The 57,671-nt window shown below is 38.2% G+C and carries 57 protein-coding genes, 5 pseudogenes and 1 riboswitch; of the genes and pseudogenes, 49 read left to right on the top strand and 13 right to left on the bottom strand.

The window, feature by feature from the left end; all coding sequences use genetic code 11:
* From WYK_RS15365 to WYK_RS15340, 6 genes and pseudogenes are all read left to right on the top strand, one after another.
* Positions 1-318, top strand: coding sequence for a hypothetical protein (locus WYK_RS15365; protein WP_040375353.1), 318 nt, complete (start codon positions 1-3; stop codon positions 316-318).
* A 147-nt stretch (positions 319-465) separates the two neighbouring features.
* Positions 466-942, top strand: coding sequence for a stage V sporulation protein AC (gene spoVAC / locus WYK_RS15360; protein WP_040375352.1), 477 nt, complete (start codon positions 466-468; stop codon positions 940-942).
* Positions 942-1,961, top strand: coding sequence for a stage V sporulation protein AD (spoVAD, locus tag WYK_RS15355; protein WP_040375351.1), 1,020 nt, complete (start codon positions 942-944; stop codon positions 1,959-1,961). Before spoVAC ends, spoVAD begins: the two co-directional genes overlap by 1 nt.
* Positions 1,958-2,309: pseudogene (gene spoVAE, locus WYK_RS15350) on the top strand (stage V sporulation protein AE). The gene spoVAD and the pseudogene spoVAE overlap by 4 nt, the downstream one beginning before the upstream one ends.
* Before the next feature lie 11 nt (positions 2,310-2,320).
* Positions 2,321-2,527 carry a DUF1657 domain-containing protein gene (locus WYK_RS15345; RefSeq protein ID WP_040375350.1) on the top strand — a complete coding sequence of 69 codons (207 nt, stop codon included), beginning with the start codon at positions 2,321-2,323 and terminating at the stop codon, positions 2,525-2,527.
* A 20-nt stretch (positions 2,528-2,547) separates the two neighbouring features.
* Positions 2,548-3,408, top strand: coding sequence for a DUF421 domain-containing protein (locus tag WYK_RS15340; protein ID WP_040375349.1), 861 nt, complete (start codon positions 2,548-2,550; stop codon positions 3,406-3,408).
* Between the two features lie 7 nt (positions 3,409-3,415).
* Here the strand turns inward: WYK_RS15340 and WYK_RS15335 are convergent, their stop codons facing one another.
* The gene (locus tag WYK_RS15335) at positions 3,416-3,991 is read right to left on the bottom strand and encodes a YitT family protein (protein ID WP_235782527.1); all 576 of its coding nucleotides are present in this window, start codon (positions 3,989-3,991) and stop codon (positions 3,416-3,418) included.
* A gap of 249 nt (positions 3,992-4,240) precedes the next feature.
* Between WYK_RS15335 and WYK_RS15330 the strand changes: the two are divergent.
* From WYK_RS15330 to WYK_RS23370, 6 genes and pseudogenes are all read left to right on the top strand, one after another.
* Positions 4,241-4,970, top strand: a pseudogene (locus WYK_RS15330) (AAA family ATPase).
* Between the two features lie 16 nt (positions 4,971-4,986).
* Positions 4,987-5,592, top strand: a complete 606-nt coding sequence (locus tag WYK_RS15325) for a Type 1 glutamine amidotransferase-like domain-containing protein (protein WP_040375348.1) — start codon at positions 4,987-4,989, stop codon at positions 5,590-5,592.
* Between the two features lie 448 nt (positions 5,593-6,040).
* The gene (locus WYK_RS24570) at positions 6,041-6,226 is read left to right on the top strand and encodes a hypothetical protein (RefSeq protein WP_152526480.1); all 186 of its coding nucleotides are present in this window, start codon (positions 6,041-6,043) and stop codon (positions 6,224-6,226) included.
* Between the two features lie 167 nt (positions 6,227-6,393).
* Entirely contained in the window at positions 6,394-7,575 is a 1,182-nt protein-coding gene (locus WYK_RS15310) for an MFS transporter (RefSeq protein ID WP_040375345.1), read from the top strand.
* Positions 7,576-7,597: 22 nt separating this feature from the next.
* The gene (locus WYK_RS15305; protein ID WP_040375344.1) at positions 7,598-8,140 is read left to right on the top strand and encodes a TetR/AcrR family transcriptional regulator; all 543 of its coding nucleotides are present in this window, start codon (positions 7,598-7,600) and stop codon (positions 8,138-8,140) included.
* Between the two features lie 589 nt (positions 8,141-8,729).
* The gene (locus tag WYK_RS23370; RefSeq protein ID WP_051387552.1) at positions 8,730-11,804 is read left to right on the top strand and encodes a leucine-rich repeat protein; all 3,075 of its coding nucleotides are present in this window, start codon (positions 8,730-8,732) and stop codon (positions 11,802-11,804) included.
* 76 nt (positions 11,805-11,880) lie between these two features.
* Here the strand turns inward: WYK_RS23370 and WYK_RS15295 are convergent, their stop codons facing one another.
* The 3 genes from WYK_RS15295 to WYK_RS15285 are packed head-to-tail and all read right to left on the bottom strand — an operon-like array spanning position 11,881 to position 14,420.
* On the bottom strand, positions 11,881-12,801 hold the full coding sequence (locus tag WYK_RS15295; RefSeq protein ID WP_040375343.1) for a metal ABC transporter substrate-binding protein: 921 nt from the start codon (positions 12,799-12,801) through the stop codon (positions 11,881-11,883).
* Positions 12,802-12,817: 16 nt separating this feature from the next.
* Positions 12,818-13,672 (bottom strand): metal ABC transporter permease, encoded by an 855-nt coding sequence (locus tag WYK_RS15290; RefSeq protein WP_040375342.1) that lies wholly within the window; start codon positions 13,670-13,672, stop codon positions 12,818-12,820.
* A 1-nt stretch (position 13,673) separates the two neighbouring features.
* Positions 13,674-14,420: a metal ABC transporter ATP-binding protein gene (locus WYK_RS15285; protein ID WP_040375341.1), complete on the bottom strand. Its 747-nt coding sequence runs from the start codon at positions 14,418-14,420 to the stop codon at positions 13,674-13,676.
* A 178-nt stretch (positions 14,421-14,598) separates the two neighbouring features.
* Between WYK_RS15285 and WYK_RS15280 the strand changes: the two genes are divergently transcribed.
* Positions 14,599-15,453: an oxidoreductase gene (locus tag WYK_RS15280; RefSeq protein WP_040375340.1), complete on the top strand. Its 855-nt coding sequence runs from the start codon at positions 14,599-14,601 to the stop codon at positions 15,451-15,453.
* A gap of 14 nt (positions 15,454-15,467) precedes the next feature.
* On the opposite strand, the gene WYK_RS15275 is transcribed toward WYK_RS15280, so the two are convergent.
* Together WYK_RS15275 and WYK_RS15270 are read right to left on the bottom strand one after the other, a co-directional pair.
* On the bottom strand, positions 15,468-17,003 hold the full coding sequence (locus WYK_RS15275) for an esterase/lipase family protein (RefSeq protein ID WP_051387566.1): 1,536 nt from the start codon (positions 17,001-17,003) through the stop codon (positions 15,468-15,470).
* Between the two features lie 639 nt (positions 17,004-17,642).
* Positions 17,643-18,104 (bottom strand): hypothetical protein, encoded by a 462-nt coding sequence (locus WYK_RS15270; RefSeq protein ID WP_040375339.1) that lies wholly within the window; start codon positions 18,102-18,104, stop codon positions 17,643-17,645.
* A 193-nt stretch (positions 18,105-18,297) separates the two neighbouring features.
* On the opposite strand from WYK_RS15270, the gene WYK_RS24565 reads away from it, so the two are divergent.
* The 4 genes from WYK_RS24565 (at position 18,298) to WYK_RS15250 (ending at position 21,684) form a co-directional block, all read left to right on the top strand.
* Positions 18,298-18,729 (top strand): LytS/YhcK type 5TM receptor domain-containing protein, encoded by a 432-nt coding sequence (locus WYK_RS24565; protein WP_040375338.1) that lies wholly within the window; start codon positions 18,298-18,300, stop codon positions 18,727-18,729.
* Entirely contained in the window at positions 18,702-19,550 is an 849-nt protein-coding gene (locus WYK_RS23365; RefSeq protein WP_152526478.1) for an ATP-binding protein, read from the top strand. The genes WYK_RS24565 and WYK_RS23365 overlap by 28 nt, the downstream gene beginning before the upstream one ends.
* Positions 19,551-19,626: 76 nt before the next feature.
* A riboswitch (SAM riboswitch) is annotated at positions 19,627-19,728 on the top strand.
* Positions 19,729-19,818: 90 nt separating this feature from the next.
* Positions 19,819-20,556, top strand: coding sequence for a cyclase family protein (locus tag WYK_RS15255; protein WP_040375337.1), 738 nt, complete (start codon positions 19,819-19,821; stop codon positions 20,554-20,556).
* A gap of 21 nt (positions 20,557-20,577) precedes the next feature.
* Complete coding sequence (locus WYK_RS15250; protein WP_040375336.1) at positions 20,578-21,684, top strand: 5-methyltetrahydropteroyltriglutamate--homocysteine S-methyltransferase; 1,107 nt, start codon at positions 20,578-20,580, stop codon at positions 21,682-21,684.
* 81 nt (positions 21,685-21,765) lie between these two features.
* Here WYK_RS15250 and WYK_RS15245 read toward each other — a convergent pair whose 3' ends face one another.
* Entirely contained in the window at positions 21,766-22,455 is a 690-nt protein-coding gene (locus WYK_RS15245) for a CPBP family intramembrane glutamic endopeptidase (RefSeq protein ID WP_235782526.1), read from the bottom strand.
* 89 nt (positions 22,456-22,544) lie between these two features.
* A complete protein-coding gene (locus WYK_RS15240) occupies positions 22,545-23,249 on the bottom strand; it encodes a DUF421 domain-containing protein (RefSeq protein ID WP_040375335.1) in 705 nt (234 codons plus the stop codon).
* A 195-nt stretch (positions 23,250-23,444) separates the two neighbouring features.
* Between WYK_RS15240 and WYK_RS15235 the strand changes: the two genes are divergently transcribed.
* The 3 genes from WYK_RS15235 (at position 23,445) to WYK_RS23360 (ending at position 25,556) form a co-directional block, all read left to right on the top strand.
* Positions 23,445-23,831, top strand: a complete 387-nt coding sequence (locus WYK_RS15235) for a DUF302 domain-containing protein (protein WP_040375334.1) — start codon at positions 23,445-23,447, stop codon at positions 23,829-23,831.
* Between the two features lie 25 nt (positions 23,832-23,856).
* Positions 23,857-24,393: a YdhK family protein gene (locus WYK_RS15230; protein WP_040375333.1), complete on the top strand. Its 537-nt coding sequence runs from the start codon at positions 23,857-23,859 to the stop codon at positions 24,391-24,393.
* A gap of 482 nt (positions 24,394-24,875) precedes the next feature.
* Positions 24,876-25,556, top strand: a complete 681-nt coding sequence (locus tag WYK_RS23360; RefSeq protein ID WP_051387551.1) for a DUF3221 domain-containing protein — start codon at positions 24,876-24,878, stop codon at positions 25,554-25,556.
* A gap of 5 nt (positions 25,557-25,561) precedes the next feature.
* Here the strand turns inward: WYK_RS23360 and WYK_RS15220 are convergent.
* Positions 25,562-27,421 (bottom strand): annotated as a pseudogene (locus tag WYK_RS15220) (heavy metal translocating P-type ATPase).
* A gap of 411 nt (positions 27,422-27,832) precedes the next feature.
* On the opposite strand from WYK_RS15220, the gene WYK_RS15215 reads away from it, so the two are divergent.
* The 12 genes and pseudogenes from WYK_RS15215 (at position 27,833) to WYK_RS15160 (ending at position 35,071) form a co-directional block, all read left to right on the top strand.
* Complete coding sequence (locus WYK_RS15215) at positions 27,833-28,312, top strand: DsrE/DsrF/DrsH-like family protein (RefSeq protein WP_040375332.1); 480 nt, start codon at positions 27,833-27,835, stop codon at positions 28,310-28,312.
* A gap of 18 nt (positions 28,313-28,330) precedes the next feature.
* Positions 28,331-28,696, top strand: coding sequence for a rhodanese-like domain-containing protein (locus tag WYK_RS15210; protein ID WP_040375331.1), 366 nt, complete (start codon positions 28,331-28,333; stop codon positions 28,694-28,696).
* 21 nt (positions 28,697-28,717) lie between these two features.
* Complete coding sequence (locus WYK_RS15205) at positions 28,718-29,014, top strand: rhodanese-like domain-containing protein (RefSeq protein WP_040375330.1); 297 nt, start codon at positions 28,718-28,720, stop codon at positions 29,012-29,014.
* 57 nt (positions 29,015-29,071) lie between these two features.
* Positions 29,072-29,638 (top strand): sulfurtransferase TusA family protein, encoded by a 567-nt coding sequence (locus WYK_RS15200; RefSeq protein ID WP_040375329.1) that lies wholly within the window; start codon positions 29,072-29,074, stop codon positions 29,636-29,638.
* Between the two features lie 24 nt (positions 29,639-29,662).
* Positions 29,663-30,062: pseudogene (locus WYK_RS15195) on the top strand (DsrE/DsrF/DrsH-like family protein).
* A gap of 41 nt (positions 30,063-30,103) precedes the next feature.
* The gene (locus tag WYK_RS15190) at positions 30,104-31,231 is read left to right on the top strand and encodes an MBL fold metallo-hydrolase (RefSeq protein WP_040375328.1); all 1,128 of its coding nucleotides are present in this window, start codon (positions 30,104-30,106) and stop codon (positions 31,229-31,231) included.
* Between the two features lie 40 nt (positions 31,232-31,271).
* A complete protein-coding gene (locus tag WYK_RS15185) occupies positions 31,272-31,499 on the top strand; it encodes a sulfurtransferase TusA family protein (protein WP_040375327.1) in 228 nt (75 codons plus the stop codon).
* Between the two features lie 48 nt (positions 31,500-31,547).
* Positions 31,548-32,324 (top strand): sulfite exporter TauE/SafE family protein, encoded by a 777-nt coding sequence (locus WYK_RS15180; protein ID WP_040375326.1) that lies wholly within the window; start codon positions 31,548-31,550, stop codon positions 32,322-32,324.
* A gap of 117 nt (positions 32,325-32,441) precedes the next feature.
* On the top strand, positions 32,442-32,837 hold the full coding sequence (locus tag WYK_RS15175; protein WP_040375325.1) for a YidH family protein: 396 nt from the start codon (positions 32,442-32,444) through the stop codon (positions 32,835-32,837).
* 423 nt (positions 32,838-33,260) lie between these two features.
* Complete coding sequence (locus WYK_RS15170; protein ID WP_040375324.1) at positions 33,261-33,875, top strand: DUF47 domain-containing protein; 615 nt, start codon at positions 33,261-33,263, stop codon at positions 33,873-33,875.
* 198 nt (positions 33,876-34,073) lie between these two features.
* Positions 34,074-34,481, top strand: a complete 408-nt coding sequence (locus WYK_RS15165; protein WP_040375323.1) for a GNAT family N-acetyltransferase — start codon at positions 34,074-34,076, stop codon at positions 34,479-34,481.
* A 59-nt stretch (positions 34,482-34,540) separates the two neighbouring features.
* A complete protein-coding gene (locus WYK_RS15160) occupies positions 34,541-35,071 on the top strand; it encodes a GNAT family N-acetyltransferase (protein ID WP_040375322.1) in 531 nt (176 codons plus the stop codon).
* A 226-nt stretch (positions 35,072-35,297) separates the two neighbouring features.
* Here WYK_RS15160 and WYK_RS15155 read toward each other — a convergent pair whose 3' ends face one another.
* Positions 35,298-36,071, bottom strand: coding sequence for a class I SAM-dependent methyltransferase (locus tag WYK_RS15155; protein ID WP_040375321.1), 774 nt, complete (start codon positions 36,069-36,071; stop codon positions 35,298-35,300).
* Complete coding sequence (locus WYK_RS15150) at positions 36,068-37,168, bottom strand: citrate synthase/methylcitrate synthase (protein WP_040375320.1); 1,101 nt, start codon at positions 37,166-37,168, stop codon at positions 36,068-36,070. Before WYK_RS15150 ends, WYK_RS15155 begins: the two co-directional genes overlap by 4 nt.
* A 111-nt stretch (positions 37,169-37,279) precedes the next feature.
* On the opposite strand from WYK_RS15150, the gene WYK_RS15145 reads away from it, so the two are divergent.
* The 12 genes from WYK_RS15145 to WYK_RS15090 all read left to right on the top strand — a co-directional run bounded on the left by WYK_RS15145 (position 37,280) and on the right by WYK_RS15090 (position 50,936).
* A complete protein-coding gene (locus WYK_RS15145) occupies positions 37,280-38,158 on the top strand; it encodes a LysR family transcriptional regulator (protein WP_040375319.1) in 879 nt (292 codons plus the stop codon).
* A gap of 36 nt (positions 38,159-38,194) precedes the next feature.
* Entirely contained in the window at positions 38,195-38,740 is a 546-nt protein-coding gene (locus WYK_RS15140; protein ID WP_040375318.1) for a GNAT family N-acetyltransferase, read from the top strand.
* A 238-nt stretch (positions 38,741-38,978) separates the two neighbouring features.
* Positions 38,979-40,187: an amidohydrolase gene (locus WYK_RS15135; protein WP_040375317.1), complete on the top strand. Its 1,209-nt coding sequence runs from the start codon at positions 38,979-38,981 to the stop codon at positions 40,185-40,187.
* A gap of 26 nt (positions 40,188-40,213) precedes the next feature.
* A complete protein-coding gene (locus WYK_RS15130) occupies positions 40,214-41,227 on the top strand; it encodes an ABC transporter ATP-binding protein (RefSeq protein ID WP_040375316.1) in 1,014 nt (337 codons plus the stop codon).
* Positions 41,224-42,237: an ABC transporter ATP-binding protein gene (locus WYK_RS15125; RefSeq protein ID WP_051387550.1), complete on the top strand. Its 1,014-nt coding sequence runs from the start codon at positions 41,224-41,226 to the stop codon at positions 42,235-42,237. The genes WYK_RS15130 and WYK_RS15125 overlap by 4 nt, the downstream gene beginning before the upstream one ends.
* Positions 42,238-42,287: 50 nt before the next feature.
* Positions 42,288-43,238 carry an ABC transporter permease gene (locus tag WYK_RS15120; RefSeq protein WP_040375315.1) on the top strand — a complete coding sequence of 317 codons (951 nt, stop codon included), beginning with the start codon at positions 42,288-42,290 and terminating at the stop codon, positions 43,236-43,238.
* Positions 43,239-43,262: 24 nt separating this feature from the next.
* Complete coding sequence (gene opp4C, locus WYK_RS15115; protein WP_407951465.1) at positions 43,263-44,183, top strand: oligopeptide ABC transporter permease; 921 nt, start codon at positions 43,263-43,265, stop codon at positions 44,181-44,183.
* Between the two features lie 25 nt (positions 44,184-44,208).
* Positions 44,209-45,828 carry an ABC transporter substrate-binding protein gene (locus tag WYK_RS15110; protein ID WP_040375313.1) on the top strand — a complete coding sequence of 540 codons (1,620 nt, stop codon included), beginning with the start codon at positions 44,209-44,211 and terminating at the stop codon, positions 45,826-45,828.
* 143 nt (positions 45,829-45,971) lie between these two features.
* Positions 45,972-46,520, top strand: a complete 549-nt coding sequence (locus WYK_RS15105; protein ID WP_040375312.1) for a glycerol-3-phosphate responsive antiterminator — start codon at positions 45,972-45,974, stop codon at positions 46,518-46,520.
* 221 nt (positions 46,521-46,741) lie between these two features.
* On the top strand, positions 46,742-47,566 hold the full coding sequence (locus WYK_RS15100) for an MIP/aquaporin family protein (protein ID WP_040375311.1): 825 nt from the start codon (positions 46,742-46,744) through the stop codon (positions 47,564-47,566).
* A 32-nt stretch (positions 47,567-47,598) separates the two neighbouring features.
* Positions 47,599-49,089, top strand: coding sequence for a glycerol kinase GlpK (gene glpK, locus WYK_RS15095; protein ID WP_040375310.1), 1,491 nt, complete (start codon positions 47,599-47,601; stop codon positions 49,087-49,089).
* A 173-nt stretch (positions 49,090-49,262) separates the two neighbouring features.
* Positions 49,263-50,936 carry a glycerol-3-phosphate dehydrogenase/oxidase gene (locus WYK_RS15090; protein ID WP_040375309.1) on the top strand — a complete coding sequence of 558 codons (1,674 nt, stop codon included), beginning with the start codon at positions 49,263-49,265 and terminating at the stop codon, positions 50,934-50,936.
* A gap of 58 nt (positions 50,937-50,994) precedes the next feature.
* Here the strand turns inward: WYK_RS15090 and WYK_RS26345 are convergent, their stop codons facing one another.
* Together WYK_RS26345 and WYK_RS15080 are read right to left on the bottom strand one after the other, a co-directional pair.
* Entirely contained in the window at positions 50,995-51,447 is a 453-nt protein-coding gene (locus WYK_RS26345; protein WP_412769704.1) for a polysaccharide deacetylase family protein, read from the bottom strand.
* Positions 51,357-51,692 (bottom strand): hypothetical protein, encoded by a 336-nt coding sequence (locus WYK_RS15080; RefSeq protein WP_040375307.1) that lies wholly within the window; start codon positions 51,690-51,692, stop codon positions 51,357-51,359. Before WYK_RS15080 ends, WYK_RS26345 begins: the two co-directional genes overlap by 91 nt.
* A 389-nt stretch (positions 51,693-52,081) precedes the next feature.
* On the opposite strand from WYK_RS15080, the gene WYK_RS15075 reads away from it, so the two are divergent.
* From WYK_RS15075 to WYK_RS15055, 5 genes and pseudogenes are all read left to right on the top strand, one after another.
* Entirely contained in the window at positions 52,082-54,157 is a 2,076-nt protein-coding gene (locus WYK_RS15075) for a methyl-accepting chemotaxis protein (protein ID WP_040375306.1), read from the top strand.
* Positions 54,158-54,292: 135 nt separating this feature from the next.
* Positions 54,293-55,306 (top strand): serine hydrolase domain-containing protein, encoded by a 1,014-nt coding sequence (locus WYK_RS15070; protein WP_235782524.1) that lies wholly within the window; start codon positions 54,293-54,295, stop codon positions 55,304-55,306.
* Positions 55,307-55,390: 84 nt separating this feature from the next.
* Positions 55,391-55,843: an HIT family protein gene (locus WYK_RS15065; protein ID WP_040375304.1), complete on the top strand. Its 453-nt coding sequence runs from the start codon at positions 55,391-55,393 to the stop codon at positions 55,841-55,843.
* Positions 55,836-56,633: a protein phosphatase 2C domain-containing protein gene (locus WYK_RS15060; RefSeq protein ID WP_040375303.1), complete on the top strand. Its 798-nt coding sequence runs from the start codon at positions 55,836-55,838 to the stop codon at positions 56,631-56,633. The genes WYK_RS15065 and WYK_RS15060 overlap by 8 nt, the downstream gene beginning before the upstream one ends.
* A 274-nt stretch (positions 56,634-56,907) precedes the next feature.
* A pseudogene (locus WYK_RS15055) lies at positions 56,908-57,671 on the top strand (hypothetical protein); the annotation flags it as partial.

The raw sequence follows: 57,671 nt of genomic DNA, 5'->3' as shown, positions 1-57,671 counted from the left end.
ATGAAAAGAATTAAAATTCTATTATCTCTTTTCGTTATGTTGGGCTTGGCAGGATGTACTGACCAAAAAGCGAAAGAACCAGACCAAAAACCTTCAGTTACAAAAGTTCATACAAAAACCCTAGTTTCACAATCTCCTTCTGTAACTGCTAGGGAAGAAATCAAGAAACGTAAAGATGTTTCGAACGTAAAAGCGGTCAATACAGATAAAGAGCTCTTAGTTGCTTTGGAGATTGAACAATTTGATCGATTGCATATTAAGAAAACGGTTAAAGAAGTAAAATCCAAACTAAAAAAACATTTCCAAATCATAAGATAGAGGTAACAGCTGATTCAAAAATATTTTTAGAACTCGACAAACTACAATCTAAAATAGAGAAAAATAAGCTTGATACAAAGAGTTTGAAAAAAGAACATAATGATCTGAAAAAATTAATGAAAGAAAAAGCTTAAAGGAGGTCCATGGATGTCCAGTAAAAATAAAAAATTAACTCCAGCTCAACAGGACTACCAAGAGGTACAAAAGCAAAGAGAAATAAAAAGACCTCTACTTACAAATTGTTTAAAGGCCTTTTTAACCGGTGGTTTGATTTGCTTAATCGGGCAAGTAATCCAGAATTTTTATATTCATAACTTTAACTTTACTGAACAAACAGCAGGAAACCCTACAGTTGGTACGTTAATTTTTATTTCTATGCTCCTAACTGGATTTGGTGTATACGATCGCATTGCACAATTCAGCGGGGCAGGCTCTGCGGTTCCGGTTACTGGGTTCGGTAATGCAGTCATTTCTGCTGCTATTGAGCATCGGACAGAAGGCTTTGTATTAGGCGTGGGCGGAAATATGTTTAAACTAGCGGGATCAGTCATTTTATTCGGTGTTTTTTCTGCATTTGTTGTCTCAATTATAAAAACGATTCTAATCATGTGGGGTGGTCTTTAATGCTAAGAGGACATCGTACATGGGTGTTTGATCAAAAGCCTGTCATTGTTTCAACTGGTACAGTGGGAGGACCATTTGAAGCTAACGGTGCTCTTGCGGAAGACTTTGATCTTCTTCACTCTGATTTGTGGCTGAGAGAGGATTCCTATGAAAAAGCTCATAAAGTCATGATTGAAGAAGCTGCACAAAAGGCAATGGAAAAGGGCGGCATTCAAAAAGAGGAAGTTCAATTCTTCTTAGCGGGAGACTTGATCAATCAAATTACACCGACTAGTTTTGCCTCACGTACAATTGGTGCACCGTATCTGGGTCTATTTGGCGCCTGTTCAACTTCCATGGAGGGGTTAGCGTTAGGTGCAGCAATTATCAATGCAAAAGGCGCCAAATATGTGTTAACAGGAGCAGCGAGTCATAATGCTGCTGTAGAAAAACAGTTTCGTTATCCCACTGAATACGGCGGGCAAAAACCTCCTACATCACAGTGGACAGTAACCGGTGCTGGAATGGCTTTGTTAAGTGATACAGGCGAGGGTCCACAAGTTACCTCGGCTACTATCGGTCGTGTGATTGACATGGGGTTATCCGATCCGTTTAATATGGGCGGCGCGATGGCACCAGCAGCAGTTGATACCATTACGGCACATTTAACAGAACGAAATATCGATCCTTCCTATTATGACCTAATTGTAACGGGAGACCTTGGGCAAATTGGCCATGAAGTATCCTTAGATTTATTTAAAAAACATGGAATTCCAATTGATGATAGTTTTTATAGTGACTGCGGATTATTGATTTATAAATCGGACCAACCAGTTCTTGCAGGAGCAAGCGGGGCAGGATGTTCGGCAACAGTCGTATATGGGCATTTACTAAACCGTATGAAAAAAGGGGAACTTAAACGAATTTTAGTAGTCGCCACTGGAGCTTTGTTATCTCCTCTATCTTTTCAACAAAAGGAAAGCATTCCATGTATCGCACATGCCGTTTCAATCGAATATGGAGGTGAACACTCACGATGATTTACTTTTGGGCTTTTGTTGTAGGCGGGTTAATTTGTGTGATTGGTCAAATAATGTTTGATGTTTTTAAACTTACACCAGCGCACACCTTAAGCACATTTGTAGTGATAGGGGCTATCTTAGATGGGTTTGGATTATACGAACCATTTATTGACTTTGCGGGAGCAGGTGCCACAGTGCCTATTACAAGCTTTGGTAATTCACTTGTTCATGGCGCCATGGAGGAAGCTGAAAAGCATGGTCTGGTCGGTATTTTTATCTGGAATGTTTGAAGTTACAAGTGCCGGTATATCGGCAGCAATAATATTCGGGATGATTGGAGCAATTCTTTTTAAACCTAAAGGTTAGGGGGCAATCAAATGACCATTGCATCAGATGTTAAACAATGTCTCGCGAGCCTTAAAGGGGCAGAAGCAAATTTATCGGCTATAGCCTTACGAACAGTAGAAGAAGAATCGAAAAGGACACTACATGAGGCGATGCTGCTTGTTCATGAAACCGTTGAGGACTTACAGAAGCGGGTTGGAATTTTAGAGCGGGAAGAATCACAATATAAAGGCTTTTAGTATAGGGAGGTAGTACTACGATGCCAGATTGGTTAAATGTAATGCTTCGTTCGTTATTTTTTTTGGTCGTATTATTTTTTATTACTAAATTATTAGGGAAAAAACAAATTTCTCAACTATCTTTCTTTGAATATATAACGGGAATTACAATCGGTAATATAGGAGCAGAATTAGCGACGAAAGTAGAACACAGTCTTTTTAACGGAGTTGTGTCAATAGCCACATTTTCGCTTGCTCCTTTTATTGCAGGTTTTATTTCGATGAAAAGCAGACCCTTTCGTAATTTTGTAGAAGGAAAAGGTACAGTCTTCATTCAGGATGGTAAGCTTCTAGAAGATAATTTGAAAAAAGAAAAATATACGATTGATGAATTATTAGAACTGCTGCGAAAAAAAGATGTATTTAATGTTAGTGATGTCGAGTATGCCGTTTTAGAAGCTACGGGCGATTTAAACGTCTTGTTGAAAAAAGAAAATCAGCCACTAACTGCAAAAGATTTGAACTTGAAATTAGCGCCGATAAAAGGATCGGAAACAGTCATAATGGATGGGGAAATTCTAGATGAATCCTTGTCAACTGTTGGAAGAAACAGATTGTGGTTAAAGACAGAACTGGTAAAGCAAGGAATTACAGTTGAAAATGTTTTCCTCGGACAGATTAATACATACGGTGAACTAACTGTCGATTTATATGATGACAAACTGAAGGTACCGTCACCGCAGGAAAGACCATTATTGTGGGCGACATTAAAAAAATGTCAAGCTGATTTGGAGTTATTTGCCCTAAGTACGGATTCTATAGAAGCAAAGGAGATGTATCAGGTAAATAGTTTGAAAATTCAACGGACGATTGATAAAATTGAACCTATATTAAAAAGTTGAATGTGATTTATATCTTAGCGGGTTTGATGAGATTAGTCATTAAGCCTGCGATAAGGATCATTAAACAAGAATAAAGAAAGCTCTTTATATTTAAAGTGATTGATCCTGCAGTGACAATGATTACATCAAGCAGAAATATAATAAGAGCTGTATTCATGGAATACATCTTTGATAAATAGGTTGCAAGCAAATCGGTACCACCAGTACTTGTACCGAATCGGAGCATAAGTCCGATACCCAAACCCATGCACATGCCTCCCAAAATTGAACTAAGTCCAATCGGAACTAAAAAAAGGGTTTGTAATGGCCGAAGCCAATCAATCATAGCTGAAGATATAAGTAAACCCAGAAAGCTGGAATATGAATAAGCCCGGTCTTCTGTCCAAGCAAAAATACAGAGAGGGATACTAAGAATGAACATACAAATCCCTGCAGATACTTCGAAATAATAATGTAGAATTAGTGCTAGTCCAATCATTCCTCCATCAAGAAGATGATACGGAACTAAAAATCCGTTAATTCCGCTGCCTACAAGAAAGCTTCCAATAATAATCGCGATTAGTTTTTGTACAATAAGGCTCACCCGCTTTAACCTTTATATAAACATGTAAAATTATAAGACTGATACTCCCCAAACACATACCCAAAACCAGACGATTAACAGAATAGCGAAAATATTATTCTCCAAAGTTTCTATGAACATTGTTTTCATATAAATCCCCCTTGTCTTATTAAAGGAATATATGATGTGTTTCTTTAAAACATGAAGGAATAGTAAAAAACTAGTAAACTAATTTTAGTAGTAGTTAAAAAAGATAAGAGGTGAGTGTTCTTGTTCTTAAAAAAGGTAACCCTTTTACGTGATTCGATCTCTAGCTTTCGCGAATACCCACTTTCCATTCCTTCTATTCACAGCATGGACCAAATTGAACTGAAGAAGAGTGTAACATTTTTTGTTGGAGAGAATGGTTCGGGCAAGTCTACTCTATTAGAGGGTATTGCCGAAGTCTAGCGGGTTCAATACAGCAAGCGGCGGCAAGGACCATACCTATGATGTGCATGCTTCTACTTCAGATTTGGCTGAGCATCTTCGTTTGTCCTGGCTCCCAAAGGTATCGAACGGTTTCTTTTTACGTGCTGAGTCTTTTTATCACTTCGCTACTTATCTTGAAGAAGTCGATACAACTGGATTTCGTAAGTATGGAGGGGAATCTCTACATAGACAATCACATGGAGAAGCCTTTTTATCGCTATTTCTTCACAGCTTTAAGGAGCAATCCATTTTTCTGCTTGACGAGCCAGAGGCTGCCCTTTCACCTTCAAGACAGTTAACGCTATTACGAATTCTGCATGACCTGACGAAAGACAGACAAGCTCAATTTATTATCGTCACTCATTCACCCATTTTACTAGGCTTTCCAGATGCTGATATAATCAGCTTCGACGAAGGGCAGATCACTTCTATTGACTATGAAAATACCGATCATTATCAAATTACAAAGTATTTTCTAAACCATCGGGAAAAGTTCCTGAATGATATTTTTAAAGAAGATGATGAGTAAAAAAGGAGAGGTCTCAATGACGCAAATCATGCTGACTTCAAATGGATTGTCCACAGACGATATAGCAGCCAACTTTCTAACGTTATTCGAAAATGACCCAGGACAAATGAAAGCATGCATTATGACCACTGCTTCCTTACAAAAGGAACAAAATTTCTATGCAAGAAAAGCTCAAGAAGATTTAGTGAATTTAGGATTTGCAACCGTTGACTTTGTTGATATCGAATTTGATGATGCGACTCAATTAACAAATTATCATTGTATATATATCAATGGGGGCAATCCTTTTTATTTGCTTCATCATTTAAAACATAGCGGGGCTGACCAAGTGATTCGTGACCTGAATGATAAACAAGTCCTTATCGGCGTTAGTGCAGGTGCGATGATTCTCGGGACCAATATTGAGATTGCTGAGTTTTTTACACCAGAAATGAATGCGCTTAAACTCCAAGACCTTTCTGGATTAAAGCTAGTTAATCTCTGTCTGTTTCCCCATAGTAACCGTGAGGACTTATTTAAGGATCCCGATGGGCGAACGATTGCCCAAAGAATTGACGTATTTGAAAAATGCTATGCTTGCGAAATAACTGGATTAGCAGACGATCAATTTCTCATTATTTAAATCTCCCAGCCAACTGTTTTTTAAAGGTGGCAAAAACATAGATTTTTTATGTATGTTAAACGAAAAAGGGAGAGAGGGTACGAGATGTCGATTATCGTATTAATGGTTTTCTTTGGTTCATTATTTTTTGGAATTAAAATGTGGAAAAAAAGTCGCTGGATCTCTTTTTTATGTTTCGGTCCTATCATTATAATTATCGCCTTTATTAGTTATTTTTCTTATCATTTTATTTATAAAACCACACCAGATTCCTTACAGGTTCATGTGGAAAAGGAGAACAATAATTTTGTCTTGAATGGGGTTTGGTTTAGATAAATTTAGATATCCATTAGACTTTATAGTGTTTTATGTTCCTAATAATGAAGAAGTGTTGAATGTAAAAAGGTATCGGATAAAAGAGAGGAAAACCGAAGAAGGGGAATATTTACTAGAGGAGGTTCAAGCATACTTGGAACTAGAACATCGCTCTGAATGGAAACCACAAATTTTTGCTACGAATACCGCGAAGGAATTCCACTATGCTTTTTCTTTACCCAAAAATGTGAATCCTAATGAAGTGAATGTCTTATATGTACATATACGAGCAGAGCCGATGGACCAATGGGAGTATTGGTATAAAAAAATCAACTTATAATCATGATAATCAGGGGATGAAAAACGATTGTAGGTGATAAATTGTTCTGTTTTTTAGAACTGTACAGTTGTTGGTTGCTAAAAAACCGTCTGGACGGTACACTAAAAAGACTATTTGTTTCCCTGGGGAACATTCAGATACGATAACTAGAATAGGGGAAAGTCAGAATGAAGAATCATAAGGTTTCACTCGTTTTATTATTATGCAATTTATTTATTGCTTTCCTTGGAATTGGTTTGGTTATTCCTGTTATGCCCTCCTTTATCAAGGAATTAGGCTTAAATGGAGAGATCATGGGCTATCTTGTTGCAGCCTTTGCGTTAGCTCAATTAATTGCTTCACCATTTACCGGTGTTTGGGTCGATAAAGTTGGACGTAAGACCATGATTGTTTTTGGCTTATTTCTATTTTCTTTATCTGAGCTGATATTTGCTGTTGGCAGTCATATTAGTCTCTTATTTTTATCACGAATATTAGGAGGAATCAGCGCCGCATTTATTATGCCTGCTGTTACTGCTTTTGTTGCGGATATCACAACGCTGAAGGAACGTCCGAAAGTACTGGGCTACGTGTCTGCAAGTATTAGTGCCGGATTTATCATTGGTCCGGGAATCGGTGGCTTTATAGCAGAAATCGGTGTTCGTGCTCCATTCTATTTTGCCTCCGTTATTGCACTCGCTGCCGCTTTATTTTCAATGATTATTCTTAAAGAACCATTATCTAAAGAAGAATTAGCGGCTGGCAGCCAGTCAAGTGGAAAGGTCAATATTTGGTCCGAATTGAAAAAATCATTCCAGCCCAAGTACTTGGTTCCTTTACTGATTGTTTTTGTCTTAGCATTCGGATTAGCAGCCTATGAAACAATGTTTAGCTTATTTGTTGATAAAAAGTTTGGTTTTACGCCGAAAGATATCTCCGTCATTATAACGGTTGGAGCAGTCTTTGGTGTCATTGCTCAGGTTGTATTCTTCGGAAAACTGGTGGAATGGCTGGGTGAGAAAAAATTAATTCAGGTTTCCTTAATTATGGCATCTGTCTTTATGTTCGTATCGGTATTTGTAAGCAGTTATGCAATGATTATGGCGGTCACTTTTATTGTCTTCTTGGGATGTGATATCCTGCGTCCTGCAATTACTTCTTTACTGTCAAGAATTGCAGGCAATGAACAAGGCTTTGTTGCTGGAATGAATTCAACGTATACAAGCCTTGGCAATATTGTTGGACCAGCATTAGCTGGAATTTTCTTTGATATTAATTTAAATCTTCCTTATATTTTTGCAGGTGCCATTCTGATGGTCGGATTTGTGATGACTGTCATGTGGAAGTCTGGAGAAATAGCAAAAGGGTAACTGTGCAGGGAGCGGTCACGAAATGAATGAACGAACAAAGCCAGAAAAAATCTTAGATGCTGCGGCTGCCATTGTCCGCAGGGACGGTGTTGCGAAATTGACGTTAGAAGCAGCAGCAAAAGAAGCAGGAATAAGTAAAGGGGGGCTGCTGTACCACTTTCCTAATAAAGAATCCTTAATAGATGGAATGGTTACAAGATGTTCCAATACATTTGTTGAGGATGTCGAGGGGCGGGCGACGTTAGATCCTATTCAAACTGGGAAGTACAGTAGAGCCTTTCTGGAAGCCACCTTTAAGGAACTAGAAGAAGGCCTGGAAATTAGCTCAGGGATGCATGCGTCCTTGTTTACCAATCCTGAAATGCTCGAATATTTACAAGAACATTACCGTACATGGAAAGAAAAAATGGAAAATGAAGGTCTTGATCCGGTTACAGCAAACATTATCAGACTGGCAGCGGATGGCCTCTGGTATGCTGATTTATTCGGGATGGCACCATTAGAGAAAGAGCTGAGAGATAAGGTGTTTTCACAGCTTTCAGCTTGGACGAAGGAATTAGAATAGGACAAACTAAGCAAACTCTTTTGAAAAATATATTTAAATATTTAACTTTTATCTTAGGTTTTTATAGAATGCTGTCTTTTTTCAACACTGTTCCAATCCGGTCGAGCTACTGTATTCAGCTATTACACTTTATCACTTTTACAGTAGACACTTTGACATACTTATTATCACTTTACAAATTTTTAAATAAAGAAAAGGTCAAAGAATAATACTATTATTTGACCTTTTCTTTATTTATTAGTTTATAAGTCAGTGAATACAAAAGGAAGTAAGTGGTTATAGAAAAAGTTTTACAAGAATACATAAAGGCCTGTATTGAATATGAGTAGTTACACAAGAAGGTAATTATAAAAAAACGAATAATGCCTATGACAACTTTATTAGTTCATACAATAAGCATATTTCCATTTGAATAGATTTTGCTTTTCCATACTAGAGCAATCAGATGAGTATATCCAAGCTTAGAAGATTACTTGCAGATAGTTTGGAATTTTTGCAATTGGAACTAGTAATGTGTATCCCTATTTTGTATAGTAGTATAGTTCGTTTTAAACGATTTAGTATTGATTTCAAAAAAGGAGAGGATTCAATGAAACTTATATTTAATATAATAGTATTATCTACATTGTTATTGAGTTTTATACCGCTTTCAATGATTCAGGCATCTACGGAAACACTACAAGAAGGTGATTTCAAATATAATGTTTTAAATGGAACAGTTGAAATTGTAGATTACGTTGGAGAAGCTAAGAACGTGGAGATTCCAAGTAAACTGAATGAAAGGCCAGTAACAAGTATTGGAAGTCATGCTTTAAGTAATAATCAATTAACAAGTGTACTTATCCCGGAAAGTGTGACAAATATAGGAGATAGTGCATTTAGTTCTAATCGATTAACAAGTGTAACCATTCCAAATAGTGTGAACAAGATAGGGATTGAAGCATTTCGTGGTAATCAATTAACAAGTGTAACCATCCCAGAAAGTGTGACAAGTCTTGGAAATTATGCTTTAAGTAGTAATCAGTTAACAAGTGTAGTCATCCCGGAAAGTGTGACAAGTATAGGAGATAGTGCATTTAGTGCTAATCGATTAACAAGTGTAATCATCCCAGATAATGTAACAAGTATAGGGGATAGTGCGTTTCTCTGGAATCAATTAACAAGTGTAATCATCCCGGAAAGTGTGACAAGTATAGGAGATAGTGCATTTAGTGCTAATCGATTAACAAGTGTAACCATCCCGGATAATGTAACAAGTATAGGAAATAATGCATTTAGTGATAATCAACTAACAGGTATAACCATCCCGAAAAGTTTAACTAGTTTAGGGTCATCTGTATTTAGCGATAATCAACTAACAAGTGTAATGATTCCTAAAAGTATAACTAGTTTGGGATCATCTGCATTCAGTGATAATCAACTAACAAGTGTAACCATCCCAAATAGTATTACAAGTATAGAGGATGAAGTATTTAGTGGGAATCAATTAACAAGTGTAACCATTCCGAAGAGTGTAACAAGTATAGGAAATCGTGCATTTCGTTCTAATAAATTAGTAAGTGTAACCATTCCAAATAGAGTGAACAAGATAGGGAATGAAGCATTTCGTGGGAATCAATTAACGGGTGTGAATATTCCGGATAGCGTGACGAGTATAGGTGAAGGTGCATTTCGTTCTAATAAATTAGCAAGTGTAACCATTCCAGAAAGTGTAACTAAGATAAGGGATTATGCATTTTTTTCTAATCAATTAACAAGTATAACCATTCCGAAAAATGTAACAAGTATTGAGGAATATGCATTTGCTTTGAACCAATTAACAAATGTTAATCTCCCGAAAAGCGTAACGAGTATCGGGGATCATTCATTTCATTGGAATCAACTAACAAGTATAACCATTCCAAAAAGTGTAACGAAAATCGGAAACCATGCATTTCATAGGAATCAACTAACAAGTGCAACCATTCCGAACAGTGTGACAAGTATAGAGTCTTATGCATTTAGTGATAATGACCTAACAAGTGTAACCATTCCAGACAGTTTGACAAGTATTGAATCTAATACATTTAGTGAAAATCAATTAACGAGAGTAACCATACCAGAAAAAGTAACTAGGATAGGGGCATTTGCATTTGAGGATAATCACCTAACAAGTGTAGTCATTCCAAGCAGTGTGACTAGTATAGGGACTTCTGCATTTAATAATAATCAACTGAAAAGAGTAACCATACCGGAAAAAGTAACTAGGATAGAATCATCTGCATTTAAGAATAATCAACTAACAAGTGTAACGATTCCACATGGTGTTACTAAAATTGAAAATGATACTTTTAGTAAAAATAAATTGAAGAGTGTAACCATCCCAAATAGTGTGATAAGTATAGGTGGATTTGCATTTTTTTCAAATCAATTACCAAATGTAATCATCCCAGAAGGCGTGACAAGTATAGGGTATGGGGCATTTAAGGATAACCAATTAAAATGGGTAACCATCCCGAAAAGTCTAACGAGTTTGGGGGAAGATCCTTTTGGAAGGACCGAGAAAAACCACTTATTTGTCTGGTATTTAGACAAAAATTACACAACAGTTTGGGATCAATCTAAAACAGGTGTAACGATTTATGCTAAATGGTTGTCTCCACCTGTAATTGAAGGGGCAGGACATGTAACTATTAAACTTGGAGATGGCTTTGATGTTACAAAAGGCGTGAGTGCAACAGATTTAGCAGATGGAGATTTGACATCAAGTATAGAAATTTCTGGAAGTGTGGACCCAATGAAGGTGGGCAGCTACAACTTAACATACAAGGTGACGGATAGCGATGGATATACAACAGAGGTAAAAAGAGAAGTGAGCGTAAGAAGTAATGATAAGCCTATGATTAAAGGGACCAAAGCTGCAACAATCAAAGTAGGAGATAGCTTTGATGTTACAAAAGGCGTGAGTGCAACAGATACAGAAGATGGAGAACTGACAGCAAGTATAGAAGTTGCAGGAAGTGTGAACTCGACGAAGGTGGGCAGCTACACCTTAACGTACAAGGTAATGGACTGGGATGGAAATACTGTAAATATTGAAAGACATGTAACGGTAAACCCTGCTCAAGTAAAAAGTTTAAAAGTATCTAGCAGAGGGACAAACTCTTTAAATCTGATATGGTATAAACAAAATGAAGTCACAGGCTATAAAATCTATCAGTATGATAGTAAGGGTAAACTGTTAAAGACAATTACAAGTAACGCGAACAGTTATACAATTAGCAAACTAAGTGCCGGAACAACGTATCAGTATAAAGTTCGTTCATATAAAACCATAGGGAAAACAAATTTTTATGGATCCTACAGCAGTGTTCTCACTTCTACAACAAATCCGGCTACTGTTACATTATCGAGTGTTAAAAAGAGTAGCTCAACAAGTATGAAAGTGAATTGGAAGACGATTTCTACTTCTACAGGGTACCAAATTCAGTATTCTACTAGCAGTAAGTTTACTAGTAGTGCAACAAAGAAGGTGACAATCACAAACAAAAATACCGTATCTAAAACAATAAATTCTTTAAAAAAAGGTAAAAAATATTATGTTCGATTAAAATCGTACAAAACATTGTCAGGTACAAAATATTATGGCTCTTGGAGTTCTGTAAAAAGTATAACTATAAAATAACTATAAAAAAGGATTATAGAAAGATATTGACAGCCTTTTGGAAGCCTGCAGACGTTAACCTGCAGGCTTTTTGTGTTTACTTGATATTTTTTAAAAGGGTATCAATATTCCACTTCATCATTTTAAAATAGGTATCACCCTCTTCACCAGGCTTACCAATTGAATCTGTATAGAGCTTGCCGCCGATGGGGACGCCGGTTTCTTTTGAAACGGCTTCCATGCTACGAGGATCCAAACTTGTTTCAACAAATAGAACAGGCAGCTGTTTTTTATTAATTAAATCGACAACTTGGGTCACCTGTTCAGGAGTTCCTTGGTTTTCCGAATTTATTTCCCAAATGTAACCTGCTTCAAAATCATAGGCCTTGCTAAAGTATTTAAATGCACCTTCACTTGTAATGAGAAAACGTTTTTCTTTAGGAATCTTGTTAAATTCATCAATGGCTTCATTATGAAGATTTTCTAATTTCTGAATATACGTATCTGCATTTTGTTGATATTGTTTCTTGTGTTCGGGATCCACTTTAATTAAACCATCACGAGCATTTTCGGCGTATTTAATGCCATTTCTGATATCAAGCCAAGCATGAGGATCTTCTTCTTTTTCTTTCCCTTTTGTGGTTAGGTGCATCGGGCTGACCCCCTCGCTCATTTTAAATACGGGTCCATCCTTTCCCGACTTGCCAGCGGTTTCAATCAACTTTTCAAACCAAGAATTCCCCGCCTCTAAGTTCAACCCATTATAAAAGACTATATCAGCATCAGTCGTTTTTTGAATGTCCTTTGGCAGAGGGTCATATTCATGCGGATTCGATCCTACTGGTGCTAAGCTGTGGATGTCAACCAAGTCTCCTCCAACTTCTTTGACGATGTCATAGAGAATGGAATAGGTAGTAACCACTTGAAGCTTATCATGTTCAGAATCCTTTTTACTGCAAGCGAATAAGACAAAGGAGAATAGTAGACAGACGGCTAGTAATTTCATAGTTCTTTTCATTAGTTATACCTCCCTTTTAGCGGCTGGTTTCAGCCCTGCTTTTTTTAATAAATTTATGAATTAAGCCTTGTCTTGGCGAGAAGAAGAAAGCCAGCAGGAAGAAGAAAGTCGCGACTAGTACAATCGTAGCGCCAGATGCTAAGTTATAAGTAAAGCTGAAATATAATCCTGCTATCGAAGCAAGCGTACCTATCCCTGCTGATAAAAAAAGCATGGTCGATAATCGGTCGGTTAATAAGTAAGCTGTAGCAGCAGGAGTAATCAGCATCGCAACTACTAAAATGATTCCAACAGTCTGAAGGGAAGCAACGGTAACCAATGTTAACAGGGTCATTAAGAAATAATGGATAAGTCGAACAGGGAGTCCGTAAACCTCAGCCATGGTTGAATCAAAAGAGGTGACCAGAAACTCTTTATATAAAAGAAAGATAGAAAGCAGCACAAATGTACCAATACCTAATGTAATCCACATATCAGACGGCCGAACAGCAAGCACGTTACCAAATAAAATATGATAAAGATCGGTACTGCTTTTCATTAGGGTGATTAAAATGATTCCTAATGCAAAAGCAGCAGTGAACATGATACCAATCGAAATATCGTTTTTAATCCGGCTGTTCTGGCTGACAAAGCCAATGCCAATGGCGGTAATAATTCCGGAAAGTACGGCACCAATCAAAAAATTGATCCCAAGCATATAAGAAATAGCGACACCAGGCAGGACCGCATGGGAAATGGCATCGCCCATAAGCGCCATTCCTCGTAAAATGATGAAACAACCAATAATCCCGCAAATAATTCCCACCATTACAGAGGTCAGCAGCGCCTTTTGTAAAAACCCATACTGAATGACAGCCTCAATAAACGCCATTTCACATCACCTCTGCTTTTTCAAAAATCGAAAGCTGACCTAAATATGCCTGATTTATCACACCATTTCGAACAACCTCTTTGACGTCACCATAGCCGATTTGTTTCTTATTTAGCACAAGAAGTTGTTCAAAATAGGTGTCTACCTTTGATAAATCATGATGGACGACCAGAATGGTTTTACCTGCGGATTTAAGGTCTCTAAGAATATTCATCATGTTTTCTTCACTAAGAATATCAATGCCGACAAAAGGTTCATCTAATAATAGAATTTCGGGTTCTTGGACTAAGGCCCTCGCTAAAAACACACGCTGCTGCTGCCCACCCGATAATTCACCGATTTGCCTGTCATGGTAATCCTCCATGCCTACCTTTTTTAAGCAGGCAAGTGCCCGTGCTTTATCGGCTTGTTTAGGTCTTTTGAAAATGCCTAAGCTTGGATAGGTACCTAAGAGGACTGTTTCTAAAACATTGATGGGAAAGTCCCAATCAATGTTGTTACGCTGTGGAACATAAGCAACAAGTTGCCGTTGTTCAGAGAACGTCTTACCAAATATCCTAACCGAACCGTTATCTTTAGGAATTAAATCAAGCAATGCCTTAATAAAAGTCGATTTTCCTGCACCATTAGGTCCAATGATGCCAACTAATGATCCTGGTAATACTGCGATATTAATCGTACGTAAAGCGGGTTTACCATGATAGGAGACGGACAAATCTTGAATATTGAGGGCATACATGTCTTCCATATCCAGCACCTTCTCTCGTTTAATTTAGTATATTTTGTGTATAAGCAATATTATGCGTGTTATATAAAAAAGTTTCCCTCAACCACAAATTTAATCTTGGGGAAGTTTATAAGATTGGTGAACTATTTTGGAAAATCATCTAAACTGAAGGTATAGATTGAAAGACGAGGAGATTACTATGACGATGAAAACAGCGGTCGTGACCGGATCTTCTAGCGGATTTGGTTTTCTTACGGCATTAGAGCTCGCTAAGGAAGGTTATACCGTACTAGCAACAATGAGGAATCTTACGAAAGGAAACGCATTACTGAAACAGGCAGAAGAAAACGCGTTGGAAGGTTCGATTATCCTACAAGAACTCGATGTCACATCAGAAGGGTCGATTAGCAAACTAAAGGACGTACTGTTGGAGATTGGCAGGGTAGACGTGCTCGTAAACAATGCTGGCTTTGCTGGAGCTGGTTTTATAGAAGAAATACCTATATCTGAATATAAGGCACAATTTGATACCAATGTTTTTGGAATGATCAGCGTCACACAGGCCGTGCTTCCGCTGATGCGGAAACAAAAAAGCGGCACCATCATTAATATGAGCAGCATTAGCGGGAGGATGGGCTTTCCGGGTTTATCCCCCTATGCAGCTTCAAAATATGCGGTTGAAGGTTGGAGTGAGTGTTTACGATTAGAAATGAACCCGTTTGGCGTAAAGGTTGTATTGCTGGAGCCTGGTTCGTTTCAAACGAATATCTGGTCAAGCGGGAAGCAAGTAACCGAAATGTCTCAGCGCCCTGACTCACCATACGCTGATGAAATGAAAAAGTTAGAAGCCTACACAGAAAAAAGTGCAGAAACCTATGGCGATCCACTGGAAATAGCCAAAAGCATTGCCACTATCGTTCGAAAGAAAGACCCTCGTTTTAGGTACCCAATCGGTAAGGGAGTAAAGCTAACGATTTGGTTAAAAGATAGGATTTCTTGGAAATTGTGGGAGACAATTGTGAAGAAGATGTTAAATAAGGCTGTCCCAAAATAAGGACAGCCTGTTCGTTATTTCTCGATATAAACAGAACGAATAATCGTTGGCCCACCTTTTACATCGATGGTTAGGTTATAAATCCCGGAGACCGGGACGTCAGGCAGCGCGCCAAAATAAGTTTCTGTATTTACTTTATTAATAGCAGCGGGATTTTTTACTTCAACACCTTGTTCGTTTGTAAGGTGAACATCTAGTTTTAATGGGGTGTTTGGTCTGCGTTTTACAGGTGATTTGAGAACAAATTGTGCATCTTTCTGTTTGACTTTCCCTGGCATTTCAAGAATAAGCGGCTCTTTGTCATCGATTTTTGCGGTAAGTAAATACGCATCCTGCTTGGCCTTTGTCTTCATTCGAACAACCCATTCACCAGCTTCCATATTCGTTTGTCTTAACGTATGAATATACGCGCCGGCTAGGAAAGAGGTTTCTCCTTTTGAAGCTTGTGAAACTAGAAAACTAGGGTAAGTAACTCCTGATGGAGAAATGATTTCTATTTCCACATCTCGGCTTGATGTATAGATTGTGATATCACCATGAGCAGTGGCTTCATTCAAATAAATAGATTGTTCAATCCATTTATTGGTTGGTAAGGGACCACCGTGAACACGTTGAGTGTGGAGCGTTGAGATATTTTCTTCTTCAACAGGCTGTTCACTTAAACTAGCAACGCCAGTCGTAGCAGCACTGCGCAAATAGGGTTCAATTCTTGAAAAAACGGCGGAGCCTGTACGAATATTGTCATGGTCATAGTTGGCATCAGTAAAGAGATGGGTGCCATATGGTAATTTTGAACTCCAAACATTGACGAGTCCGTCATTATCACCATATGAAGAGAGATATAGTCCGCCGAATGATAGAGCGGAAAAAGCCGGTCCCTGGTTGGTGCCGGTCAGAGTGTAGTATTTATTCTTTCTAGAATTTGCATGATTGTCTATCGCTGAACGAAATTCCGCCATCTGGCCAATTTGCAAGGAATACGTACCTTCATCATTTGCTCCGAGTAGTGATCCAAGCCAGCCAGCGTACCAGCTATAAGCTAAATCAGCTAGATTAGAGCCATGATGCGGAGAGGCAAGCGTGATAACTCGGCCAACATATTGGTGCGCCCCATAAGAAACAAGAGCAGCTTGTGTATCCGGACCGCCTTTACTATGAGCGATAATATTCACTTTTTTTCCGCCAAAGTGGGCGCTGATTTGAGCGAGGCTAGCAGCCAATAGTTTACCATTTTTGTATTGATCGGAAGAGCCGTTTCCGGCAGCATCATAAAGCTGAACAAAAACCGTTTGATAGCCTGCTTCGTATGCTTTTGTATACATATCATTCACACCATGGTATTCCGTTTCACCGTACCAGCTTGTTGAAGACCCGTTTTTCCCCTGGACAAAAACAATCGGCGGTTTACTAGAGTTATAATTAGGCGGTGTACTTCCTAAAAACCAATCTCCAGGTGTAAAACTCTCACTTGGAGGTTTTAGTTTGCCATAAGGCTGAATTACTTCAGCTGACGTTTTTGCTGGTGAATTCATAAGCAAACATAATGACATGAATAAAGTAACTACAATCATTCGAATCCATATTCTTCTCATTAACATTCCTCCTTATACTATGACTCTCAGTGTTAATTCAGACGATAAACAAATAAATCCTTTAAATTTCTCTAAAATGAGAGAATAAGGCTAGCAAAGAATTTGGGAAAACAGGCTAAACTGACCGGAAAAAATATATGATATGGTGTTAGAGATAGAGTGAGTTTCAAGACTGACTGATCACGGCATGTGTTATGTGCCGAACCGAGGGGAAAGTGTGCAAAGAGCCAATTTACTGTGCAAAACGTATTGGTAATTGTTTAAAAAAGTATAACAAGATGACCTAAAGGCAAGATACACGATTTTCACAAGAACCCCCAGCTGATGCTGAGTAGATTTCAGCATCACCGCATGTGTTATGTGCCGAACGGAGGGGAAAGTGTGCAAAGAGCCAATTTACTGTGCAATTGGGGCAGAAAGCTGTGCAGAATGAGGCCAAACCTGTGCACTTCAAGCGATTTACTGCGCAAAACAGTATTTTGTGTAGGCAGGTCCTGGATCTGAGTAGTGGAGGCAGAAATCCTATTGGGGAAACCGGGTGTTCGTCACAAAAAAAGACTGTCGAGAGTTTCTCGACAGCCTGTTGGAGATAATTGGTTAGGGCAATCCATTTGATTGGTAAAGGATATCTGATGTTAAAAATACACCAACAGGAGGCAAGGCATTAGCATTTTGGCTTATTTGCTCATTTGCGGAAAGCTGGCTATAGCTGACATCTGTGGTTGCAAGCCAATTTCCATATTCACCTGCTTGTAATGAGGGTGCTTTCATAAGAAAGGGTCCAGTTAAAATATAGTGCCGGATTCCGATGGAGGGATCCTCGTATAAAGACAGTGCACCAGAAAATGTGGCAAAAGGGGTATTGAAGGTAATCTGATTGGATTTTTCATCCCACGTTCCGTTAAAAGGGAGCTGTGTACTTCGGAAATTAGAAGTCCCGACAATCTGATTGTTAGTAATTGAATTGATGATAAATTCTCCTCGGACAATCGGTCTGCCAGCCATAGAAGCATCAATTCCCCAGATTGATGGGACGGGTAGTCCTTGTTCAATTGCCATAAATGATCCCTCCTGTTAGTAACCGAAATAATACAGTATATGAAAAGGATTCAGGAGGAGCCACTGACTCCAAAACAAAGAGTATTAAACTGCATCACAGCAGGATGTTATGCTATAATGCCTATACATTCCTATATTTGGATTAGTTGTAATTTTCAGACTTGGAATAGTAAGTAGTTCGGGGGATGCTCATTTGTTTAAAGATATTGAACTTATTTATGTCTTAACCCAAATATTAATTGTCCTCTTTCCTATTTTTGTTTATCAACTATTTTTTAATGATAGTAATAAACCGTATAAAAAAGGACCAAATATTAAATTGACTCTCATTCTTTTAGTTATGGTTTTATTAACCATGTCTTTTCCGGTTCGATTTTCTGAGGGGTATATATATGATTTTAGGATTGTACCATTTATTATTGCCTTTTTATATGGAGGATTAATTCCGGGGTTACTGACGTTGATCACGTTACTAGTCTTTCGTTTTTATGTAGGAGGAGAAGGATTTTATCATGTGCTAATTTGTTATTCAGTAGCCACTGTGATTTTACTCTATTATATGAACAGATATGACGCACTTCAAATGAAAAAAAAATTGTGGTGGTTAGTTCTGTTTTCTGGTTAATGACCTTTACACTCGTTATTACTTATTTAAATACAAAGGAACTTAATCAAATCCCATTTTTACTTTTTTATTATTTTCTATCGTGGGTATGTTTATTAATGGGAATCTATACGATTGAGAATGTCAACCAAAAACGAACCATCGATTTAGAACTTCAGCGTGCAGAAAAATTAAACGTAATCAGTCAGCTGGCCGCTTCAGTGGCGCATGAGGTTCGAAATCCAATGACCTCTGTCCGCGGATTTTTACAGCTGTTAAAAGAAGACGAAGTAATTACAGTAACACAGAATAACTATATTACTATTGCGATTGATGAACTGGATCATGCTCAAGCTATCATTAATGATTATTTATCCTTAGCAAAACCACACAATGAAGAGAAGACGTTATTAAATCTTTCTAATGAAGTGAAAAAAGCGATTGAACTCATGACGTCTTTTTCAACTATCTTCGATATAGATATAAAATCAGAACTAGAGGAAAACCTCTGCATTCAAGGAAATAGAGGGGAAGTTAAACAGGTCTTAATTAATATTATCAAAAATGGAATTGAATCAATGGACATGGGTGGTCTACTGTACGTGAAGTTGTATAAAGCCGCTGATTTCGTGTTTATTGAGATTAAAGATACAGGAAAAGGAATGACGGAAAGTCAGCTAAAGAAAATAGGAACACCTTTTTACACAACAAAAGAAAAAGGGACAGGGATTGGTATGACGATTACGTACCAGCTCATCCAATCGATGAGAGGCTCCATTCGTGTAGAGAGTAAGCTTGGAAAGGGGACCACTTTTACGATTACGTTTCCTATTAAAAACTAATTCAGTTTTCAGAATAATCTTGACAATAGAGATGGGCAGTTGTAAAGTATACCTATTCACTAACTTAATAGTCACTTTCTTATCAAGAGAGGTGGAGGGACTAGCCCTTTGATGCCTCAGCAGCAGACTTATTGTAAGTACTGTGCTAATTCTAGTAGCGTAAGCTTGAAGATAAGAAGAGACAGCCTTTTGGCTGAGAACCTCTTCTTTTTTCAGATAGGGGTTTTTTCTTTGTCCCTTTTTAAAAAATAGACTTGGGAGGGGTAAAATGACGAATGATTTGAGTAAAGCATTTGACTTGATTAAACAAAAACAGTGGATTGACCTCACACATACGTTTGGACCGGATTCACCACATTTTGCCTCGTTTGATGAAGCAAAAATAAGTACTCTTTTCAATCATGATGATGGATTTTTTGCCCAAAATTTTTCATTTGCCGGGCAGTATGGCACACACATAGATGCCCCCATTCATTTTGTTCGGGACACACGCTTCCTAGAAGAATTAACACTTAAAGAATTAGTCCTCCCGCTTGTTGTTATTGATAAGTCAAAGGAATCCGCTGATAATCATGATTTTTCTTTACGTGCTGTTGATATTTTGGCATTCGAAGAAGAGCATGGAAAGATTGACGCAGGTACATTTGTTGCTTTAAGGACGGATTGGAGTAAACGTTGGCCAAATCAAGAGGCATTCGAAAACAAAGATGAACAGGGAAATAACCATTCACCTGGATGGTCAGTAGAAGCATTAGAATTCTTATTCCAAGAGAGACAAATTAAAGCGGTTGGTCATGAAACATTCGATACCGACGCCAGTATTGACTATCAAAAAAATGGCTCTCTATTAGCTGAATATTATGTACTTGAACAAGATACCTATCAAATTGAATTACTGACAAACTTAGATAAAGTGCCGGCAAAAGGTGCAGTTATTTTTAATATCGTACCGAAACCAGAAAAAGCTTCCGGCTTCCCAGTTCGATCATTTGCTATCCTACCCTAGAAGAGAAAGAAGGAACTCAACATGTCTATTACACTAACAAAAGCACCCTTTAAAGCAGATCACGTAGGGAGTCTATTACGTCCGGAGTCATTAAAGACAGCAAGAAAAGAATATAAAGAAGGCAAAATAATACTTGAACAATTGCGTGAAATCGAAACAAATGAAATAAAACGAGTGGTTGATAAACAGATTGAGGTTGGATTAGAAGTTGTAACCGATGGAGAATTTAGACGCACATGGTGGCATTTTGACTTTTTAGAGCATTTAACTGGAATTGAGGGCTTTGTACCAGAAACAGGACTTCAATTCAACGGTGTAGAAACAGAGAAATATTATGTTCGTAATATCGGAAAAGTTTCATTTGACCCTTCTCATCCATTTATAAACGATTTTACCGTTTTTAACGAAATTGTCGGTGGCCGTGCAGCCGCAAAACAAACGATCCCAAGCCCAAATCAATTATTTACGAACGGAATCCGTAATGAGGAAATTTATCCAGACATTGAAGACTATGCGAAGGATATTATTAAAACCTATCAAGACGCGATAAAAGCATTTTATGATCATGGTGTGAGGTATTTACAGTTAGATGATGTATATATTGCGGGGCTTTCTTCACAAGAGGTGACCTATCAGGACGGGAAATATTCCAGAGAATATTTAACCGATTTAGCACTAAGAGTGATTAATGGAGTGCTAGAAGGTAAACCTGAGGATTTAGTGGTAACTACTCATTTATGTCGTGGAAATTATCAATCTACCTANCGTTTTGGAGGCAGCTACGAGCTTATTGCACCGACCCTCCTAGCCAAAGAAAAAGTAGATGGATTCTTCTTGGAATATGATGATCATCGTTCAGGAGATTTTGAACCATTAAAACATATTCCAAATGGTGGAGCTCAAGTAGTTTTAGGAGTCGTTACTTCGAAACATGGCGAACTAGAAGATAAAGACGTCATCAAATCGCGGATAAAAGAGGCGGCACAATATGTACCGCATGAACAATTGTGTTTAAGCCCGCAATGCGGATTTGCTTCTACCCATCATGGAAATAAACTGACAGAAGAACAGCAATGGGAAAAGCTGAAATTCATCGTGAATGTATCAAGGGAATTATGGAACGAATAGGAGTTGAAGAGCACCGCACAAGCGGTGCTTTTTCTTCTGTATTAACCAACAAAAAGTTGATCCATCCGGTTATCGACATGTTTAGTCATTTGATTCCACAAATAGAATGAATAGCATACGAGGATCCCTATAATGAGATAGGCAAAAAAAGTTATGACTTTCAGTTTTTCCCATAAAATTAAAGAAATTATTAAATCCATGAAATGCGATGGTACTAAGGATGGAATGATTCGTAACGATAAGTAAGGATAGAACAAGTCCGACTATAAAGGCGTAGATAATTTGTAAAATGGTGTCCTCTATGGATTGGCCTCCAAACAACTGGATGGAATGGGTAATGCCAAAGAGAAAGCTTGTAAGTAAAACGGCCATAGCCTTTCCTTTTGTAAGAAATAATTTGAGCATGAAACCTCGGAAAAATGTTTCTTCGATAAATGCTACAATGAACATCTGCATGAGAAACATAAAGAATAAATTAGTGAAAGAAGAGATATCTAGCCCTTTATTTCCTACGACAATGATTAGTAAAACCAGTACTAACGGTATGTACTGTTTGGTTAAGGGAAAGAAACGCTTAAAGAAATAAACCTCCCATTTTTTCTTGAAAAGTAAATAGAGAAAAATACCGATGGCTAAGGGAATGAGTCCGATAAATTGTAAGACTGGATGTGTTGGATTCGTAATCGAGACAAAGGCTCCATTAACCATATAAAAAAACATCAAAAGAATTTCCAACCCAATTATTTTTAACCAAATATGTTTAGCGGTCAAATGAATATCAACTCCCATTAAAATCTATACTATACATGTATATATTCGGCGGAGTTATAATTAAACCTTTCACGGTAGAAAATAAACAGCTATGTATACAAATAGACATTTATCTTTTCGTCTATATCAATAGTGGCCAATAAGATTTCACTAACTGATGCTTGGTAGGTTAATTCGAGGTTCTTTTTTAGCCATACTTCATCCTTGCCTCTTTTATGTAATTCTGTGTAGTTAATTTTCCCTTCTTTTATAATCATATTGGGTAAACTAAATGGTTTTGTTTTTATCTGAATATCTGATGGAGTAAGTGGTTGATGCTGCGAATGTAAAAATGTTGATAGCTTTCCATCCGGTTCCCAAATGGCCAGTGCAACCTTTTGAATATCGTCAATTTTATCTTTTCTCAGTTCTGACAATAAAACATCCATCGGAATCCTAGCTTTGGCTAAGTTTTTATAAATAATTTGTCCGTTTTTTATGATAGGAAAGGGCAACGGATCAAGCCAGGTTCTAAATTTATCCCATTTTAGACTCAGATACACACAAATTAGGTATAAAGTAACCAATATAGATACTGTTGTCATTGAACCCTTCAATCCTAATTTTTCGTCTGAGAGAGGATGTGCGATAATGTTACCTATGATTAAAGCTATTATAAAATCAAGCAATCTTAACTGTGAAAGTGATCGCTGCCCCATTATTTTTGTGGCACATAGTAAAAAGAAAAATCCTATAATTGCCCTTAGACTCCATTGAATGACAGTAAGAGAGTCTTTACTGCTGAAAAAATCCACTCGAAAACACATCCTGCCTTTCAATAGTTACGCTATTTATTATCACCAGTAGAGCAGAAAATAAACCCAAGCTAATTGAGCAGTCGAATGCAGTATCATCATATGCTACAATAAATTCCTAGATTTCTTTCTGGTGTTTAATGCTATTGGTTTTGAGGTATACCTTTACAAAAAGAAAAATAAGGGAGCGATTTGATGTTTCATTATACAGTTCAAACAGATAAATCTATTGATGAGGCAATTTCATCCTTAGAAACGAACTTAAAGGAAGAGAAATTTGGAGTACTTTGGGCATTAGACTTAACTGATAAGTTACAGGAAAAAGGGATAGAGAATTTTAAGCAGCCTTATCGTATTTTAGAGGTGTGTAATCCAGAAGCAGCAGCAAGGGTATTAGGGGTAAATGAACTTGTAGGGTATTTTCTTCCTTGTAAAATTACGGTGTATGAGAAGGAAGGGCTGACGAATATTGGTATGCCGAAGCCAACGGTAATGATGGATATGATAGAAGATTCTAAGCTGAAAGAAATTGCTGTTGAGATTGAAGAAACGTTAACTAAGGTTTTGGATAAAAGTATTTAAGTCAACAAGTGGAGGACTATTCAATATGATAAAAACAAAGATGATAGCTGGAGTTATGTTGGCAGCGGCAATGACCTTAACTGCCTGTTCCAACGAAAAAGAAGATTCTAGTTCTGAACACAGCAACGAGCACATTCACGGCGAATCTGAAGTACCAAGTAACTTAGTAGCTGCTGAAAACCCAACGTATGACATAGGCAGTAAAGCCATCATAAATACTGATCATATGGAGGGGATGAAAGGCGCAGAAGCAACTGTTACCGGAGCTTATGAGACAACCGCTTACACCGTTTCATACATACCTGCATCAGGGAAGAGCAAAGAACCGATCAATCACCATAAATGGGTCATTCAAGAAGAAATTAAAGATGCAGGAGACAAAATTTTAGAAGCTGGTACGGAAGTAACCATTGAAGCAGATCATATGAAAGGAATGAAAGGTGCTTCAGCAAGGATTGAATCAGCCAAAAAAACGACAGTTTATATGATTGATTACACGCCGACAACGGGTGGTAAAAAAGTAACCAATCATAAGTGGCTTGTTGAAAGTGAATTGAAGTAAAACAACCTATTCTGATAGGTTGTTTCAGTTTGTAGACAAAAGAGGTTTGGAATGGATTCATTCTGAACCTCTTTTGCATTTTTCGGACCAAATAGGCCTGCGGGAACAAGATGGTCTAGTGTTACCATTTCAAGATGGTTTTCGAAAATACTCCTTATCACCTCAAAATTCTATATCTATTTATAAAATGGCCTTTTACTTTTAAGTTTAGAAAGTCAGTTGATGGGAGTGTTGGCGTGAAGACTCCTGCGGGAACAGCGGGACAGGTGAGACCCCGCAGGAGCGTAAGCATTGATGCGGCTCATCGCCCGCCCGCGGAAAGCGAAACGCCTAGAACGGAAATCAACATCTCGATTTTAAAGATCTTACCCGAGTTTGTCTACAGTCTGAAACAACCTATTCTGATAGGTTGTTTTTTTATGTCGTGTAACTTTCGATTGGAATTTTCGTCTATTCAGACTAAGAAGGAGGGATTAAAACAAATGAAAAGACAGCTGATTTGGTTGGTATTAATCTGTTTTCTTACAGTAAGTTGTTCTCAAAAAGAAGTCTTTAAAGGGGAATATGATAGAAAGGGTATTATTACTGATATAGACACGAAAGAAAATCGTGTGTTAATAGATGACAAAAAGCATGGATTAATTTGGATCAAACTCAATGAAATTGACCACTATGAAAATTTTAACCTAGGACAGGAAGTTGTCGTATGGGTGGATGGGATCATCAGTCAAACAGTTCCTGCACAAGCAAAAGCCTTACATATTGAGTCAGCAACACCATTACCAGAATTGGTCTTTGAAAATGATGGCGTCCCATCCACCTTTTCTGGTTTCGTTACAATCAATCAAACACGGTATAAAATGCAAAGAGGCGGCTTTGAGTGGCGAAAGGGGAATCAAGTTCAACAAACAGATGCCGCAAGTCCCCTTCAAATCGCTGAAAAGTTTAAAGCAATCGATGCAGTGCAGAACAGTAGAATGTCCATAGAGGTGGAACAAGAACCAACTCTGTATGTTTATCGTTGGGATGCAGAAACAGAGAGTAGGGAACGGGAAGGGTATCCTATTGTTGTTCCTGCTGAAAAAGGACGGTATATCTATGAAGCAATCACTTTATGGGCTAACGGTGAAGTCTCCTTTACATTTGTTATAGAGGTGAATTAGATTGCTTATTTTAAAAGTCTTAGTCCGTTCAAAATAACAAGTATTGTACTTCTTTCGTGTCCGATTACTCCGTACGGTAAATTTAGTAATTGAAGAAAATTGGAGCAAACCAGTAAAATGATTACGGAAATTGAAAAGAATACATTTTGCTTTACAATTTTATTCATTTTTTTAGACAGAAGAACAGCGTCTGCAATTAGTGAAAGATTATTTTTCATTAAGACAACATCAGCAGTTTCTAAGGCTACGTCAGATCCCTCACCCATAGCAATGCCAATGGATGCAGTCGCCAATGCTGGAGCGTCATTAATACCGTCTCCGACCATCGCAACGGTGACATATTGGTCTTGTAATTTTTTTATTTCATCCACTTTTGTCTCAGGCAGGCATTCTGCTGCAATGGCTTTCGCAGTGGCCTGACTGTCCCCTGTTAACATATAGATCTGCACGCCTATCGATTTTAGTTTATCAATAGCATCAATGGTTTCTTGACGGATGACATCTTTAAGTGTTATCAATCCAACTAGTCCTTGCTGATCAGAGGCAAAGACCATGGTTTTCCCTTCGCTTGCCAATGTTTCCGCAATCCCGTTTTGAAAAGCTCTTGCTTCCTCAGCCCCAACAAAATCTGCTTTCCCGACTTTCCAGTCCACGCCGGCAATGCGTGCTTTTGCACCAAACCCTGAGATATCTTCAGACGTTTCTGGTTTAATAAGATCTAGAATGCTATGTTTAGAAGCATAATCAACGATGGATTGGGCGAGCGGATGATTTGAGTATTTCTCCACTGATGCTACATGCAGGAGAAATGTTTCCATTGTATAATCCTCTCGATATAAAACATCAACCACCTCAGGTTTTCCTTTCGTTAACGTTCCAGTCTTGTCTAAAGCAATAGCTTTTAAGTGTCCTAAATTTTCTAAATGAACACCGCCTTTGAATAATATGCCATGGCGGGCACCATTAGAAATCGCTGATATAACAGATGCGGCGAGTGCGCATGGAGAAGCCACGACAAGTAATACCATGGCACGATAGATGGTTTCCTTCCAATCCCAATGAAGTAAATAGTGCGGGACAAAACATCATTAGCAAAACCCCGATAAGAACAACATTTACATATCTACCTTCAAATTTCTCAATAAATTGCTGGGAGGGTGATTTCACACTCTGTGCAGACTGAACTAGCAGGATAATTTTATTAAAAAGGGTTTCTTCTTGAGTTTTAGTCAATTCCACGATAAGGGTGCCTCTTAAATTAACGGTGCCAGCAAATACTTCATCGTTAATTGTTTTACTTACTGGAATCGATTCTCCTGTAATGGCAGCTTCATCTAGGTTCGAATGTCCCTTTATGATTTTTCCATCCGATGGAACACGTTCTCCAGTTTTAATTAAAATTTGGTCTCCGATTTTTAATTCGGATACACCTACTCTTCTTTCCTGACCATTAGCTTCGATAAGAGTGGCTTCTTCCGGTTGTAGATCCATTAAAGCGGAGATTTCCTTGTGACTTTTGTTCATCGTATATGTTTCTAGAGCCCCGCTTAAAGAAAAGATAAAGATAAGGATGGCTCCCTCGGTCCAATATCCAATAAGGGCAGAACCTAGGGCGGCTAAAATCATTAAAATTTCAACGTTTAATTTTTTTGTTTCAATAGTGTCAAGTATACCTTCTCTGGCTTTTGCCATCCCCCGATAATAAAGGCTAACACGTAAACATAAGTCGAATAGGATTCAGCACCATTTTTAGATAGAATCCACCCAATGATTATGAGTACGCCGCAAAGACATGCTGCAATTAGCTCTAAATGTGGCTTAAGTTTACTCCAAAGTGTCACATCTTGTTTATCTTTTGCATTCATAGTAGATCCTTTCATATAGAGGATTGGTTAGTAGTGTATGTTCTTTATTAAAGGGCATGTTCATTAGTTTTTACCATCAAAGTCAGAAATAGGTGCGAATAAGAATGAAAAGCTTTTTTAGGATATTTATAATTGCCTTGACAATATACCCATGGGGGTATATTGTAAGGGTAGAAGTTAAGAAACACAAAGAGGGCAAGCTTCTTTTTATGAAATATGTTAAAAGGGTAATCTAAGTTCGGTAACACTCAAAAAAGAGGGTTGACGAGCGATACTTTTTAGCCTATCATATACCCACTGGGGTATATGAGTAGTCGGAAATTTACAGATACCTTTTAAGTGGAAGGCAAGACAAAAAAAATTTACAGAAAAATATACCCATAGGGGTATAAAATAATGGAGGATGCGTAAATGAGTGAAAAGAAAAAAACAACCATTGTATTATTTAGCGGGGATTATGATAAGGCAATGGCAGCTTATATTATTGCAAACGGAGCAGCGGCTTATGATCATGAGGTGGTCATCTTCCACACGTTCTGGGGACTAAATGCACTACGTAAAGATGAGCCGTTAACGTTGAAAAAAGGGTTCTTGGAAAAGATGTTTGCCAAAATGATGCCTAGAGGCGCAGATAAAATGGGATTATCCAACATGAACTTTGCTGGAATGGGACCAAAAATGATTAAGCATGTTATGAAAAAACACAATGCAATGACTCTTCCTCAATTAATTGAAATGGCACAAGAACAAGAAGTGAAGCTGATTGCATGTACGATGACAATGGACTTATTGGGCTTGCAACAACCAGAATTATTAGATGGAATTGAATATGCAGGTGTGGCCGCTTATCTAGCAGATGCAGAAGACGGTAATGTAAACCTATTTATTTAAGATATAGGAGTAAGTCAGATGATAAATACCATCATAAATACGATATTGATTGTGGCTATTGCTTGGTTTTTATATCAACGGTTAGTCCCTGCAAAGGGAATTAAGACCATTAGTACATCAGAGCTAAAGCTTGAGTTGACTAAAAAGGGCAAGCAGTTTATTGATGTTCGAACGCCTCAGGAGTTTCGAGGTAACCACATCAGAAACTTTAAAAACATTCCCTTATTCGATCTACAGAAAAGAGCACAAGAACTTTCAAAGGAACAAGAAGTGATTGTGATTTGTCAAAGTGGAATGAGGAGCAGTAAAGCAAGTAAAACCTTAAAAAAGCTTGGGTTTACACACATAACAAATGTTAAAGGCGGCATGAGTGCTTGGCGCTAATTTAATGGAGGGGAATTGTTTATGAAAGTGATCACAGCTTCAGAAGTAGAGGCTTTAGTAAAGAGTAATACTCCTATTCATATGATTGATGTGCGTGAAGAAGAGGAAGCGGCGGAAGGGATGATCCCCAACGCAAAGAACATCCCTTTAGGAATAATCGAAGATAAACTAGATAATTTAGATAAATCCAAAGAATATATCATAATCTGTCGTTCAGGTAATCGAAGTTCAATGGCGGCTTCTATTCTTGAGAATAATGGATACAACGTTAGGAATATGACTGGTGGAATGCTTAATTACAAGGGGAAAACTGTATAATTTTTTTAAAAAATATTATACCCCCACCCGTATTTTATTTTAGAGGAGGAAACGGTAATGATTAAAACAAATTCTATTTTAGATGCAAAAGGGTTAGCATGTCCGATGCCGATTGTAAAAACCAAAAAAGCAATGAATGCAATGGAAGCTGGACATGTGCTGGAAATTCAAGCAACAGATAAAGGATCAACTGCAGACATGAAAGCTTGGTCAGAAAGTACTGGACATCAATATTTAGGTACGGTTGAAGAAGGAACCGTTCTAAAACACTATTTGAGAAAATCAAGTGGTGACGAACAAATAGAAAAGAAACATGCAAATGTGATTTCAAATGATGACTTGCTGTCTAAAATGGAAAACCAAAAGTCAGTAGTAGTTGATGTGCGTGAATCGGCAGAATTTGCATTTAATCATATTCCAAACGCTGTATCTTTGCCTTTAGGGGAACTAGAAGAACGATTAAGTGAATTGGATAAAAAAGCAGAAATTCATGTCATTTGCCGAACAGGCAGCAGAAGTGATTTAGCTGCACAAAAACTTACATCGGCAGGCTTCAAGCAAGTTATTAATGTTGTACCGGGAATGAGTCAATGGAATGGACCAACAGAAAAGTCTACAAACTAAAAACTAACAATGGAGGAATACATTATGACTAAAAAAGTGGCAATAATTGCAAGCAATGGCGGATTATTTGACGCATATAAGGTATTTAACATAGCTACAGCAGCTGCAGCAAGCAATGGATCAAGAGGTTGCCATCTTCTTTACATTTGAAGGGTTAAACTTAATCCATAAAGAAGCTAATAAACAACTTCCGATGCCGGAAGGAAAAGAGCATTTTGCCGACGGATTTACAAAAGCAAAGGTACCAGGTATTCCAGAATTACTTGCGATGGCCCAAGAAATGAACGTTAATTTCATTGGATGCCAAATGACTATGGACGTTATGGGACTTGAAAAAGAAGCTTTTGTAGACGGAATTGAAGTGGGCGGCGCCGTTACATTTTTAGAGTTCGCTAAATATGCAGACGTGACTTTAACCTTTTAAATCATTTGTTTAAGCGATCTTAAATAAGAGGAGGAATCATGATGTCAGTAAAAGAAATGACAGCTAAAGAAATCGCACAAAAGGTCATTAAAAAAGAAGATTTGTTTATCTTGGATGTACGAAATCAAAGTGATTTTAACGATTGGAAAATTGAAGGAGAGAGCATTGAAATCTTTAATACTCCTTATTTTGATTTGCTTGATGGTGTAGAAGAAGTGATGGAACGCATTCCAGTTGAAAAAGAAGTAGTCGTTGTTTGTGCAAAAGAAGGCTCATCTATTTTGGTAGCTGACATGTTATCTGAAGCAGGACGTTCAGTTTCTTATTTAAAAGGCGGAATGAAGGCTTGGAGTGAACATTTAGAACCAATCAAACTCGGCGATTTGCATGATGGAGCCGAAATGTATCAGTTCGTTCGTCTTGGTAAAGGCTGTCTATCTTATATGGTTATATCTAACGGTGAAGCGGCGGTCATCGATTCAACTAGAATGACGGACGTCTATCTAGAGTTTGCAGCTAGTAAAGAGGCGAAAATCACACATGTATTAGATACACACTTACATGCAGATCACATTTCAGGTGGAAGACAAATCGCAGAACAAACCAATGCCACGTATTGGTTACCTCCTAAAGATGCAACCGAAGTTACATTTGCCTATCAGGCATTAGAAGGTGGGAACGTTGTAACGATTGGAAATACAGCAATTGACATTCATGCTCTTTACTCTCCTGGCCATACAATTGGTTCTACATCATTTGTTGTCGATGAAAAGTACTTACTTTCTGGAGATATTTTATTCATCGATTCAATTGGCAGACCAGATCTAGCTGGATTAGCAGAGGATTGGGTGGGAGATCTTAGAGAAACGCTCTATAATCGCTACAGACAATTGTCGGACGAGCTAATCGTTTTACCTTCTCACTTTATGATTATTGAAGAACTGAATGAAAACGGTAGTGTTGGTAAGCAACTAGGTACATTATTTGCAGAAAATCATGGCTTAAATATTAAAGATGAAAAAGAGTTTAGAGCAATGGTTACTGGAAACTTACCTCCACAACCAAATGCCTACCAAGAAATTCGGGAAACAAACATGGGGAAAATGACTCCAGATAGTGAAAAACAACGTGAAATGGAGATTGGACCCAATCGTTGTGCAGTACGCTAATTAACACTATAAAAAACTACTACGAATAGGGGAATAAAAGATGAATTCAGATAAAGTATTAGACGCAAGAGGATTAGCTTGTCCGATGCCCATTGTAAAAACAAAGAAAGCGATCAACGAGCTAGAAACGGGTCAAGTGTTAGAAGTACATGCTACCGATAAAGGGGCAAAAGCTGATTTAGCCGCTTGGTCTAGATCTGGCGGTCATGAACTGCTAGAATCGGCAGAAGAAAATGATGTATTTAAATTTTGGATCAAAAAAGGCTGATTTTTAGGGGAACCAAGTAGGGTTCCCTTCTTTTAAAGGAGGATTAAAATGGATATTGGTTTTATCATTACTATCTTTTTAATTGGATTCATAGGCTCATATATTTCAGGGATGCTCGGTATCGGCGGGTCGATAATTAAATATCCCATGCTTTTGTATATTCCGCCAATCTTTGGTTTAGCGGCCTTCAGTGCACATGAAGTATCGGGAATAAGTGCTGTTCAAGTATTATTTGCTTCCATTTCGGGTGTCTGGGCCTATCGTAAAGGCGGATACTTAAATAAAACACTTATCATCTATATGGGGATAAGTGTTTTAATCGGAAGTATAATTGGGAGCTTTGGTTCGCAGTCTATGTCAGAGAACGGAATAAATCTTGTTTATGGCATCCTAGCCATCATAGCAGCAGTTATGATGTTTATTCCTAAGAAGGGAATCGACGATATTCCTTTAGACCAGGTAACCTTTAACAAGTGGCTTGCAGCGATTTTAGCCTTAATTGTTGGCCTAGGTTCTGGAGTTGTTGGAGCTGCAGGGGGATTTTTATTAGTGCCCATCATGCTTGTTGTGTTAAAAATCCCAACAAGGGTAACGATTGCATCCTCGCTGGCCATCACCTTCATTTCATCAATTGGAGCAACTGTCGGTAAATTATCTACAGGACAAGTGGACTATTATCCAGCCTTAATCATGGTAATAGCAAGTATACTAGCTGCGCCGCTTGGAGCAATGGCAGGGAAAAAAATGAATACAAAAATTCTTCAAATCATATTAGCTGTCCTTATTTTAGCCACAGCGGTGAAGATTTGGATGGGAATCTTATAATTTACCCATGCATACTAAAAATCCCTCGTTTACCTTGAATGGTGATTTGAGGGATTTTTAGTATGAATTAAAGGACGGGTAGTGGGCAAAATACTGAGAAAGATAAGGTGTAAATAGATGCAAAAAAAAGAACAGGAATCTAAAAATCAAACGAAAGATTCTACGTATATTCAGCAACATTTAGCCAATGAACGTACGTTTTTAGCGTGGGTAAGTACGTCAATTACCATTATAGGTGTCGGTTTTTTGATTACAAACCTTCATTTTGCAACCTTAACAACCCCACATGTTGATTTGGGAGATATGCTAGCCAAACTAATTGGATTATCATCTATTATTGTTGGAATAATTACGTTGATTTTCACTACTTTTAGTTACTTTAAAAAAGGTGAAGAGATTAACCAGCAAACCTTTAGGTTCACAAGAATAACGATTATTTTATTAACGATATTAATGACGTTAATCTTTATTGTATTCGGAGCTTACTATCTTATTATATGGGCCCTCATTTAATGAAAGATTACTCTTTAATACATGGTGTGAAATATATGGGTACGCTCAGTAATCTATCCTTCATCAAAGAAGAATGACAGAAAAGAATAAGTAAGAGTATAATAGAAGATGTAGACCAGAGACTTCCCTGATTCATTGCGTACCCTTTTAAATAGGATGAATTCTAAGTTTATTAACAGCTATAGTCATCTTATTTTCGCCAATTAACCATTCAAATTCCTCTGAATTATCTGACGTAAACAATCTTTCCGTGTTACATATAGGTTTATTGCCTACGAGAAAACGTCTTGATTGTTCTTTGACCTTCGAGAACGACTATTGGTACATCTCTCGCCTTCTTGGAGTGTAAGACAATGTGTTACTAAGAATATTGATATTAGTATAAGGACAAGTCATTAGTCGAATTAAATAGGAGGTCATATATTGTTCTTTAAAGCAAAACAAAACAAGTTTACAGCGGCCCTAATTAATATGTCCCAAAACTTAAAGGAAAGTGCCGATTATTTTGCTGAATTTAAGGATATCAGCGATTTAACAGCTTTTGCCGATAAGATGAAGGAATACGAACTAAAAGGGGATGACATGGTTCATGAGGTGATCAAAGACCTGAATCAAGCTTTTATCACTCCGATTGAACGAGAAGACATTCTTCAGTTAACAAACAGTATGGATGATATATTGGATGGTTTGGAAAATTGTTCATCATTAATCGACATGTATTCTATTAGTAATACTGATACATATATCCTCGGTTTTATTGAAGCAATTAAAGAATGTACGTATGAAATTGCAAAAGCATGCAAATTGCTCACTACGAAAAACTTACAATCGATTCCGGTGATTGCGATAAAAATTAAAGATTTGGAATCTCATTGTGATGAAATTCAACGCCAATCGATTAAACAATTATTTACTACTGAAAAAGACCCTTTTCGCATCATCCAATACAAAGAGATGTATGAAAGCCTAGAAGATGTAGCTGATCATTGTCAAAGAGTCGCCGACATTCTTGTAGGTGTGGTTATGAAAAACGCATAAGCTAACCTAAGCTGTCCCTGAAGATCATTGGAAAATGATACTCGGGGACAGTTTTTTTATAAATAAAAAGGATTTAACTTATGAAAGTAGAATATATAGTTTATCCCAAAGTAAGCCTGGAGGTATTCTTTTGCTACTATACTTTTAATCGATCATCTTCTAATAAGAAAAAAATTAGGAGCTGATAGCTGATAGTTGATGATATATAAAAACTCACTCGAGGGTATTTCTACAGAAATGTTAACAGGCTTTTTTGTGGATTGGCCGCACCCGCCAAATCAAGAAACACACTTAGAACTTTTAAAAAACAGCAGTAAAGTTATCCTGGCGATTGATCATATTACAAATCAAGTTGTTGGATTTATTACGGCAATTAGTGATGAAATTCTCTCTGCCTATATACCATTTCTTGAAGTTTTACCATCCTATAAAAAGAAAGGAATCGGCAAAGAATTAATTAATCGGATGCTAAAAGAACTTGATGACATCTATATGATTGATTTATGTTGTGATGATGACTTGATTCCATATTATATTCAAGCTGGTATGACAAAAACGAATGGAATGGTTGTAAGGAATTATAATAGACAATCTGGAAGTAAATAAACGCTTAACGCTTGGAGATTTTTCTAAGCGTTTTTGCGTGTTAATAAACGGGGGTAAGTATGTTATTTGAAAAAGATAAGGTATGTGTTCGAAAATTAGAAGATAAAGATAAATACGACTTAGTTAAATGGCTGTCCGATCCAGAAGTCTTGGAATTTTATGAAGGTAGAGATAACCCATTTGATATGGAAAAGGTCGATAAAGCGTTTTATGATGCTGAAAATAAGGACGAAGGATGTATCGTAGAATTTGAAGGGAAGCCAATCGGGTATATCCAATACTACCAAGTAGACGATGAGACGAAATATGAATACGGATACAAGGACGAAAGGGTCTTTGGAATGGACCAATTCATCGGTGAGCCCACATACTGGAATAAAGGAATTGGACAAATTCTGGTAACGGCGATGGTCGATTATTTACTAAAAGAAAAGCAGGCAGGGATAGTAGTAATGGATCCGCAAGCATGGAATAATCGAGCCATACGCTGCTATGAGAAATGCGGCTTTAAAAAAATCAAACCGTTGCCCAGCCATGAATATCATGAAGGTGAGTATCGAGATTGTTGGTTAATTGAATATAGAAAATGAAGGATGCATATACCCAATGGGGTATATAATGTACGCCAGACGGGAATACGAGCCTTGCAGACGGAATTATGCTGTTGCCAGACGGGAATACGTTCTCTCCAGACGGGATTACGACCCTCTCAGACGGGATTACTTCAAAAAAGACATCGTTATCGGCAATATACCCCCTGGTTTGATGGAATAAAGCCAGGGCGTACTCATAAATAGAGTACGCCCTTACGTTCTGTTATTCTTTTATGCCGACAACTCGTATTCGTTTATATTCGGCAAGCCAACTGTCTTCTTTGTATAAGGTTGGCTTTAGTTGTTTCTCTATAGCTGTCATTATCATGTTTTTACTGTCATGATCGATTCCATCAAATAGACTTGCTGCGAACATGTTTATCCAATTTCGTAGTCCCGCATCTCCGGTTAACCTCGTTGGACGATCAAAGGCTTGAGCGAAAATAACGCTAAACCCTGCTTGTTCCATTAGTGTGGTATATTCTCCTATACTTGGAAAGTACCATGGTAACTGATGCTTAGCATAAGGGTGTCCTACTTGTTTAATGTTCATTATAATGGCATCGATGATTCTCTGGACATTACCTTTTCCTCCGAATTCAGCAACAAATCGCCCCCCTGGTTTTAAAGCATGGTAAATGGACGTTAGTGCAAGAGAAGGCGGCTTTACCCAGTGGAGAACCGCATTCGAAAAAACAGCCTCAAATTCCTCATCATACCCCAAATCAATTGCATTTTTCACGAAGAATGGAATCGTTGGGTATTTCCTTCTAGCTTGATTGATCATCGTCTCTGATTGATCAATTCCGACAACATTTACTTGAAGCTCAAGCATTTTCATCGCCAAATCTCCAGTGCCGCATCCAAGGTCAAGTATGGTTTCTGCTTTTTGTGGAGCTAATAGATTTAGCAAATGATCACCATAAGATGAAACAAAGGCATGATGATTATCATATAAAGCAGCGTTCCACCAATCTGATTTATTTTGGCTTATCATACTCGACCTCTCTCTTTAATCATACCAATGTAGTTCGATTGAGGTCTGAAAAGCACATTGTTCTCAGCCTGCTCAATTACATGTGCACTCCAGCCAACAATTCGGCTGGCGGTAAAGGTTGGGGTAAATAGGGTAGGTTCCATCTGAATCGCTTTCATGATGGCTGCTGCATAAAATTCTACATTCGTATAGAGTGCCCGGCCTGGTTTGAATTCTTGTAATAGATTGACAGCAGCTTCTTCAACCTGGATAGAGAGGTCTAGCCAAGGGTCTTCACCGTTAAGCTCCATCAGTTTCGACTTTAATGAAACGGAGCGTGGATCATGGGTTTTATATACCCGATGACCAAATCCCATCAATTTTTCACCGTTAGATAATTTGGCACGAATGACTGTTTCAACATCTCCTGCTGTATATACTTCATTTAACAAATCAATGACCTCGGAAGGCGCACCTCCATGAAGCGGACCTTTCATCGTTCCAATCGCTGAAGTAATGGCAGATGCTAATTCTGACTCTGTTGAAGCGGTAACCCTAGCTGAAAACGTTGAGGCATTCATACCATGCTCCATGGTCAGAATCATATAGGTTTCTAATGCCTCAATATGTGCTTCGACAGGCTTATCACCATTTAACATATAAAGATAGTTTTCTAGATGACTTCCGTTGTTCAAAGGATGAATGAGTGTTTTTCCTTCTAGGAACCTTTTCCGGAAAGCAATAATGGTTGGAATCATAGCGGTCAATTTAATTGCTTGTGAGACGGTCGGTTTCCATCCATAGCTAGAGTTTCCTTCTGCGGATACAGCCGTTCTGATGACACTCATCAAGTCCATGTCTTTAGGGAGCAGACAAATAAGCTTTTCGATATGAGAAGGAAGAAAACGATGCAGGATGAGGGCTGACTTCAACTCATTAAGTTGGTCAATGGTTGGGAATGTACCATACCATAACAGATAGGCTGTCTCTTCAAAGGAATAAGATTTCGTGATGTCCAAGATGTCATATCCTCGATAATACAGCTTTCCTTTATTACCATCGATCTCACTGATTAATGTTTCAACAGCAACGACCCCTTTTAATCCCGGATACAGCATATACATATCCCCTTTCCTTTTATAAATATATTTTATAAAATAAAGATAATTAAGAATAGTAATTATTTTTAATCGATTCAATTAAAAAAATTAAAGATTAAGGAGGCGGTTATGGAATTTTCTTGGTTAACTACCTTTATCACCGCTGCTCACTGTGGGAATTTTAGACAGACTGCGGAGCTTCTGTATATCTCGCAACCATCTGTAACCGTCCATATTAAGCATTTAGAAAATGAATTAGGCGTGCAGTTATTTCTGCGTGAAGGTAGAACTATGAAACTAACGGAAGAGGGAAGACGATATCTAGTTCATGCAAAGAAGCTGTTTGATGTCTATCAATCTGGTTTAGAAGATTTAGAGTCGTTTAGACAGGGGTATACCACTAAAATATCCCTAGCCATTTCCCCATTGATAGCGGACACCATCCTTCCGTATATACTCAAAACATATCTGAAAAAGCATCCACAGGTAGAATTTTCATTGAAAATTATTGAATCAATAGAAATTGAAGAGGCAGTTTTGAAGGAAGAAGTAGATATCGGTCTGTCATGTATTAACGGAGCGCATCGAGACATCATCAGTGAACTTCTCTATCAAGATGAAGTTATATTAGTTGCTCCCCATGATGGATTGGACTCAGAGTTCGCACCTCCTTTAGATGAAGAAACGGTTTTAACATCGAATTATCTATTTACCCATAATCACCCTGAGTACTGGGACAGTTTATGCAGAGCCGTTAAAAGCAGTTATCCTTCAATAAGAATGATGGAGGTCTCACAGGTCCATATTACCAAACGTTTTATTGCTGAAGGATTAGGCGTCTCCTATTTACCGATATCAACAGTAAGAAGAGAATTGCTTGAAGGCAGGCTGCTCGAGGTACCAAGTCAATTCATCAAACGACCAGAAGCGAATACCTATGCAGTTATGAAATATAAACATACCAAACAACAAGAATTTTTGGCGTTTATCGCGAATTATCGAATTTGATAGAACTTTAATGACTAGAGAAAGCAGGTGCATAACATGTTTTCGTTTCAAGTAGATGACGAGCTGAAAATCGAACTGATCCAACAACAGCATAAGGAGGAATTATTTCGGTTAATTGATACGAATAGAGAGCATCTGCGTAAGTGGCTGCTATGGGTGGATAAAAGACAGACGGCGGAGGATTTCGATACCATTATTCCACAATGGATTTCCAAGTTTGCAAATAATGACGGGTTTGATGCCGGAATACGATACAATGAACGATTAGTAGGTATGATTGGTTTGCATCATATAGATTGGAAAAACAAAGCAACGAGTATTGGGTATTTTTTATCGGAAGAAGCGCAAGGAAATGGAATCATTACGAAATGTGTCAGGGCATTGATCACCTATTTATTTAATGAGTTAGATTTGCATCGAATCGAAATCCAATGTGCAGAAACTAATCATAGAAGCAGGACCATTCCTATAAAATTAGGTTTCTTTGAAGAAGGTGTAACGAGAGATGGTCAATGGCTATACGACCATTATGAAAACTTGATAACTTATAGTTTATTAAAATCGAAAGACTGTACGAAATAAGAAAGGAAAGTCCCAAGGGCACCTTTCTTTTTTTATGTAATTAAGACTATATAAACCGGGGGTGGAAATGGTTTTGTTTGATTCTTAATATTCTGAATAATCAATAATTTAACTTGTTTTCAACAAATGTTTTTAGTATAATCATCCACAATGATAGATAAAGAGAGTTCATTTTAGTTGAAAGTAACCTGTCTCAAATTTATTACAAAATACTTTTATAGTAGGGAGAGTGTTAAGCATGCTCCAAACATGGCATAACGAATTAGAAATTCTTTATCCCCAGCTTGTTAAATGGAGACGTCACTTACATCAAAATCCTGAGCTTTCTTTTCAGGAAGTGAAAACACCTGCTATGATTGCCCAAATCCTTGAGAGTCTTGGAATTGAGGTAAGAAAAGGTGTAGGAGGCAGGGGAGTAGTTGGTGTAATTCGAGGAGGAAGGCCTGGCAAGACGATTGCTTTACGTGCAGATTTCGATGCTCTCCCGATTAATGATTTAAAGGATGTTCCTTATAAGTCACAAGTACCAGGCGTTATGCACGCCTGCGGTCATGACGGTCATACGGCCACTCTTCTAGGTGTAGCTTCTGTACTTAATCAAAACCGGAGTAATCTCGCTGGAAATGTGGTCTTACTTCATCAACATGCAGAGGAGCAAACTCCAGGCGGCGCTGTTTCGATGATTGAGGACGGATGTCTAGAGGGAGTAGATGTGGTATTTGGCACCCATCTCACCACAAGTGCACCAACAGGAACCTATCTTTACAAAGAAGGTTTAATAATGGCTGCTTCTGACCAATTTAATTTAACTGTGCAAGGCAAGGGCGGACATAGTTCAACACCACATGAAACCATTGATGCAATCACGGTTACCACACAAATCATCCACCATTGGCAATACATCATCAGCAGGAAAGTAGACCCTCAAAAACCAAGCGTTCTGTCAGTAGGTTCTTTTCACGCAGGACTAGCCCCAAATGTTATTGCAGATACCGCAGAGATTTCAGGATCAGTAAGGACGTATGATGCAGACGTACGAGATCAGATTGAACGAGAAATAAGAAAAGCCGTTCAAGCAATCTGTGATGATGCTGGAGCAAGCTATACGCTGGACTATAAGCGCGGTTATCCATCGGTTAACAATCATCCAAAGGAGACCAAGGTATTTGTTCAAGCAATGGAAAAAGCAGGGTTTACGGATCGACTCTCCGAGATGACCCCATTAATGGGAGGGGAGGATTTCGCTTATTACTTAGAGCAGATTCCAGGAACTTTCTTTTTTACTGGAGCTCGAAATGAAGAAATTGGTGCAGATATGCCTCATCATCATCCAATGTTTGATTTTGATGAAACGGCGATGCTTGATGCTGGAAAAGCATTCTTAACGCTCATTCATCATTATGCAGTAGAATCAGCCGAGCAAAAAGCGGCAGAACCAATTAGTTAAAAAAGGAACGAAAAGGAGGGGTCTTTTTGACGCAAAGTCTGCTGAAGGTAGAACATTTACAAACCGCCTTTAGAACGGGAAAAGGCGAGGTGGTATCAGTTGAAGATGTTTCATTTCAGCTGAATGCTGGACAAACCATTGGCATCGTCGGAGAATCCGGCTGCGGAAAAAGCGTTACCTCTCTTTCCATCATGAGGCTGCTCGGTCAAACAGGCTATATTAAAAAAGGCACTATTTCTCTGAATGGAAAAGACCTGACGAAACTGACCGAAACAGAATTGAGAGACGTACGAGGCAATGAAGCCGCGATGATCTTTCAAGAGCCTATGACATCACTAAATCCTGTTTTTACAATTGGGAATCAAATGATTGAAATGATTCAGCTTCACATGATGATTTCAAAAAAAGAAGCAAAACAATATGCCATACAAATGCTACAAAAGGTTGGGATTCCAAGGGCAGAAGAAGTCATTAATGAATACCCTCACAAACTTTCAGGTGGAATGAGGCAAAGGGTTATGATTGCTATGGCACTCTCTTGTAAGCCGAAGCTGCTAATTGCGGATGAACCAACCACGGCTCTGGATGTTACCATACAGGCACAAATTCTTGAACTGATGAAAACGCTGCGTGATGAATCGAATACAGCCATCATGATTATTTCTCATGATTTAGGTGTGATCGCTGAAATGGCGGATACAGTTCTGGTGATGTATGCCGGAGAGGTAGTAGAGGAAGCGGACGTCTTTACACTATTTGACGAACCTAAGCACCCCTATACCCTGGGTCTAATGAAATCCATTCCTCACCTTGAAACAGAATCAGAAGAAAGGCTTGCCTCGATACCAGGAACTGTACCTACCCTGCAAAATATGCCGAGTGGCTGTCGCTTTCATACTCGTTGTCCATATGTAATGGAACAGTGCTTAAAAGAAAAACCAAAATTACAAGGACTAGATGAAAAAATGGGTCATCAGGTCCGCTGCTGGCTTTATGAAGAAGAACAAAAGAGTGAAAACCGAGAGGAGGCGGTTTTATGAATGAGACATCTGTGCTGGTGAAAGATCATGATTCTTTTCAGGAACAACAGCCTATTCTTCGTGTAGAAGGATTAAAGAAGTATTTCCCGATAAAAAAAGGAATTATTTCTAAAACAGTTGGATCAGTAAAGGCTGTCGATGGTCTAGACTTTTCTGTTTATCCTGGTGAAACATTGGCACTCGTTGGAGAGTCGGGGTGTGGTAAATCAACGACTGGCCGTGCTATCGTGCAGCTTGATAAACAGACTGAAGGAACCGTGTTTTTTGAAGGAGAAAATCTATCAAACTTATCAAATGCAGCGCTAAGAAAAACAAGGACACAGATGCAAATCATTTTTCAAGATCCCTTTTCATCGTTAAATCCGAGAATGCGTATCGGAGATTTATTAGCTGAACCACTTTTGACCCATCAAAAGATTAGTCGTAAGGAAGCCGTAGAAAAAGTAGATGATATATTGAAAATTGTCGGTCTAACACCATCGCATAAATCACGATATCCTCATGAGTTTTCCGGTGGTCAGCGCCAAAGAATCGGTATTGCCCGTGCAATTATTTTAAATCCAAAACTAATTGTCTGTGATGAACCTGTCTCGGCGCTCGATGTATCGATACAGGCACAAATCTTAAACTTACTTAAGGATCTTCAAAAAGAATTTCAATTAACGTATATCTTCATCGGTCATGGACTTGGAGCCGTTAAGTACATTAGTGATCGTATTGCGGTCATGTACCTGGGGAGAATCGTTGAACTAGGAACAACTGAAGAAATCTTTAAAAGTCCAAGACACCCTTATACACAAATCTTATTAAATGCCTACCCGATTCCTAATCCGCACTTGCGGGGACGTGAACGAATCGTCGTGAAAGGGGATGTGCCAAGCCCAGCTAATCCACCAAGCGGCTGCAGTTTTCATACTCGCTGTCCATACGCCCAAGAAGTTTGCAAACAAGTATCTCCCGTACTAACGGAAGAAAAGCGTTCGGTAGCATGTCATTTCCCACTTGCCTAAAATGGATAAAGAATGTCATCGATCAATCTTTAGAAAAGGGGAGGACAATGATGTTTCAATATATGGTACGTAGAATCCTAATCGCCATTCCAGTCTTATTCGGTGTTACGATCTTCAGTTTTCTTATTGTAAACCTAGCACCTGGAAATCCAGTCGATATGCAAGTTAATCCTTATGCGACAGAGGCGGATATCCAAACAAAAAAAGAAGCATTGGGGTTAAATGATCCTATCCATATCCAATATGTACACTGGCTCGTCAATTTGGCAAAAGGAGACTTTGGCTATTCCTTTAGTACGTATGAACCGGTTTTAACGATGATAGTGGACCGGATTGGACCGACCCTATTGTTGATGGGGGCAGCGTTAGTACTTGCTTATGTTATCGCGATTCCCATTGGCATTCTCAGCGCAACGAAACAATATTCTTGGATGGATTATTTTACTACATCTTTTTCCTTTATCGGTATCTCAATACCTAACTTTTTCTTAGGTCTGGGTCTTATCTATATTTTTGCGATTACTTTTCAAATCTTCCCGACTGGAGGCATGAATACACTTGGCAATGAGGGCGGATTGATGGATACGCTCGCCCATTTGATTATGCCGGCAATTGTACTGGCAACGGGCATTGCAGGAAATATGGTGCGATATGTTCGCTCAAGTATGCTTGAAATACTTGGACAGGATTATTTGAGAACGGCAAGGTCAAAGGGACTAAAAGAGTTTTTTGTGGTCAATAAGCATGCTCTCAAAAATGCCTTGATTCCGATTATTACAGTCATAGGTGTAGATATACCGATGTTAATCGGCGGTGCGGTTGTCACTGAACAGATTTTTCAATGGCCTGGTCTTGGTCAGCTGACGATTCAGTCAATTGGTTCACGAGATTATCCGACGCTAATGGCGATTAATTTAATGGCTGCTATTGCCGTACTGCTTTCCAATCTGATTGCAGATATGTTGTATTCAGTGGCGGACCCTCGGATTAAATACAATTAATGGAAAGGAGAGGGCGTAATGTCGATGGCGAGTACAAAGCTTGGAAATAAAAAGCCCTTACCTGAAATCCCTTTAAACATCATTGAAGATCTCGGCAAGGAAGAAAGCTATCTATCACTGATTACTAAACGTTTTATTAAACATAAGCTTGCAGTTTTGGGGCTGATCGTGTTTGTTCTCATTGCATTCATGGCCATTTTTGCTCCGTGGATTGCACCTAGCAGTCCAACTCGAATAACCGGTGACTTCGCAGCAAGTCCATCTTCTGCGCACCTTCTTGGTACAGACCAAGTCGGACGGGATCTTTTAAGCCGACTTATTTATGGCTCTAGAGTCTCACTATCCGTAGGTATAGGGGCAGTAGCTATCTATGTAACCATTGGCACGATACTGGGTGCCGTGGCAGGATACTTTGGAAAATGGATAGACATGCTGATTATGAGAGTCACCGATGTATTCATGTCATTTCCTTATTTAATGGTCATACTTGTTCTCGTTAGCATTATGGGCCCTTCATTAACCAACATCATTCTAGTGATTGGTTTACTCGGCTGGCCGGCTGTGGCTAGGATTGTTAGAGGGAGCGTTCTTTCAATAAAAGAAATGGATTATGTCATGGCAGGTGTGGCATTAGGGTATTCAACACCTAAAATTATTTTTCGGCATATCCTGCCGAACTGTCTGGCACCGATTCTTGTGAATGCAACGTTCGGTATTGCCTCGGCTATCATATTGGAGGCTTCCCTAAGCTTTTTAGGTCTTGGTGTCCAACCTCCAACAGCCAGCTGGGGAAATATCTTAACGGAGGCACAATCACTCTCTGTACTAGCGAATCAGCCATGGTTATGGGTACCGCCTGGTATGTTAATTTTACTGGCAGTTCTTTCGATAAATTTTATGGGTGACGGCCTTAGAGATGCAATGGATCCGAGAAGTATAAAATAAAATAGAGAAATAGGGGGAAATCAAAATGGGGAAACTAACAAAAATCACCAGTATGCTGTTCCTTGCAGCCATGATCTTTTTGACCGCCTGTAGTAAGGACAGCGGTGAAAAGGCGTCAACAACAGGTGAAAAGGATAAAACGATGTTTCTGGGAATGGTGAATCCGCCTATCCTATTTAATCCAATTAACTCATCGGATGTTGCTTCACAATTCGCAGAAAAATTTATGTTTGATTCCTTTTTGGAAATGACTGGTCCACAGGAATTTGCGCCGAAGCTTGCAGAATCATTTGAGACGACTGACAATCAAACGTATACGATTACGCTGAATAAAAATGCGAAATGGTCTGATGGTAAACCGGTCACAGCCGATGACGTTGCCTTCACTTTTAATCTAGTGGCTAATCCTGTGGTTGAAACCGTAGTCGGGGGTTATATTTCCATGTTTCAAGGATTAGATGAAAATGGAAAGCTTCAGGGGGGAGACAAAGAAATTCCATCTGTGAAAATTATTGATGAAAAGAAAATTGAATTTAAAACAAAAACTCCTGTTGACCCAAATATGATCAAAGAACAGCTTGGAACAAAATTTATGATTCTTCCGAAGCATGCACTTGAGAAAATTGAGCCGGCTAAGTTGTCTCAAGATCCATTTATGCAGAATCCAACAGTAACAAACGGTGCTTACCAATTTGTCCAATATAAGAAAGATCAATATGTTGAATTTAAACAAAATCCGGATTACTACCAAGGAAAAGTAGAACTTAGTAAACTATTCATAAAAGTAATGCCTGCTGCCAATCTAGTCGCGCAGCTTCAAACAGGTGAACTTCACATGAATGTTGCAGGAGGCATAGGGAAAATCGTACCGACTGATTATGAAACGGTTGAAAAAATTGAAACCGTTAAAACAAAGACGGAAAATACGTTTGGTTTCCAATCAATGATGTTTAATACGGAGACGATTAAAGATCCGAAAATTAGAAAAGCGTTTGCTCAAGCTGTCGATCGACAACAAATCGTTGATAAATTGCTTAAAGGGTATGGCGAGGTGATTGATGGGCCGTATACAACCATCAACCCATACTTGAATAAAGATCTCAAAACGATTACTTATGATCCGGCAGCAGCGAAAAAAGCGCTTGAGGAAGCAGGGTGGGATTTCGAAAAGGAACTTAACTTTATTGTACCAACAGGAAATAAAGTACGTGAACAAGCTGCTGATATCATTACACAGAACTTAAAAGATGCAGGTGTAAAGGTTAAAATGACCACCTTTGATTTCCCGACTTTGATGGCAAAGGGCAAGGCGGGAGAATTTGATGCCTTGCTTATGGGGTTCACGTTTACATTGGATCCTGATGTATCTTCTCTATATACGAAAACAGGCGCTTATAATTTCATGAGTTACGATAATCCTAAAAGTGATGAACTGTTGAATAAAGGAAAATCCGAGGCTGATCCTGAGAAGCGAAAAAAATTATATGATGAAGTACAGGAAATATGGGAAGAAGATATGCCGATTATCACCCTGTTCTCTGATTTTGATTTTTCGGCCGTATCCAAGAAAGTAACCAATGGAGAGCCTAAAGTGTTTGGCTTCCACCATGAAACGTTTAAATGGAATATAGAAGGCGCTAACTAAGAATGAAGAAAGAGTGTATGAATGAATACGCTCTTTCTTTTTTTGTTGGAAGAGTTGTGTATACTATGAACAGATAGGTGTATGGTACTATTAAGTTGAATTCGATAACTACCTATAGGTTATTAACGTTCTAGGAGGAAAAAATGAACCAAAAAATATTACCTGCTTTTACAAATATGAAAGATTTTGAAAAGTTTTTAGTCAGCTCTTATGAAATTGGTGTTTTCTTGGATTTACATATTTCACAGATGAAAAATGTTAAACGGATGACGGAAAGCAGCGGGAAGAAGATTATTTATCATGTCGATTTAATTCAAGGAATAAAGAATGATGAGTATGCAACGGAGTATATTTGTCAGGAATACAAACCCTACGGATTGATTTCAACAAAGGCAAGTGTCATTTTAAAAGCAAAACAAAAAGGAGTAGTGGCCATTCAACGGATGTTTTTAATTGATTCACATGCAGTTGAAAAAACGTATAAACTTGTGGAAAGAACGAAACCGGATTATATAGAGGTACTCCCAGGCGCGATGCCGTGGATGATTAAAGAAGTGAAGGAACGATTGAATACGCCTATTCTGGCCGGTGGGTTAATACGAACTTCTGATGAGGTAAATAATGCCCTTCAGGCAGGTGCTTCTGCAATTACGACTTCTAAACAAGAATTATGGAGATTATATGAAGAATAAGGCTGTTTTTTTAAAAAATGAAAGTTTAATATAAATACTGCGTCTTTTTCTTGACAGCGTTTTCATAGGCTTGTATAATTCAAATTAAGTTAATGAAATGTGACGGAGATAAGGAGATTCACACAGTACTGCCTCTATAGAGGATTATTCTGTGTGAATTTTTTTTGTCTATCTCATCATTTTATTTGTAAGGAACATAAAACTTAAGGGGTGTGTTGACCATGTCACCATTTTGGGGCGAGGTAATTGGTACGATGATATTAATTGTTTTTGGTGCAGGGGTAGGAGCGGGTACGTCGCTGACGAAATCGTACGCGAAAGATTCAGGATGGATTGTCATCACCATTGCATGGGGTCTTGCCGTAACACTAGGGGTATTTGCAGTGGGTTCAATTAGTGGTGCGCATTTAAATCCAGCTGTTACGATTGGATTGGCGCTTAATGGTTCGTTTGCTTGGGGAGATGTACCCGGTTACATTCTGGCCCAAATGATAGGGGCGATTATCGGAGCAGCACTTGTCTTCCTGCAGTATCTGCCGCATTGGAAGGCTACGGATGATCAAGGAACAAAGCTTGGTGTCTTTGCGACAAGCCCAGCTATACCGCACACATTTTCGAATTTATTAAGTGAAATGCTTGGTACATTTATGTTGGTTCTAGGATTATTGTATATTGGAGCGAATGAATTTACTAAAGGATTAAATCCTTTTGCGGTTGGTTTATTAATTATAGCGATTGGGATGTCACTTGGCGGAACAACGGGGTATGCCATTAATCCTGCACGTGACCTTGGTCCGCGTATTGCTCACTTCTTATTACCGATTCCAGGCAAGGGTCCTTCGAACTGGGGATATGCTTGGATTCCGGTAGTCGGACCGATTTTAGGCGGTTCTTTAGGAGCGGTATTCTATAAATATATGTTCAGTGGAACCATTTCTACATCATTTTGGGTAGTACTAGTTGCGAATATAGTCGTATTAGTCCTAGCGTACGTTCTTGGGGAAAAGAAACAAAGTGAAATGGATAGTTCAAAAATTGCTGTCTAATTAAAATACGAGTAAAGAAAAGGGGAAAGCAAATGGAGACGTATATTTTATCATTGGATCAAGGAACAACGAGTACACGGGCTATTCTTTTTAATAAAAAAGGTGAAATCGTTCATACTGCACAGCGTGAATTTACTCAATACTTTCCAAAGCCGGGCTGGGTTGAACATAATGCAAATGAAATTTGGGGCTCTGTGTTGGCAGTTATAGCTGAGCTTCTATCTTCATCTACGATTAAACCAGAACAAATTGCTGGAATTGGTATTACGAATCAACGGGAAACAGCAGTGGTATGGGATAAAGAAACAGGAAATCCGGTATATAATGCAATTGTGTGGCAATCAAGACAAACGAGTGGAATTTGTGACGAATTAAAAGAAAAAGGATATAGCGATACCATAAGAGATAAAACAGGTTTGCTTATCGATGCATATTTTTCCGGCACAAAGGTGAAATGGATTCTTGATAATGTTGAAGGCGCCAGGGAAAAAGCGGATCAAGGGAAACTTCTGTTTGGGACAATTGATACGTGGTTAATCTGGAAAATGTCTGGCGGCAAGGCGCATGTTACGGATTATTCGAATGCATCCCGAACGCTGATGTATAATATCCATGAATTAAAATGGGATGACGAACTTCTAGAAATTTTAACAGTACCTAAATCAATGCTTCCTGAAGTCCGTCCATCTTCTGAAATCTATGCACACACCGTTTCGTATCATTTCTTTGGTAAAGAAATTCCGATTGCCGGGGCAGCAGGAGATCAGCAGGCAGCCTTGTTTGGCCAAGCGTGCTTTACAGAAGGAATGGCCAAGAACACCTATGGTACAGGGTGCTTCATGCTGATGAATACGGGTGAAAAAGCGATCCGTTCTGAAAATGGTCTATTAACAACATTGGCTTGGGGTATAGACGGGAAAGTAGAATATGCGCTTGAAGGCAGTATATTTGTTGCTGGTTCAGCAATTCAATGGCTGCGAGATGGAATGAGAATGGTTAAATCAGCTGCAGATAGTCAGAGTTATGCCGACAAAGTTGATACAACCGATGGTGTATATGTGGTACCTGCTTTTGTCGGTCTTGGAACTCCTTATTGGGACAGTGATGTGCGTGGATCCGTATTTGGATTAACTCGTGGTACAACAAAAGAACATTTTATCCGTGCAACGTTAGAATCAATAGCATATCAAGCAAAAGATGTGTTATCAGCCATGGAAGCAGACTCAGGAATCGAATTAAAGACTTTACGCGTTGACGGCGGGGCTGTTAAAAATGATTTTCTTATGCAGTTCCAAGGAGATATTTTAAACGTGCCTGTAGAAAGACCTGTTATTAATGAAACTACGGCACTGGGTGCAGCTTATTTAGCAGGACTTGCAGTAGGCTATTGGGAAAGCAGAGAAGACATTGCTTCACAATGGGCGATCGAACGTTCTTACGAGCCGCAAATGGAAGAAGAACAACGGGAATCGCTTTATAAAGGATGGAAAAAAGCTGTTCATGCAACTATGGCTTTTAAATAATTTTTTATTCTCGAGGCTAGGGATTTTTATTTATCAGCGATTTCTGGTATACTAAACTCAAGTTAATAAAGTCGGTAGGAGACATGGAGAGACCACGAAACACATTATCATCATTGATAATGTTGATTTGTGGTCTCTTTTATTGATTTCTGCCAAAATGGAGGGAAATAATTATGAACTTTTCAAATAAAAATCGTAGTGAACTTATTACTTCTTTAAAGAAAGATAAATTAGATTTATTGGTAATTGGCGGAGGAATCACGGGAGCAGGTATCACGCTGGATGCTACAGTCAGGGGAATGAAGACGGCTGTAGTAGAAATGCAGGATTTTGCAGCTGGAACGTCTAGTCGATCAACGAAGCTCGTTCACGGAGGGTTACGTTATTTAAAACAATTTGAAATTAAAATGGTTGCTGAAGTAGGTAAAGAACGAGAAATCGTTTATGAAAATGGGCCGCATGTTACAACACCTCAATGGATGCTATTGCCTTTCCATAAAGGGGGAACATTTGGTAGTTTCAGTACAAATATAGGGTTGAGAGTTTACGATTTCCTTGCAGGCGTTAAAAAAAGTGAACGTAGAAAAATGTTGTCTCAACAAGAAACGTTGACTAAGGAGCCGCTAGTGAAGAACGAGGGCCTTCAAGGTGGAGGGTATTATGTAGAATACCGTACCGATGATGCCCGCCTTACGATTGAAGTTATGAAGACAGCTGTTGAATTAGGCGCAAAAGCACTTAATTATTCAAAAGTTGAAAATCTACTTTATGAAAATGGAAAAGTAGTAGGTGTCTTAATTAATGACCAATTAACAGGTGAAAAACATGAGATTTATGCAGATAAAATTGTCAATGCAACAGGTCCTTGGGTAGATAAAATACGTGAAATTGATAATTCTAAAAAGGGAAAAGCACTACAATTAACAAAAGGTGTGCATCTAGTTATTGATCAGTCCAGATTCCCGCTGAAGCAAGCTGTTTATTTTGATACACCGGATGGCAGAATGGTATTTGCCATTCCTCGTGAAGAGAAGGTTTATGTTGGAACAACCGATACGTTCTTCGATGAAGATGCGGTTAGTCCGAATATTACAAGCAGTGACCGTGAGTATGTGCTTAAATCAATTAACTATATGTTCCCAACTGTGAAGGTTACAGAAAGTGATATTGAGTCTAGCTGGGCTGGTGTTCGTCCGCTTATTTTAGAAGATGGAAAAGATCCTTCTGAAATCTCCCGTAAAGATGAAATTTGGGAATCAGAGTCAGGATTAATTACCATTGCAGGTGGTAAATTAACAGGATACAGAAAAATGGCAGAAACGATCGTTGATTTAGTTGCCAAGAAATTCGAACAAGAAAAAAATATTAAATACACAAATTGTCAAACAAAACATCTTCCAATTTCAGGTGGTAATGTGGGCGGCTCTAAGCAATTTGAAAGCTATGTTCAAAAACAGATTGAAAAAGGCCAGTCGCTATCGTTGACACAAAAAGAAGCTGAACAATTAGCTACTCGTTATGGATCAAATGTTCCAACCATTTTTGACAATTTAGATACAATTAGAAAAAATGCAGAGCAATATGGCCTGCCAATTGTATTAATGGCCAAACTTCAATATGCACTTGATCACGAAATGACAGCAACTCCAGTCGACTTCTTATATAGAAGAACAGGAGCTTTGTTATTTGATATTGACACAGTGAGAAGTTATAAGGATAAAGTCATCGACTTTATGCAAGCTTACTTTAACTGGTCTGATGAAACAAAACAAAAAATGATTTCTCAACTTGAATATGAAATTAAACATGCTACTGAAGCTATAGATGAACCAACCGTAAAAGCGTAAAAAAACGTAAGAAAAAGCTGTCGAGAAACTAAACTCTCGACAGCTTTTTTTCGTTAATTCATTGATACACTGACTTTGGAATTTTTATAAATGGAGTTCCATCATCATATTGCGTTCCATATTCTTGATAGACTAAGTAAATTCCGCCCTTGTAAAATGAGAACTGAGTGTTTTTGTTAACGGTAACGTCGCTTATTTTTAAGACAGTATCGGAGTAGGGTTTATGTGTACTAAGATAGGCAAACGCATATTTTTGTACTTTTTTATACGTACACGATGTTTTAAGAATATCTTTAATTTTATAATGCTTACCCGTTACTAGGTCAAAATTATACATGGTCACATGGGTTTTACCCGACTTTCCGCCCGTATACGCGTAATCGGAATAATAAAGACTAAGTTTTCCGTTTGCGTTATATTTTACTTGAAATAGAGTGTTATATGAATAGCTGCATTTAGGCGTTTTTTTACATAATTCTTTTTTGGATACGGCTTTTTCTGCTTTTTTAATTGAAGATAAGATTTATGTGATTTTTCAGCCGCTTTTTTTAGTGTGGAATTAATCTTACTCGCTGTCTTTTTGTTTATTCCAGATACTTGTGGATATTTTAATGAACTGATTCCTTTATATGAATGCTTAGTAATTTTAGGGACAGGGGATTTGGCACTTGCTTGATTGTAAAGGCTAGGGAACAGGCATAATGTAAAAAGAATCACTATAGTAATCGAAATTTTTATTAATTGTCGATCTTTCATTAAACTTCCTCCTGTGTATTTATTTACACATACAGAATAAAGGAGAGAGATATTGATAGAAACAAAAATTATCAGACAAATTTTTTTAACATACAAAGAGACCTAATTCTAAGAAGAATCAGGTCTCTTTGTATGTTAATTCATCACCCATTTGTCCTTCATAAATAAGATCCGGCAGATAATAAAGATAATGAATAGTTTACCGTGAAAATTAAAATTCCGGCAATCCGGTCATAAATGAGTAATGTGAAGGGTCTTCTCTGAAGATCCTTTTTTTGATTTACCAATAATAAGTAAAAAATACTGTAAATTTAACGTTATTTACCGATAGTAATTAGTACACTATGAAACGACGGTTTTACATATTAGAAAATAAGGAGAAAGTGCCATTGGAAAAGTTAAAAAGAAACAATAAGGAAAAGAGAAAAAAGAGGGTATCCATTCGCCTGAAGTGGATGTTCTTAATTAGTATTATAGTTCTGCTCGTGCTGATGGCCTCTGTCACATCTGTATATATCAAGGTTTCATCTATATTTGAATCAGATAATATAACAGCTAATAGGAGTTATGCCAAAAGTGCAACATCTCAGATAAACATAGATTTAAAGAATTATGAGAATTCCCTTGAACTAGCAGCACAAATGGTCACAAGTGAAACAGATTCTACGTCCAAAGAACGTTTGACTGACATACTAGAATCCGTTCAAAAAAATAATAAAAATATTATCTCCGCATATTATATGGATGGCCGTGACGGAAGCTTAATGTCGTATCCAAAGTTGAACTTTAACAAAGATGCTCGAGAGACTTTAACATATAAAACACTAACAGAGAAGCCAGAAACCAAATGGATGGATGTATATAAGGACGAATTGTCACAACAAATCATGACAGCTGTTGTAACACCTGTCCTAATAGATGGAAAAATGGTAGGTGCTTTAGGATATGATGTTGACCTGTCCGCTATAGGGAAAACGAGAAAGGATATCGAAGACCATTCAAACAGTCAGCTAATCATTCTCGATTCACAAGGGTTTATTGTTTCATCCTTTATGGAGGGGATGGACGGAAAGAATATCAACCCTAAAAATAGCGGGACGGTCGAAGGTGTTGAAGACTTACTAACAGATTCGAAACAATTTTCTTCACAGTTTGATTGGGTAACGAAGATGTATGAAGGGAAGAGTATTACTTCACAGCCATTGAAATGGGCAGGTAAAGAGTATACCGGTCAGGTCAATAGCGTGCCAGAATTGAATTGGAAAGTGTTATCGTTTACCTCTGACGAAATCGCTGCTTCTAAATTAAATGAAATTAGCCGAGCTGCGATACTTTCTGAAGTATTTGGCTTACTATTTGGCGTGTTGTGTGCTCTATTCTTAGCCAACGTTTTAAGAAAAATCATTGCTAACCTAGAAGGCGTGATAGGAAAAACGGCGAGTGGTGATTTAGTGACAGAATATCACTATCAAGCAAATGATGAATTTGGCGACCTATCGGTGAGTTATAATGCCATGCTAAGCAGATTGAGAGGACTCATTGAAAAGGTCAATGATAATACACAGTCTGTAACAAATGCAACCAGTGGATTAAGCGTTATTGCTGCTGAGAGCAGTACGGCGATTTCAGAGGTATCACGTTCAATTGAAGAAATAGCTATAGGGGCAGCCAATCAATCAGAACATGTCGAGCAAGGAGCAAGTGCCATCCGCGAACTTAGTAACGAAATGGATGAGTTAAGGGAGCAATCTAATCAAACTCAATCCGTGTTACATTCAGCTTCTAGAAAATTAGAAACAGGCAAAGAACAAGTCGACAGACTAGAAACCTCTTATCAAAAATTAGAAGCGGCCTTCAAGTCTGTTACGCATATGAGTACAAGTCTGGTTGAAAAGTCGAAAACAATTTCAAATGTTACACATGCCATTTCGCAAATTGCTGAGCAGACTAATCTATTATCTCTTAATGCATCGATTGAGGCAGCAAGAGCCGGAGAACATGGAAAAGGATTTGCTGTCGTCGCAAATGAAGTACGAACGCTTGCTGATGATTCCAAGAAAGCTACTATTGATATTCAAAACACTATTAATAGCATTCTATCAGATACAGAGAACCTGTTAAAAACAACGAACGAAACCAACCAAATTAGTCTGGATCAAAAGAGTGCCGTCCTTACGGTAAGAGACTCGATGATAGAGCTCGAGACTTCAGTCATACAGATATCGCATTCCATAAACAAAGAGACAAAAACAATCGGCATGCTGAATGAACAGAAGAAAACGGTCATCGCTATGATTGAAGAAATAACAGCCGTGTCTCAACAAACAACAGCAGCCTCAGAAGAAATTGCATCCTCGATGGAGGAGCAAGCGGCATCATCTAACGAACTAGCTCAATATACGCAAAACGTAAACGAATTAATTAATGAATTAGAAATAACGTTAAGAGAATTTATTATCAAATAGAGCAAAAGATAATCCAAAAAAGACATGGTGTAACCTCCATGTCTTTTTTGTTTTAGGTTATTCTTTATAAAAACTTACATTCGTATAGATGGTATAATATTACAAATGGGGGGCGTTGATCTGAAAAATATAAATATGAACGAACGTATGAAGTATTATCATGTAACCGGTTTAAGTCTTGCAGTTATTGATAATGGTCAAATCAGTACATCAGCATCCTATGGTCTACTAGAAACAGGAACGAATAGACAGGTGAAACATCGTTCCCTGTTTAATGCTTGTTCCATTAGTAAGTTTTTAACATCTGTTTTGGCTATGACTCTAATAGAACAAGGGATTTTGGCGTTGGATGAAGACGTAAACGTGAGGCTTTCATCGTGGGAAATTCCTGATAATGAACGAACAAAAAATAATAAAGTAACGCTGCGTCATTTACTTAGTCATCAATCCGGCCTGATTGACCCTAAAGGGAGTTTTCCTGAACTTACTTCGATTAATGCTCCCTCAATGGTTGAACTGTTGGAAGGAAGAACATCTTATTGTACGGAACCTATTGAAGTACAGGTTGAGCCAGGCAGCGAATTTCACTATTCAGATGCAGGGTTTTGTATCATTCAGCAGTTGATAGAAGATGTGACTGGTAAACCATTCAATGTTGTAATGAAAGAGCGCATATTTAGCCCTTTGAGAATGAACCAGAGCACATTTAATTTACCATTAGAAAGAGAAAATATTTCATGTGGGCATAACAAAAATGGCGAAGTAGTGGAAGCGAAATATCCGATCTATCCTTATCCAGCAGCAGCGGGGCTTTTGAGTACACCCTCAGATCTGGCACTTCTGATTATCGAATTAATGAATTCAGTTCAAGGAAAGAGTAGGATTGGACTTTCATCAAGTAAGGCAAAAGAAATGATTACCCCGCAAGGTAAAACATGGACAGGCCTTGGTTTGTTTTTAAACGGCTGCACAGACCGAGAAATTGAAATTTCATCATTAGGCTGGGGTGTTGGTTCTCAATGTATGATGGCGGCATTTCCTTCTTTAAAAACTGGACTAGTCGTCATGACAAATACAGATATAGGGATTCATCAATTACAGGGGATTATTGGAGAAATCTACCGTTCCTTTACCAAATCTCGTAAATAGACTTAGTATAGATAAAAATAAAAAAATACCATTTTATTACTTTTCATACTATAATCTTTGAAAACGAGTTAGGGGGAATATAAAATGGAAGACTGTTTTATCTGTACTAAGCATGTGGGAAAAATAGAGACGGCAGGGCCAGTTATCTATGAAGATGATTACGTATATGTTGGGCATATTGATCATAATGGAGAACCTGGATATTTAGGGCACATAATGATTGATTTAAAACGTCATGCTAGGCTAATTGGAGATATGAATCTAGCAGAAGCACAGGCATTTGGCGCCATTATGGCAAGAGTCAGCCGGGCTCTCGTCAATTCTGAAGGAGCAGAGCATATCTATTCACTGGTTTCAGGAAATTCTGTTTCTCATCTGCATATGCATCTAATTCCTCGTTATCCAGGAACACCTAAAGAATATTGGGGTGCATTGGAAGTATACGAATGGAGTGAAGCACCAGTAGGTAATACGGCAGATATTCAAAGTCTCAGCATACGTATAAAATCTTATTTGGAGGATCATCAGCATGAATAAATTAGGCTGGGTTGGAAGCGAACATCCTTTTGTGGATGAGGTAAGTGTCGTACAGGTGAATCAGGTAACAGTGGGGCGGTTTGGCGGAAATTCAGCTGCTGGTTCATACAAAAATGAAGATGGCTGTATCGTTTGGGCGGATGAACAACAAGAGTGGGAGTTTGCGGTGGTACTTGATGCGCATTATTCAGCAGATAGTGCAGTACTTATTGTCGATCGCTTTCAAAAAGAACAAATGAACGTGGAAACTATCCTTTCCCAGCCAAGCCCCGTTGCACTCAAACAAATAGAGGAGCACATATTAACGGTTCTTCAAAGTCGTGGTTTTATACAAGCATGCCGAGAAGTGAAAGGGGAAACCGCCTGCTTATTCGTGGTAAGAAAAGAAAACTATGTTTGGTGGCTATCAGTGGGAGACTGCATGTTTTATCTTCTGCATCCAGAACTAGCAGACTTGGGTCAATATTTACTGAATGAGCGGCAATTTTATGAATGGATTGGACAAGTGAACACCTTTGACCAGCCTGTGCCCTGTTTTACTAGAGGAACACGTGAATTAAGAACAGGCAGCAATCAGATTTTTTTAACCACCGATGGACTGACAGAATGCCCTGGGGAACCTTATGCTGAATCGGAATCAATCTATCATGCTTTAATGGAGATATCAGCTGATGAAGCCGTAAGGAAGATGCTCTGTGACATTCAGGAGCATCATGTGAGAGACAGTACGACGATTATTACTTGGAACGTTCACGTAGAGAGACAAGCAAGTATGCCAAGTGATTTATAAAACAGCCTAGGTAAATATAGCCATTCTTGTAAACTTGTTAAGACTTATTCCGATAAAAGAATAGAATTCTTTGTACATTGGATTTCTTTTGTTAAATGGGTAAAAAATGATACAAAAGATGTGAATTTATACAAATAAATCTGGAAATTATTGAAAATTCTCACTTTTTGTAATAGAATTCTAGCAAAGCCAGAAGCAAACCGAAAGCAAAAAATATAAAAAACATAATAATAGAGATAGATTCGGGATAAACCTTAACAAGGGGATGGAATGTTTGCATATCGGCAAAAGATTAAAAGAAATGAGGAAAAGAAGTGAAAAATCTCAGGACCAAGTAGGTCATGGAATCATCTCCACTTCACATTTCAGCAATATTGAGGGTGGTCGATTTGTACCTTCTCAGGATATACTATACTTACTAGCAGATCGATTGGCTGTCCCGTACACATACTTTGAAGACATACATATTGATGATCCGGACCTAGCTGTTCTGCTAAAAGAATATCAAAGAATTATTGAAGGGGGCGAGCTGGCACAGATTGAGAGCTTCTATCATGAAAATGAATCGAAGTTTGAATTTATCCCTTCCTTAAATCAAGAACTATATTTCAGCTTGCTGCGAATTCTTGATTTAATCAATGCAAACCGAATTGAGGATGCCGATCAGCTCTACAAGAATAAAGTAGTTAATTATGTGGATCCAAGTCAGGTATACATGCTTAGTGCCGAAATACGTGAAAAGTACTTTTATGTAACCGGCTTAATTCATTACATTAAAAAGAATTACGAAGAAAGCATTCATAATTTTCGTAAAACAATAACATTGACTAACGATTCAATGTTAAAGGCTCGTTTGACCTATAATGTTGCGTTATCTTTATTTTATCTTTATGAATATACAAGTGCACTGAAATATTCTTTAAAAGCAAAAGAACTATATCTTAATCTTCATGATTGGGCAAGGACAGCTGACTGTTATAATTTAACAGCACTTCTTTATAAAGAAGTAAATGACTATGAGAGTGCGGAATCATATAT

The organism is Peribacillus psychrosaccharolyticus ATCC 23296 (assembly GCF_000305495.1).
In the GTDB taxonomy this organism is placed as follows: Bacteria; Bacillota; Bacilli; order Bacillales; family DSM-1321; genus Peribacillus; species Peribacillus psychrosaccharolyticus.
This window is presented reverse-complemented; position numbering and strand designations above follow the sequence as displayed.

What these genes read in the sequence shown, in the direction of transcription:
- WYK_RS15365 (WP_040375353.1), top strand. Translation starts at nt 1, where the DNA reads ATGAAAAGAATTAAAATTCTATTATCTCTTTTCGTTATGTTGGGCTTG.
- spoVAC (WP_040375352.1), top strand. Translation starts at nt 466, where the DNA reads ATGTCCAGTAAAAATAAAAAATTAACTCCAGCTCAACAGGACTACCAA.
- spoVAD (WP_040375351.1), top strand. Translation starts at nt 942, where the DNA reads ATGCTAAGAGGACATCGTACATGGGTGTTTGATCAAAAGCCTGTCATT.
- WYK_RS15345 (WP_040375350.1), top strand. Translation starts at nt 2,321, where the DNA reads ATGACCATTGCATCAGATGTTAAACAATGTCTCGCGAGCCTTAAAGGG.
- WYK_RS15340 (WP_040375349.1), top strand. Translation starts at nt 2,548, where the DNA reads ATGCCAGATTGGTTAAATGTAATGCTTCGTTCGTTATTTTTTTTGGTC.
- WYK_RS15325 (WP_040375348.1), top strand. Translation starts at nt 4,987, where the DNA reads ATGACGCAAATCATGCTGACTTCAAATGGATTGTCCACAGACGATATA.
- WYK_RS15310 (WP_040375345.1), top strand. Translation starts at nt 6,394, where the DNA reads ATGAAGAATCATAAGGTTTCACTCGTTTTATTATTATGCAATTTATTT.
- WYK_RS15305 (WP_040375344.1), top strand. Translation starts at nt 7,598, where the DNA reads ATGAATGAACGAACAAAGCCAGAAAAAATCTTAGATGCTGCGGCTGCC.
- WYK_RS23370 (WP_051387552.1), top strand. Translation starts at nt 8,730, where the DNA reads ATGAAACTTATATTTAATATAATAGTATTATCTACATTGTTATTGAGT.
- WYK_RS15295 (WP_040375343.1), bottom strand. Translation starts at nt 12,801, where the DNA reads ATGAAAAGAACTATGAAATTACTAGCCGTCTGTCTACTATTCTCCTTT.
- WYK_RS15290 (WP_040375342.1), bottom strand. Translation starts at nt 13,672, where the DNA reads ATGGCGTTTATTGAGGCTGTCATTCAGTATGGGTTTTTACAAAAGGCG.
- WYK_RS15285 (WP_040375341.1), bottom strand. Translation starts at nt 14,420, where the DNA reads ATGGAAGACATGTATGCCCTCAATATTCAAGATTTGTCCGTCTCCTAT.
- WYK_RS15280 (WP_040375340.1), top strand. Translation starts at nt 14,599, where the DNA reads ATGACGATGAAAACAGCGGTCGTGACCGGATCTTCTAGCGGATTTGGT.
- WYK_RS15275 (WP_051387566.1), bottom strand. Translation starts at nt 17,003, where the DNA reads ATGTCATTATGTTTGCTTATGAATTCACCAGCAAAAACGTCAGCTGAA.
- WYK_RS15270 (WP_040375339.1), bottom strand. Translation starts at nt 18,104, where the DNA reads ATGGCAATTGAACAAGGACTACCCGTCCCATCAATCTGGGGAATTGAT.
- WYK_RS15255 (WP_040375337.1), top strand. Translation starts at nt 19,819, where the DNA reads ATGACGAATGATTTGAGTAAAGCATTTGACTTGATTAAACAAAAACAG.
- WYK_RS15235 (WP_040375334.1), top strand. Translation starts at nt 23,445, where the DNA reads ATGTTTCATTATACAGTTCAAACAGATAAATCTATTGATGAGGCAATT.
- WYK_RS15230 (WP_040375333.1), top strand. Translation starts at nt 23,857, where the DNA reads ATGATAAAAACAAAGATGATAGCTGGAGTTATGTTGGCAGCGGCAATG.
- WYK_RS23360 (WP_051387551.1), top strand. Translation starts at nt 24,876, where the DNA reads ATGAAAAGACAGCTGATTTGGTTGGTATTAATCTGTTTTCTTACAGTA.
- WYK_RS15215 (WP_040375332.1), top strand. Translation starts at nt 27,833, where the DNA reads ATGAGTGAAAAGAAAAAAACAACCATTGTATTATTTAGCGGGGATTAT.
- WYK_RS15210 (WP_040375331.1), top strand. Translation starts at nt 28,331, where the DNA reads ATGATAAATACCATCATAAATACGATATTGATTGTGGCTATTGCTTGG.
- WYK_RS15205 (WP_040375330.1), top strand. Translation starts at nt 28,718, where the DNA reads ATGAAAGTGATCACAGCTTCAGAAGTAGAGGCTTTAGTAAAGAGTAAT.
- WYK_RS15200 (WP_040375329.1), top strand. Translation starts at nt 29,072, where the DNA reads ATGATTAAAACAAATTCTATTTTAGATGCAAAAGGGTTAGCATGTCCG.
- WYK_RS15190 (WP_040375328.1), top strand. Translation starts at nt 30,104, where the DNA reads ATGTCAGTAAAAGAAATGACAGCTAAAGAAATCGCACAAAAGGTCATT.
- WYK_RS15185 (WP_040375327.1), top strand. Translation starts at nt 31,272, where the DNA reads ATGAATTCAGATAAAGTATTAGACGCAAGAGGATTAGCTTGTCCGATG.
- WYK_RS15180 (WP_040375326.1), top strand. Translation starts at nt 31,548, where the DNA reads ATGGATATTGGTTTTATCATTACTATCTTTTTAATTGGATTCATAGGC.
- WYK_RS15175 (WP_040375325.1), top strand. Translation starts at nt 32,442, where the DNA reads ATGCAAAAAAAAGAACAGGAATCTAAAAATCAAACGAAAGATTCTACG.
- WYK_RS15165 (WP_040375323.1), top strand. Translation starts at nt 34,074, where the DNA reads ATGATATATAAAAACTCACTCGAGGGTATTTCTACAGAAATGTTAACA.
- WYK_RS15160 (WP_040375322.1), top strand. Translation starts at nt 34,541, where the DNA reads ATGTTATTTGAAAAAGATAAGGTATGTGTTCGAAAATTAGAAGATAAA.
- WYK_RS15155 (WP_040375321.1), bottom strand. Translation starts at nt 36,071, where the DNA reads ATGATAAGCCAAAATAAATCAGATTGGTGGAACGCTGCTTTATATGAT.
- WYK_RS15150 (WP_040375320.1), bottom strand. Translation starts at nt 37,168, where the DNA reads ATGCTGTATCCGGGATTAAAAGGGGTCGTTGCTGTTGAAACATTAATC.
- WYK_RS15145 (WP_040375319.1), top strand. Translation starts at nt 37,280, where the DNA reads ATGGAATTTTCTTGGTTAACTACCTTTATCACCGCTGCTCACTGTGGG.
- WYK_RS15140 (WP_040375318.1), top strand. Translation starts at nt 38,195, where the DNA reads ATGTTTTCGTTTCAAGTAGATGACGAGCTGAAAATCGAACTGATCCAA.
- WYK_RS15135 (WP_040375317.1), top strand. Translation starts at nt 38,979, where the DNA reads ATGCTCCAAACATGGCATAACGAATTAGAAATTCTTTATCCCCAGCTT.
- WYK_RS15125 (WP_051387550.1), top strand. Translation starts at nt 41,224, where the DNA reads ATGAATGAGACATCTGTGCTGGTGAAAGATCATGATTCTTTTCAGGAA.
- WYK_RS15120 (WP_040375315.1), top strand. Translation starts at nt 42,288, where the DNA reads ATGTTTCAATATATGGTACGTAGAATCCTAATCGCCATTCCAGTCTTA.
- opp4C (WP_407951465.1), top strand. Translation starts at nt 43,263, where the DNA reads ATGGCGAGTACAAAGCTTGGAAATAAAAAGCCCTTACCTGAAATCCCT.
- WYK_RS15110 (WP_040375313.1), top strand. Translation starts at nt 44,209, where the DNA reads ATGGGGAAACTAACAAAAATCACCAGTATGCTGTTCCTTGCAGCCATG.
- WYK_RS15105 (WP_040375312.1), top strand. Translation starts at nt 45,972, where the DNA reads ATGAACCAAAAAATATTACCTGCTTTTACAAATATGAAAGATTTTGAA.
- WYK_RS15100 (WP_040375311.1), top strand. Translation starts at nt 46,742, where the DNA reads ATGTCACCATTTTGGGGCGAGGTAATTGGTACGATGATATTAATTGTT.
- glpK (WP_040375310.1), top strand. Translation starts at nt 47,599, where the DNA reads ATGGAGACGTATATTTTATCATTGGATCAAGGAACAACGAGTACACGG.
- WYK_RS15090 (WP_040375309.1), top strand. Translation starts at nt 49,263, where the DNA reads ATGAACTTTTCAAATAAAAATCGTAGTGAACTTATTACTTCTTTAAAG.
- WYK_RS15080 (WP_040375307.1), bottom strand. Translation starts at nt 51,692, where the DNA reads ATGAAAGATCGACAATTAATAAAAATTTCGATTACTATAGTGATTCTT.
- WYK_RS15070 (WP_235782524.1), top strand. Translation starts at nt 54,293, where the DNA reads ATGAACGAACGTATGAAGTATTATCATGTAACCGGTTTAAGTCTTGCA.
- WYK_RS15065 (WP_040375304.1), top strand. Translation starts at nt 55,391, where the DNA reads ATGGAAGACTGTTTTATCTGTACTAAGCATGTGGGAAAAATAGAGACG.
- WYK_RS15060 (WP_040375303.1), top strand. Translation starts at nt 55,836, where the DNA reads ATGAATAAATTAGGCTGGGTTGGAAGCGAACATCCTTTTGTGGATGAG.